43 protein-coding genes and 16 pseudogenes (2 of these 59 cut by a window edge) are annotated in these 57,671 nt (G+C 61.1%); 36 read left to right on the forward strand and 23 right to left on the reverse strand.

The features are described 5' to 3' along the window. Positions 1-251, forward strand: partial view of a DUF6129 family protein gene (locus IVB19_RS38470; RefSeq protein ID WP_247822275.1) — the 3' portion only. The gene continues 19 nt to the left of window position 1, outside the view; only the last 251 of its 270 coding nucleotides appear in the window; the start codon falls outside the window, past its left edge; its stop codon occupies positions 249-251. 200 nt (positions 252-451) lie between these two features. Continuing rightward, positions 452-709, forward strand: a complete 258-nt coding sequence (locus tag IVB19_RS40955; RefSeq protein ID WP_524536801.1) for a DegT/DnrJ/EryC1/StrS family aminotransferase — start codon at positions 452-454, stop codon at positions 707-709. 1,014 nt (positions 710-1,723) lie between these two features. Here the strand turns inward: IVB19_RS40955 and IVB19_RS40960 are convergent. Next, positions 1,724-1,806: pseudogene (locus IVB19_RS40960) on the reverse strand (ABC transporter); the annotation flags it as partial. A 1,343-nt stretch (positions 1,807-3,149) separates the two neighbouring features. Here IVB19_RS40960 and IVB19_RS38485 point away from each other — a divergent pair. Together IVB19_RS38485 and IVB19_RS38490 are read left to right on the forward strand one after the other, a co-directional pair. Next, the gene (locus IVB19_RS38485) at positions 3,150-3,551 is read left to right on the forward strand and encodes a hypothetical protein (protein ID WP_247822276.1); all 402 of its coding nucleotides are present in this window, start codon (positions 3,150-3,152) and stop codon (positions 3,549-3,551) included. A 558-nt stretch (positions 3,552-4,109) separates the two neighbouring features. Next, the gene (locus IVB19_RS38490) at positions 4,110-4,487 is read left to right on the forward strand and encodes a hypothetical protein (protein ID WP_247822277.1); all 378 of its coding nucleotides are present in this window, start codon (positions 4,110-4,112) and stop codon (positions 4,485-4,487) included. Between the two features lie 435 nt (positions 4,488-4,922). Here IVB19_RS38490 and groL (IVB19_RS38495) read toward each other — a convergent pair. The 5 genes and pseudogenes from groL (IVB19_RS38495) to IVB19_RS40970 form a co-directional block, all read right to left on the reverse strand. After that, positions 4,923-6,562: pseudogene (groL, locus tag IVB19_RS38495) on the reverse strand (chaperonin GroEL). A gap of 84 nt (positions 6,563-6,646) precedes the next feature. Continuing rightward, complete coding sequence (locus IVB19_RS38500) at positions 6,647-6,961, reverse strand: co-chaperone GroES (protein ID WP_247282145.1); 315 nt, start codon at positions 6,959-6,961, stop codon at positions 6,647-6,649. A gap of 751 nt (positions 6,962-7,712) precedes the next feature. After that, positions 7,713-8,197 (reverse strand): annotated as a pseudogene (locus IVB19_RS38505) (transposase); the annotation flags it as partial. Positions 8,198-8,313: 116 nt separating this feature from the next. Further along, a pseudogene (locus tag IVB19_RS40965) lies at positions 8,314-8,819 on the reverse strand (MFS transporter); the annotation flags it as partial. A gap of 228 nt (positions 8,820-9,047) precedes the next feature. After that, positions 9,048-10,065: pseudogene (locus IVB19_RS40970) on the reverse strand (aldehyde dehydrogenase family protein); the annotation flags it as partial. A 1,295-nt stretch (positions 10,066-11,360) separates the two neighbouring features. Between IVB19_RS40970 and IVB19_RS38530 the strand changes: the two are divergent. Continuing rightward, a pseudogene (locus IVB19_RS38530) lies at positions 11,361-11,769 on the forward strand (hypothetical protein). 76 nt (positions 11,770-11,845) lie between these two features. On the opposite strand, the pseudogene groEL reads toward IVB19_RS38530, so the two are convergent. Next, positions 11,846-12,090, reverse strand: a pseudogene (groEL, locus tag IVB19_RS38535) (chaperonin GroEL); the annotation flags it as partial. Positions 12,091-12,375: 285 nt separating this feature from the next. On the opposite strand from groEL, the gene nifT reads away from it, so the two are divergent. The 7 genes from nifT (at position 12,376) to IVB19_RS38570 (ending at position 16,882) form a co-directional block, all read left to right on the forward strand. Next, positions 12,376-12,579, forward strand: a complete 204-nt coding sequence (nifT, locus tag IVB19_RS38540; RefSeq protein WP_247822280.1) for a putative nitrogen fixation protein NifT — start codon at positions 12,376-12,378, stop codon at positions 12,577-12,579. Positions 12,580-13,703: 1,124 nt separating this feature from the next. After that, positions 13,704-14,897, forward strand: coding sequence for a hypothetical protein (locus IVB19_RS38545; protein ID WP_247822299.1), 1,194 nt, complete (start codon positions 13,704-13,706; stop codon positions 14,895-14,897). Next, positions 14,894-15,208, forward strand: coding sequence for a nitrogen fixation protein NifZ (locus IVB19_RS38550; protein ID WP_247822281.1), 315 nt, complete (start codon positions 14,894-14,896; stop codon positions 15,206-15,208). The genes IVB19_RS38545 and IVB19_RS38550 overlap by 4 nt, the downstream gene beginning before the upstream one ends. Then, positions 15,205-15,444 carry a nitrogen fixation protein NifZ gene (locus tag IVB19_RS38555; RefSeq protein ID WP_247822282.1) on the forward strand — a complete coding sequence of 80 codons (240 nt, stop codon included), beginning with the start codon at positions 15,205-15,207 and terminating at the stop codon, positions 15,442-15,444. The genes IVB19_RS38550 and IVB19_RS38555 overlap by 4 nt, the downstream gene beginning before the upstream one ends. Positions 15,445-15,459: 15 nt before the next feature. Beyond that, positions 15,460-15,813: a DUF3024 domain-containing protein gene (locus IVB19_RS38560; RefSeq protein ID WP_247822283.1), complete on the forward strand. Its 354-nt coding sequence runs from the start codon at positions 15,460-15,462 to the stop codon at positions 15,811-15,813. Positions 15,814-15,844: 31 nt separating this feature from the next. Further along, the gene (locus tag IVB19_RS38565; protein ID WP_247822284.1) at positions 15,845-16,114 is read left to right on the forward strand and encodes a DUF6129 family protein; all 270 of its coding nucleotides are present in this window, start codon (positions 15,845-15,847) and stop codon (positions 16,112-16,114) included. Between the two features lie 549 nt (positions 16,115-16,663). After that, on the forward strand, positions 16,664-16,882 hold the full coding sequence (locus IVB19_RS38570; protein ID WP_247822285.1) for a hypothetical protein: 219 nt from the start codon (positions 16,664-16,666) through the stop codon (positions 16,880-16,882). A gap of 775 nt (positions 16,883-17,657) precedes the next feature. Here the strand turns inward: IVB19_RS38570 and IVB19_RS38575 are convergent. The 5 genes and pseudogenes from IVB19_RS38575 to IVB19_RS38595 form a co-directional block, all read right to left on the reverse strand. Next, positions 17,658-17,879 (reverse strand): helix-turn-helix domain-containing protein, encoded by a 222-nt coding sequence (locus IVB19_RS38575; RefSeq protein ID WP_524536796.1) that lies wholly within the window; start codon positions 17,877-17,879, stop codon positions 17,658-17,660. A 182-nt stretch (positions 17,880-18,061) separates the two neighbouring features. Then, complete coding sequence (groL, locus tag IVB19_RS38580; RefSeq protein ID WP_247822286.1) at positions 18,062-19,702, reverse strand: chaperonin GroEL; 1,641 nt, start codon at positions 19,700-19,702, stop codon at positions 18,062-18,064. A gap of 44 nt (positions 19,703-19,746) precedes the next feature. Continuing rightward, complete coding sequence (locus tag IVB19_RS38585) at positions 19,747-20,061, reverse strand: co-chaperone GroES (protein WP_247360712.1); 315 nt, start codon at positions 20,059-20,061, stop codon at positions 19,747-19,749. Positions 20,062-21,667: 1,606 nt separating this feature from the next. Next, positions 21,668-22,465 carry a methyltransferase gene (locus IVB19_RS38590; RefSeq protein ID WP_346283682.1) on the reverse strand — a complete coding sequence of 266 codons (798 nt, stop codon included), beginning with the start codon at positions 22,463-22,465 and terminating at the stop codon, positions 21,668-21,670. A 1,384-nt stretch (positions 22,466-23,849) separates the two neighbouring features. After that, positions 23,850-24,207, reverse strand: a pseudogene (locus IVB19_RS38595) (carbamoyltransferase C-terminal domain-containing protein). Positions 24,208-24,650: 443 nt separating this feature from the next. Here IVB19_RS38595 and IVB19_RS38605 point away from each other — a divergent pair. After that, positions 24,651-24,893 carry a hypothetical protein gene (locus IVB19_RS38605; protein ID WP_247822326.1) on the forward strand — a complete coding sequence of 81 codons (243 nt, stop codon included), beginning with the start codon at positions 24,651-24,653 and terminating at the stop codon, positions 24,891-24,893. Then, positions 24,890-25,240, forward strand: a complete 351-nt coding sequence (tnpB, locus tag IVB19_RS38610) for an IS66 family insertion sequence element accessory protein TnpB (protein ID WP_247822301.1) — start codon at positions 24,890-24,892, stop codon at positions 25,238-25,240. The genes IVB19_RS38605 and tnpB overlap by 4 nt, the downstream gene beginning before the upstream one ends. 257 nt (positions 25,241-25,497) lie before the next feature. On the opposite strand, the pseudogene IVB19_RS38615 reads toward tnpB, so the two are convergent. The 6 genes and pseudogenes from IVB19_RS38615 to IVB19_RS38640 all read right to left on the reverse strand — a co-directional run. Continuing rightward, positions 25,498-26,312: pseudogene (locus IVB19_RS38615) on the reverse strand (Ulp1 family isopeptidase); the annotation flags it as partial. Between the two features lie 9 nt (positions 26,313-26,321). After that, positions 26,322-28,516 (reverse strand): annotated as a pseudogene (locus IVB19_RS38620) (T3SS effector XopP-like protein). Positions 28,517-29,231: 715 nt separating this feature from the next. Next, on the reverse strand, positions 29,232-29,504 hold the full coding sequence (locus tag IVB19_RS38625) for a hypothetical protein (protein WP_346283668.1): 273 nt from the start codon (positions 29,502-29,504) through the stop codon (positions 29,232-29,234). Between the two features lie 133 nt (positions 29,505-29,637). Beyond that, positions 29,638-30,399: an IS21-like element helper ATPase IstB gene (gene istB, locus IVB19_RS38630; RefSeq protein WP_247821758.1), complete on the reverse strand. Its 762-nt coding sequence runs from the start codon at positions 30,397-30,399 to the stop codon at positions 29,638-29,640. A 19-nt stretch (positions 30,400-30,418) separates the two neighbouring features. Beyond that, complete coding sequence (gene istA, locus IVB19_RS38635) at positions 30,419-31,960, reverse strand: IS21 family transposase (protein ID WP_247821760.1); 1,542 nt, start codon at positions 31,958-31,960, stop codon at positions 30,419-30,421. Between the two features lie 72 nt (positions 31,961-32,032). Further along, complete coding sequence (locus tag IVB19_RS38640) at positions 32,033-32,851, reverse strand: NEL-type E3 ubiquitin ligase domain-containing protein (protein WP_247821761.1); 819 nt, start codon at positions 32,849-32,851, stop codon at positions 32,033-32,035. Positions 32,852-33,092: 241 nt separating this feature from the next. On the opposite strand from IVB19_RS38640, the pseudogene IVB19_RS38645 reads away from it, so the two are divergent. Further along, positions 33,093-33,500 (forward strand): annotated as a pseudogene (locus IVB19_RS38645) (IS66 family transposase); the annotation flags it as partial. A 399-nt stretch (positions 33,501-33,899) separates the two neighbouring features. On the opposite strand, the gene IVB19_RS40975 reads toward IVB19_RS38645, so the two are convergent. Further along, on the reverse strand, positions 33,900-34,202 hold the full coding sequence (locus IVB19_RS40975) for a hypothetical protein (RefSeq protein WP_524536776.1): 303 nt from the start codon (positions 34,200-34,202) through the stop codon (positions 33,900-33,902). Positions 34,203-36,318: 2,116 nt separating this feature from the next. Between IVB19_RS40975 and IVB19_RS38655 the strand changes: the two are divergent. From IVB19_RS38655 to IVB19_RS38755, 20 genes and pseudogenes are all read left to right on the forward strand, one after another. After that, positions 36,319-36,493, forward strand: a pseudogene (locus IVB19_RS38655) (NADH-quinone oxidoreductase subunit B family protein); the annotation flags it as partial. Then, positions 36,490-37,024 (forward strand): annotated as a pseudogene (locus IVB19_RS38660) (nickel-dependent hydrogenase large subunit); the annotation flags it as partial. The pseudogenes IVB19_RS38655 and IVB19_RS38660, both read left to right, overlap by 4 nt. Positions 37,025-37,335: 311 nt before the next feature. After that, a complete protein-coding gene (locus tag IVB19_RS38665; protein WP_247821762.1) occupies positions 37,336-38,427 on the forward strand; it encodes a hydrogenase small subunit in 1,092 nt (363 codons plus the stop codon). A gap of 30 nt (positions 38,428-38,457) precedes the next feature. Further along, a complete protein-coding gene (locus IVB19_RS38670; protein WP_247821763.1) occupies positions 38,458-40,248 on the forward strand; it encodes a nickel-dependent hydrogenase large subunit in 1,791 nt (596 codons plus the stop codon). Between the two features lie 16 nt (positions 40,249-40,264). After that, entirely contained in the window at positions 40,265-41,002 is a 738-nt protein-coding gene (cybH, locus tag IVB19_RS38675; protein ID WP_247821765.1) for a Ni/Fe-hydrogenase, b-type cytochrome subunit, read from the forward strand. 9 nt (positions 41,003-41,011) lie between these two features. Then, positions 41,012-41,605, forward strand: a complete 594-nt coding sequence (locus IVB19_RS38680) for a hydrogenase maturation protease HybD family protein (RefSeq protein ID WP_247821767.1) — start codon at positions 41,012-41,014, stop codon at positions 41,603-41,605. Between the two features lie 25 nt (positions 41,606-41,630). Beyond that, positions 41,631-41,927: a HypC/HybG/HupF family hydrogenase formation chaperone gene (locus tag IVB19_RS38685; RefSeq protein ID WP_247821769.1), complete on the forward strand. Its 297-nt coding sequence runs from the start codon at positions 41,631-41,633 to the stop codon at positions 41,925-41,927. 238 nt (positions 41,928-42,165) lie between these two features. Then, positions 42,166-42,609: a thioredoxin domain-containing protein gene (locus IVB19_RS38690; RefSeq protein ID WP_247821771.1), complete on the forward strand. Its 444-nt coding sequence runs from the start codon at positions 42,166-42,168 to the stop codon at positions 42,607-42,609. Further along, positions 42,606-43,469 (forward strand): hydrogenase expression/formation protein, encoded by an 864-nt coding sequence (locus IVB19_RS38695; RefSeq protein ID WP_247821773.1) that lies wholly within the window; start codon positions 42,606-42,608, stop codon positions 43,467-43,469. The genes IVB19_RS38690 and IVB19_RS38695 overlap by 4 nt, the downstream gene beginning before the upstream one ends. Further along, positions 43,466-43,675 (forward strand): rubredoxin, encoded by a 210-nt coding sequence (locus IVB19_RS38700; RefSeq protein WP_247821775.1) that lies wholly within the window; start codon positions 43,466-43,468, stop codon positions 43,673-43,675. Before IVB19_RS38695 ends, IVB19_RS38700 begins: the two co-directional genes overlap by 4 nt. Continuing rightward, positions 43,672-44,187, forward strand: coding sequence for a [NiFe]-hydrogenase assembly chaperone HybE (gene hybE / locus IVB19_RS38705; RefSeq protein WP_247821777.1), 516 nt, complete (start codon positions 43,672-43,674; stop codon positions 44,185-44,187). Before IVB19_RS38700 ends, hybE begins: the two co-directional genes overlap by 4 nt. Next, positions 44,184-45,278 (forward strand): nickel-dependent hydrogenase large subunit, encoded by a 1,095-nt coding sequence (locus IVB19_RS38710; RefSeq protein ID WP_247821778.1) that lies wholly within the window; start codon positions 44,184-44,186, stop codon positions 45,276-45,278. Before hybE ends, IVB19_RS38710 begins: the two co-directional genes overlap by 4 nt. Beyond that, the gene (gene hypA / locus IVB19_RS38715) at positions 45,271-45,612 is read left to right on the forward strand and encodes a hydrogenase maturation nickel metallochaperone HypA (RefSeq protein WP_247821780.1); all 342 of its coding nucleotides are present in this window, start codon (positions 45,271-45,273) and stop codon (positions 45,610-45,612) included. Before IVB19_RS38710 ends, hypA begins: the two co-directional genes overlap by 8 nt. Further along, positions 45,612-46,496 carry a hydrogenase nickel incorporation protein HypB gene (gene hypB, locus IVB19_RS38720; protein ID WP_247821785.1) on the forward strand — a complete coding sequence of 295 codons (885 nt, stop codon included), beginning with the start codon at positions 45,612-45,614 and terminating at the stop codon, positions 46,494-46,496. Before hypA ends, hypB begins: the two co-directional genes overlap by 1 nt. Further along, a complete protein-coding gene (hypF, locus tag IVB19_RS38725; protein WP_247821791.1) occupies positions 46,493-48,748 on the forward strand; it encodes a carbamoyltransferase HypF in 2,256 nt (751 codons plus the stop codon). Before hypB ends, hypF begins: the two co-directional genes overlap by 4 nt. Beyond that, positions 48,748-48,984, forward strand: coding sequence for a HypC/HybG/HupF family hydrogenase formation chaperone (locus IVB19_RS38730; RefSeq protein WP_247821792.1), 237 nt, complete (start codon positions 48,748-48,750; stop codon positions 48,982-48,984). Before hypF ends, IVB19_RS38730 begins: the two co-directional genes overlap by 1 nt. Next, on the forward strand, positions 48,981-50,123 hold the full coding sequence (hypD, locus tag IVB19_RS38735) for a hydrogenase formation protein HypD (RefSeq protein WP_247821795.1): 1,143 nt from the start codon (positions 48,981-48,983) through the stop codon (positions 50,121-50,123). The genes IVB19_RS38730 and hypD overlap by 4 nt, the downstream gene beginning before the upstream one ends. Next, complete coding sequence (gene hypE / locus IVB19_RS38740; RefSeq protein ID WP_247821796.1) at positions 50,120-51,160, forward strand: hydrogenase expression/formation protein HypE; 1,041 nt, start codon at positions 50,120-50,122, stop codon at positions 51,158-51,160. The genes hypD and hypE overlap by 4 nt, the downstream gene beginning before the upstream one ends. A gap of 8 nt (positions 51,161-51,168) precedes the next feature. After that, on the forward strand, positions 51,169-51,579 hold the full coding sequence (locus tag IVB19_RS38745) for a formyltransferase family protein (RefSeq protein WP_247821798.1): 411 nt from the start codon (positions 51,169-51,171) through the stop codon (positions 51,577-51,579). Between the two features lie 161 nt (positions 51,580-51,740). Continuing rightward, positions 51,741-52,528 (forward strand): IS5 family transposase gene (locus tag IVB19_RS38755; protein ID WP_524536802.1). Its coding sequence is split into 2 segments (ribosomal slippage): positions 51,741-52,104 and positions 52,104-52,528, totalling 789 coding nucleotides; the frame shifts between segments, so codons are not numbered across the junction. 17 nt (positions 52,529-52,545) lie between these two features. Here IVB19_RS38755 and IVB19_RS38760 read toward each other — a convergent pair. The 3 genes and pseudogenes from IVB19_RS38760 to IVB19_RS38770 form a co-directional block, all read right to left on the reverse strand. Continuing rightward, positions 52,546-53,074, reverse strand: a pseudogene (locus IVB19_RS38760) (ATP-binding protein); the annotation flags it as partial. A gap of 174 nt (positions 53,075-53,248) precedes the next feature. Then, entirely contained in the window at positions 53,249-54,973 is a 1,725-nt protein-coding gene (locus IVB19_RS38765) for a class I adenylate-forming enzyme family protein (RefSeq protein WP_247821800.1), read from the reverse strand. A gap of 291 nt (positions 54,974-55,264) precedes the next feature. Next, a pseudogene (locus tag IVB19_RS38770) lies at positions 55,265-55,506 on the reverse strand (IS256 family transposase); the annotation flags it as partial. Between the two features lie 148 nt (positions 55,507-55,654). On the opposite strand from IVB19_RS38770, the pseudogene IVB19_RS38775 reads away from it, so the two are divergent. Then, positions 55,655-56,445: pseudogene (locus tag IVB19_RS38775) on the forward strand (transposase family protein); the annotation flags it as partial. 838 nt (positions 56,446-57,283) lie between these two features. Here the strand turns inward: IVB19_RS38775 and IVB19_RS38780 are convergent. Further along, positions 57,284-57,671, reverse strand: partial view of an ABC transporter permease gene (locus tag IVB19_RS38780; RefSeq protein ID WP_247821802.1) — the 3' portion only. It continues 431 nt past the right edge of the window; 388 of the gene's 819 nt are visible here — the last part of the coding sequence; its start codon lies beyond the right edge, outside the window; the stop codon is at positions 57,284-57,286.

Consider the following 57,671-nt stretch of genomic DNA (forward strand, 5'->3'; position numbering starts at 1 on the left):
AATTGATCGAAATCGAACGCCTACTTGCGACAGCTAACAGTGACACTAGGGCCGTTGCTGACCTGAGCCGCCGCTTTCCGCAGCTTACCTTCGTTCGATGTGATGCGGCCGGTGTGACGGAGCAGCCATTCCGCGGTCTTCCGCGGTTTGACCTGCATCTCATCGATGGATCGGACCGCTGCATGCAGATTACCGCCGACCAGGCGCGCGCGACCGGATTGGTGCTGGCTGGAAGGCATGTTGGGCGGTGATCGGCATTGGAGCCGCAGAGAATCACCTCGATGACGCGGAGGCGGTGAATGCAATTTCGATTTCGGATCCCAATATCATTATTGCCGACTCTCAGCGAATTTCCAATCGGTCGACGATTGAGACGCTCCAATGAGCTTTCGCGGTCGGCCCGAAGGGTAGCGTTGCGGTTCCAAGCGGCACGATTGGACTCCTGCTTGGCCTGAAGGCGCTCGGTATTAAACCGCGGCAGGAGGTAATGGCCTCCTCCTGTTCGTTTTTCAAGACGGTCCATGCCATCATCTCGCGGACGCACCGGCCGGTGTTTGTTGACAAAACGTGGCTGAAGGCAATGCCAAAGAACGTATCACGCCTAACACACGGGCAATTATCGCCGCCACCGCCAGGGGCCACCCGGCACCTATGCAAGTGCGAAGTTCAAGTCGCCGCCCGAGGTCCGCGCCGGGGAGGGCGAAACTGATCACGTCACAATCGAGCAGCCTCCGGTCTCTAAAGCTGCAAAAAAACGGGAACGATATGAATCCGCAGATTATCATTCACGTCCGCTTCGCCCCGAATGGCAGGGTGATCCAGATCAGCGAGCGCCCGGCGAGGCTCACGCCCGACCAATGGTTTGATGTTCTCAGGGACCGAGCCGGCTCTGCCTGTCGCCCACTGTCCCGTGGTCGTGGCGTTTTTCGGCTGACCCGGGCCGCAGTTGACACCTTCAAGCAAGAAAACTGTCACGCCGGCATGAGCGAAGAGATCCTCGATAAACTGGCTAGCCTCCAGGTTGAGGTGTTCGCAGGCTGTCCAGCCGCTGCCATCGAGCGGGTCGCGCCAGGGCGTACAGTCTGTCGCAGATCGAAGACATCGGCGAGGGCCTGCCGGTTACAATTGTTGTGATCCTGACTTTCGGATGACTATTTCGGCTAGGTGTTGCCGGCACGCCGGAGTTTGGGTTACGATTGCTCACTCCCGCGTTGTTTTCCCCGGATCGATCATGATTCAAACACAACGGCACGGTTCGACCCTTGACGTTGACAGTGGGTTTGGCATCCAGGTCCGGTAATGGACACGCGCCTGGGCTTCGGTGACTCAACTTTGCTGTGAGACGAGCCATGGCTCTTCACCACCGCATCCCGAACATCTACAGATCGCCAACTGGCGCAGTCGAACAACCTTGAACGAGCTTATCGCAGATCAACTCTCAATCCTTCAGCCGAACGATTTAGAGAACCCCACCACGGCCTCGCTAAACCACATCCTGGGCTGTCTCGCACAGCACCTATTTGCCATTCTCGGCATCCATCAGAATCTTCTTTCGTGGCATGCCGATTGCTGACGTGAGAATGTCGCCGCCGCAAGCAGTCAGAAGTTCCAGACCATCGTTCTACTCGGAAGTCGATGTTGGCACGACCGTGACGATCTATCTTCCACGCTTCGCCGGCGAGGAGGCGGGCTTAGATGTCGCAGGAAGAGATACCTGCCGGTGGATCATCTGCGGCAGCATGACGTTCTCCAGGCCGAGAACTCCGGCAGCAGCCAGTGGGACGGGTAGACGAAGCCGATATCGGTAGTTGGCGTTCAGCCTCAGATCACATCAGTTCTCCTGCGTCAGATATTCCAGCACCGTGTTGCAAGCCGCGTGTGCCTTGGCGAACATTCTGAAGGGCGAGCCACCGAGTGTTTATAGCGGCACGGCTCTCGTCAAGTGGTCGCCAAGACGCGACATAGCAAGAACGCGCGCGAAAGCCGGGGCCGGTCGGGGTCTCATAGGTGATCACAAACGAGAAACCATCCCCACTTGCGCTCCATACTTCAAGATGCTGGATGGGGGTGCGAAATTGAAGGGGCATCCCGGATCGTTAACCTGTAGCTTGCAGCTCGCCGCGGAATCGAATTGGCGATGTGTGTCGGGCCGGCAGCGACCGTTATTGTCCTCGGATCGGCATAAAAGATGTTTGCGTCCCCTCCACGGAGCAGGCCGGCGTCAAATTGCTAGATGCCATGCAAGCATGGTGCAAGGTTGGCGGTCCGCCGGATAAATTCAGGTGCCGAACACCCCGCTTTCGGGCTGTAGCCGGCGCAAACGAAATCCTTCCGTGCGCCAACACACGGTTGCCGTGATCAAGCGCGTGTCGAAAGGCGAATCGCGCCATGCTCGAGACCTTTGATTATTGACGCTTGCGACCTTGGCACCCTGTCAGCGTCGACCACCGCAGAGTCGGGAGATCACGACCGCTGCTGCCGACCGGTAAGACCAACCTACCCTGGCATGCCGCCGATCTCGGAGGTCGGTGAGTAGCGAACGGCCGCTGGTGGCGGCGCTCGCAGTGAACCACCAAGAGACGTTGCCCTGACGTTTTTGACGCAGCCGAGAGCCTGTGCCTGATTCCGTGGAGACAGTTCTCGTTCTCACTCGGGGAACCTGCGCAGGTGATTGGCTATGTGGAGTCCTAAGGGCGCCTTGCGCCAAATAATTCTGATCGACCCCGCGAATTGCGAGTAATTGCGAGAACGACTGCCGTCTCGGCGGGTTCGTCAACCGCGGCAAATCCTCCGCGCGAGGGCCGTTGTTGACACGTGCCGTTTGCAGGCTGAGGCGCGCCATAAATGCTTCTAGCGCGGTGACGGACGGGTCTGTGAAATGCCAGGGCAGGGCACCTCTGCTCCATCGGTGAGAAGCGTAAACTCATCACAATAGTTCGAAGTTAGTATTGTCAGGTTTGAGTCAACGCGCGACCGAGAGACTGGAGAACCTCCAATTTTGAGGCGGCACACTGCTTGCATCGTTCGGACCGGCGGGCCCGGTTCCCCGCATGTCCGCTGTCAAGACCGGATGTATGTCTTCTGTCCGCTTCCGGCCAGCTCGCAAGTCGCGCGAGCTGGGCGGCCAAGCCCAGCCCAGGATCACTCCCATGAAACACTCGCTCCTCGCCCCCGTGTTGCTCTCACTGACGTGTTTGTCGTTCACGGCGGTGCCCCAGAAGTCGGCCCCTGTGGCCCAGGTGGACGATCTCTTCCTTTGGCTCGAGGAAATCGAAGCGCCCCGCGCAGTGGCCCGGGCCCGTGCCGAGAATGACAAGACGCTCGGCGTGCTCCAATCAGACCCCCACAATGGCCGCTTCTATGAGGAGGCGCTCAGCATGCTTCACGCCAAAGACCGGATTCCGTATGTTTTGTTGGAGCGGCGAGGTCTCAGCGATTTCTGCCGGGACGAAAACCATGTGCGCGGCATCTGGCAGCTGTGCCTCGTCCCGCTTTCTGATGGCGGTAAGGACGCTGCTCGTCCGAGTTCGACCGGGACACTAAGGTCGTAGCACACCCGTTTCGGTCTTCCGGCGGGAAAGCAGGCCGTCAGCTGGGTCGACGGCCACACGGTTCCCATCGCAGGAGATTGGGGAGAAGGGACCCTGACGCAGGCGGGCTACCCTATCGTCGTGAAGGAGCTCGAGCGGGCTCAGCCGCTTGTTCAAGCGCGCGAGATCTTCCGTGGGGAGCCGACCAATGCCGTGGCTGTACCCTTCGTGCTGAGGGATAATGAACGCAAAGTTCATGCGACCGGCGCCATGCGCTCCATAAGCTCCATCGCGCGAGTATTTGCTCTTGGCGCCCAACGGACCGATCAAGCTAAAGCTGCCAAATAAAGCGAACATCAGCGGCATCGTCAGTGGCCGCCTGCTCGTGGCGCTCGATGAAGTCGCAGCACTCGCTTTGCGGCAGGCGGTCAACGCGATCTGTTCCGGCTACATCAACGTAGCGAGGCGGTTTACGCCTCATCACTCGAGCCATGATTGCACCCGCCAGTCGCACGGAATTTGCGTGCGGCCTTGCGCCCCGACGGAGAGGTGAATGACGAAAGGCAATGGGACCCATTCATGAGCAAAAAGACAACTCAGATTCATTCGCACGCGGTCGTGTGGATCGACCAGCTCATTGCCAAGGTATTCTCCATAGGCTCAACGGGCGTCAGCGCGATGGCCGTACGCGCGCATTTGGCGCCCCAGGGTCGTGATTGCAAAGCGAATACTGGCTCTGCCGACGTGAAGGACGATCCGACGTTTGTCGTCAGGGTAGGTTGGGCCCTGAGTAGCTGCACCGATCTGCTGATCATCGGGCCGGGGACCGAGAAGACCGAGCTGATGAACTTCCTGAGAGTGAACAGGCCGGATCTCACCCTGCACGTCGAGACAAGTAATCCTCCGACCGACCAGGAAATTGTAGCGGTTGGGCGAAAGATCTTCCGTCTCGATTAAGTTGGCGATGTTCTTCTTCTGATTGTGACGGTGCAACAGATCGGCCCACTTAGGAGAGATGAGGATCGCTCTTCCCGGGGACCACCACCTAGCTCGCGCATCCGTTTACGGCGATAGATAGGCGCGCGAACCGATGCTATTTAAGTCAGTAGCGCCAATGGGTGGCTACCGCGACAGCGCGTTCTCAGTTTTTCGCCTTGCCAAGCCGCCGACGTTGAAGCCGCAGGGAAAGACTGTGCAAAACGGCGATCATCCGCTTGTCAACCGGTGACATGCCTACCAGCAGACTAGAAACCAAAACGGAACATTTAGCAACGGCCGATCGTCGTTTCCGCAGGGCATAGCGCGAGATCAGAACAACGAACTGAAAAAGCCGCGAGCAAAAAATGACCCACGGCATTTTTCTGCCGGGGATCGCATTTTGAGAGAGTTGGATCAGAAGTCCATGCCGCCCATGCCGCCGCCCGGGGGCATCGCCGGACCGGCGCCGCCCTTCTTGGGCAGCTCGGCGACCATGGCTTCCGTGGTGATCAAGAGAGCTGCAACCGAGGCAGCGTTCTGGATCGCGGTGCGGACCACCTTGGTCGGGTCGATGATGCCCTTGCTGACCAGGTTGCCATACTCGCTCGTCTGCGAGTCGAAGCCGTAGGCGTATTGCTCCTTCTCCAGGACCTTGCCGATGATCACCGAGCCGTCTTCACCGGCGTTGATCGCGATCTGGCGGGCGGGCGCGGAGAGCGCCTTGCGCACGATCTCGACGCCGGTCTTCTGGTCGTCGTTCTTGGTGCGCAGGCCCTTGAGCTGCTCGGAGGCACGGAGCAGGGCGACGCCGCCGCCGGGAACAATACCTTCTTCCACGGCCGCGCGGGTCGCATGCATCGCGTCATCAACGCGATCCTTGCGCTCCTTCACCTCGACCTCCGTCGCGCCGCCGACACGGATCACTGCGACGCCGCCTGCGAGCTTGGCAAGACGCTCCTGGAGCTTCTCACGGTCATAGTCCGAGGTGGTTTCCTCGATCTGCGCCTTAATCTGAGCCACGCGCGCCTCGATGTCGGCCTTCTTGCCGGCGCCGTTGACGATCGTGGTGTTCTCCTTGTCGATCATCACCTTCTTGGCGCGACCGAGCATGTTGAGCGTGACGTTCTCGAGCTTGATGCCGAGATCTTCCGAGATCGCCTGACCGCCGGTCAGGATCGCGATGTCCTGCAGCATGGCCTTGCGGCGATCGCCGAAGCCCGGAGCCTTGACGGCCGCAACCTTCAGGCCGCCACGGAGACGGTTCACGACCAGGGTGGCAAGCGCTTCGCCTTCGACGTCCTCGGCGACGATGACCAGCGGCTTGCCGGTCTGCACCACGGCCTCGAGCAGCGGCAGCAACTCATTCAGCGAGGAGAGCTTCTTCTCGTTGATGAGGATGTAGGCGTCGTCCATCTCAACGCGCATCTTGTCGGCGTTGGTGACGAAGTAGGGCGAGATGTAGCCGCGGTCGAACTGCATGCCCTCGACGACGTCGAGCTCGGTCTCGAGCGACTTGGCTTCCTCGACGGTGATGACACCCTCGTTGCCGACCTTCTTCATGGCGTCGGCGAGGAACTTGCCGATCTCCGCGTCACCGTTGGCCGAGATGGTGCCGACCTGGGCGATCTCGTCGTTCGAGGTGACCTTCTTGGAGTTCTTGACGAGGTCCGCAACGACGGCTTCGACCGCGAGGTCGATACCGCGCTTCAGATCCATCGGGTTCATGCCGGCGGCAACCGACTTGGCGCCTTCGCGCACGATCGCAGCCGCGAGCACGGTTGCGGTGGTGGTGCCGTCGCCGGCTGCATCGGCGGACTTGGAGGCGACTTCGCGGACCATCTGCGCGCCCATGTTCTCGAACTTGTCCTCGAGCTCGATCTCCTTGGCGACGGTGACGCCGTCCTTGGTGATGCGCGGTGCGCCGAACGACTTGTCGAGGACGACGTTGCGGCCCTTCGGACCGAGCGTGACCTTCACCGCGTTGTGAGAATTTCGACGCCGCGCAACATGCGGTCGCGGGCATCGACGCCGAACTTGACGTCTTTAGCTGACATGTGAGTTTTCCTGAATGTTTACTTAGTCTCACCCTTGGCGACGCCCAGCAGGCGCTCCTCAGGATGAGCGGTGCGAGCGATGGTTTAGGCGGCCTTCTTCTTGGCGGACGCGTCCGTGAGAACGCCCAGGATGTCGCTCTCTTTCATGATCAGCAGGTCGACGTTGTCGATCTTGACCTCGGTGCCGGACCACTTGCCGAACAGGACGCGGTCGCCGACCAGGACGTCGATCGGGATCAGCTTGCCGCTCTCGTCGCGGCCGCCGGGGCCGACGGCGATGACTTCACCTTGCGAAGGCTTCTCCTTGGCAGTGTCGGGAATGATGATGCCGCCAGCGGTCTTTTCTTCTGCGTCAATGCGCTTGACCACGACGCGGTCGTGAAGTGGACGGAATTCCATGCAGATCTCCTAAGTATTTACACCAGTTGAAGATTTATTGCGTTGGGGAGATAGTGACCCTCATGCGCACTATCACCTCACCGTTACGGCGCGCCATGCAGTCATCCCAGCAGCAGGACGCCCGCCTGCTCGGCCAATAGCGCTTCAAGGTTTTGGTCCACCAGGTCGAGCGCAGGGCGCGGCCTAGCCAGCTATTGATCCAGGCGACGATTGATCCGCTCGGAAGGGCAAGCTGGCGCGCCTGTGAAACTGGCGGCAGTGTGTCACAGAGGCGAACTGTAGAAGAAGTGGTTCAGGAGGGTTCGTCCGCCCCCGGCGTAGAGGGGGATTCGAGCCGAGCGCTGCCGCCGAGGAAGGGCGGGAGCAATCTGAACTTTCTGTCCAACTCGTTCTGTTGAGCGCAATGGCCAAAACGGCAGAAGCGTGCAGAAGGGGCTTGCGACGCAAAGAACGCTTGTAGCACGCATCGAGCCGGTCCCTGTGTGGCGGCTTATCGCCTGCGTCTTTCTTCCCTTCGCGGCCGGGTACCACCTCATATACCTTTTCTGAACGATCAATACGCTGATCGGTGGGCTCGTAGCATTACAGTTGTCTTTTTGATTTGACATGAGCGCGTTGAGCGGCAGCCTGATGAGCTCTGCGCCAGAAAGACCATGCGATGATGCGTGCGGGTTGAATACGCTTTTTCGAGCAAGTCTGATGGCAATGCGGCGGATTTCCTGGATTGACCAACGGATCAGCGGCGGCGTGGTTATGCTTTGGCTTTTGCCGGGTGGCGAGGTTTCGTTTTTTGGGGCGGTGGCGGATTAGCGCGATGTCGGATCGCGGCCATCATGGCGAAGGCGAGCATCACCAAGGACACATGACGGTGCCAGCCACGCCAGGATATGCTCTCGTTGTGATCCAGCCCGAACTCGTTTTTCGCGATTTGAAAGCTGTCCTCGATCCCCATCGATGGCCTTCGACCGCGACCAGCGTTTCAATTGATGTTCCCGCTGGGCACCAGGTGGTGAAGAAGGCGAGGTCATCATCGGCGATGCGACGACGGATCAGTAGACCACGCGTCCATAAACCATCATTTGCGCTGTTGAACTGCTCGGCCTCGAGGTCGGCCAATTCGAGATAACACCAGTCGTGCAGCCGCGGTCCCTTGGTTCCGGCTCCCGCCGACAGGCGCTTCCAGTCGGACGGGCGCCGCGTCCGGGCGAGGTCCGCGGCCGTACCGGCACAGCTCGGAGGTACAAGTTCTCTATCGAGCTCGTTGACGGAAACGAACAAAGCGCAAGGGCGTCAACGCGCCGGGCGGCAATGGACGGTGACGATTGCTAGTGCTGCGCCGCTTTGGCGAGTAGCTAGAGCTCACTTGCGGCGCGGTCGGGCACATCTTCCTTCCAGCGAACCGATCCAAACGGGCGCTCCAGCATACGGCGGACACACACGGGCTCAGGGCCGATATGGAACGCCATGGCCTTGTCGTCTAATGCGCGCTCCGAGCGCGTCCAGCGGTTGCGTTGGCGCAAATAATCGAGCCATGTCGGGCAGTGATAGCGCTCGGTCACAGCTCGGGGCCGGCGATATCACGCGCAACTGACCAACCATAGGCGGCCGTTGCGTTGCCGGTAGAGCGGCACATCCTGCATGACTTGTGGAAGGCTCGAGCATTCTCCAAGGCCACCCGACATTCAAGCTCAACCACCAGTGGGCCGCTCCGGTAGGCCGGCGGGAGCCGCACCTTAGGATCGGCAAGCATCTCGGCGCCCTCCCCGCGCTCGGTGATGGCCGGCATGCGCAGCCAGCACCCAAGCAACGGCAAGAGCAGCATCAGTCCGGCAGGGACGAGCAGCGTGATGTCGACACCGACGGCGTCGGCTAGGCGACCCCAGCCCCAATTGCCAACTGCGAGGCCCCCAGAGAACGCAGCCTACCAAGCCGCAACGGATTGGCGCGCAACTCAGGGGGCAGAGAGCTACACGCCAATGTTGAACAGCGTTCAAGTCCAAACGGCGCCCGCCAAACCCAGAGCTGCGGCTGTCAAGACCGAATTGTGACTCAGCACAGCCGCCGCGATCGCGCCGCTCATGGACAGTGTGCAGGCACGAACCACAGCCTCGCGGATCTTTATCGCCGCGACCTTGGTCGAGAGCTTCTGCACGAATTCCTCATAGACGTCTGCCTGTGCGTAGAGGCGATTGGCGCAGACGCAGGTCTGGCCCCTGTTGCGGTATTTGGAGACGATGGCGGCATCGATATCGGGTCATCGAACACCACGAAAGGCGCCAGCTCGAGGCCGAGCTTCTTCAGGCCGATGCAGGCGCGACGGTACAGGATCTTGCCGACCTCGGTCGAGCCGGTGAAGCCGACAAAGCGCACGGCCGCGTGCTCGCACAAAACCCGCCGATCGGTCGCGAATCTTCGGTGATGACGTTGAAGACACCCTTGGGCACGCGGGCCTTCTCAGCGAGGGCTGCGAGCGCTAGCGCCGAGACCGGCGTCTCACTGACTGGCTTCAGCACCAACTGCAGCCTGCGGCGAGCGCCGGCCCTACCTTGCGGGTGATCATCGAGTCGGGGAAGTTCCACGGCGTGATGGCTGCGCCACAGACGGCAATTGGTGGCCAGATCGCAAGCAGCCTTGCATCCGGGCACCGCGAGGGAATCGTTTCGGCATAGATGCGGCGCGTCCCTTCGGCGTAGAACTCGACATAGGCGCCGCCGATATCGAGTTCGCCTAGCGCCTCAGAGAGCGGTTTCCTCTGCTCGGAGGTCAGGACTAGCACGAGATCCTCGCGATTAATTCGTACCATTTGCGCAGGATGTTGGAACGTTGCTTGGCTGTGAGCTTAGCCCGTGCAGGGAGCGCTCGTTCAGCAGCCTTCACGGCTCTCGTGCAGCCGTTGGCCGAGAGCTGCGGCAGTTTGGCGAGCTAAACGCCGATCGGCAGGTTGTTTTTTCCGAAAGGCGAGGTGAGCCGACTCAGGCGCCAACAATGTAGCAGGTCTCCCGCCGGAGTGACGGGTCCTTCAGACGCCAGCGAAGGATGGACGAGCCGTGCGTGGGTTGTGCTGCGGCCTTCGGGGTCGTTGCGTTGCTTCTGGAGGTCTTCAAATCCGAGCAATCAGGTCTTCGTCGATCGCGAAAAAAAAGGCCGCGCGAGATACCGCGCGGCCGAGTCAGGGAGGAAACGCCCCGAAGGGCACTGAATAGGAGCTCGGCAAGTAAATGAACTCACCGGGAACTCCAATCTTGCACGAAACGTCGTCAGATCGTGCAAGCGGGTATCGGATACTCATTTACCTGGGAGGATTGGAGGCGTTCGTAGCGATATCTTGCAGTTGTTATGCGCAGATCTCGACAACTTCGCAGCAATTGCTATCTGGAAGCCCGCTTCTCGCGAGAATATTCGAACTTGCGTACTGTTCGTTGGGCGCGTCCGGACAAGTCATTTGACGGGCAAAATGCGCAAAGTTGCGATCGCGAATTCGTTGGACATCATCACTGCGTCGCGGATTCCGCGTTGGGCTACGCGAACAGCTGGCAGTGCCGGGGATTTCAACGGTCATTGTCACAGGCGCAATCTGCAGTGTCGCCATGCTCTACGGGAGCGTGGCGCAACGTGAGTCGAATGCCAGCAACGAATTCAAAGATCATGCCATATCGTTGTCACAGACCTTCTTGGAATACGGGCGAATTGCAGCCCTCCCTACGCTCTGGCATCAATCTCTACGCAGCAGGCTTCCACAACGTGGTCTCGGCCCAACGAAACCTTGGCTTCGACGAGAATTGAGGCGTCAAGCCAAGTTACGAATGGCCGTGCGCGCAGTTGAGCATCGGGCGAGCAAGCTCAATCAGCCTCAGCGCGCATATTGATGCTGAAGATGCGTGGCCACGAGAATGACTCGATGTTGCGCGGCGAGGACAAGCCATCGCGATGAAAATCGTCAAAAAGAGCCCTCCGGGGCCGAATTCCATCACGGAGGTGATTCCTCGGCACGGACGTGGCTGAGCAAGAGCATCACAGCTATCCTTGTGAGGAGGACGCCGCCGCGACGTCTCGGGCGATCAACGAACAACGGCAACTGTGGTGAAGTTCATATTCTGGAATCAGCTAAATAGTTCATTTTAAAGTTACAGCTTGCTCCCGTGCTACCATTGTTTGCTCCTGGCGGAGTCGCCAAGTGTTGGACGCAACGACTACAGGGCTTTTGCGTGCTGTTCTTGAGCAGGTTTGCGAGAGTCTGCCTCGCAGCGAAACGGGCACTCGGGCCCATGTCGCTTCCAAGATCTTGGATGGCGCCAAGACAGGTGAGATCACGGCGGACCGCCTTAGGCAGGTCGGCATGGAAGCTCTTCGCTCTGCGCCAACAATGTGGCGGTAGGTGCGGACAACCGATAGTGCTCATGTGAATTTCCAGGTCACGGTGTTGAACATCCTTGTGAGCTACCCGGACGGGTTCGCATCCATGCCGGAGCTCAAGGGAGACATGGCCAGTTTTGGCCACGAGCGGTCCCGATTGGGCGGCGCGCACCAAGAGAATGGGCGCCCGCGTGCCCGACCTCGATCTTGTTTCGCAACGGCTCGTCGAGCGTGTGAATGGAGGGTGGCGCATCATTGACAAGGGACGAGCGGTGCTCGAAGTGATGGAGCTGCGCCCTAGCACGCCCCAAGTCCAGCCAGAGGACACGAGAGCTCGTGAGCTGCCATCGCGAGTGCCGACACGATCCCATTCTGTCGAACTACGTCGGCACGAGCCTGAACCACTGGGGCGGCGCCGGTCCTCTAAGAGCCGAACGTGCGCACCGCACTCTTAAACCGCACTAGGCGATCAACGCGACGCCCGACGATAGGTTGCCGAAGGAGAATTTTCGATGCCGTTGGTCGCGCCGCAACGCGGATCACCGCGACGCCGCCCACCATCGCCAGACGCTCCTGATGCCTCTCAAGGTCGTAGTCCGGGGTGGTCTCCTCGGTCTGAGCCTTCATCTGGGCCGCCCGACCCGATGTCGGCCTTCTTGCCGGCGCCATTGACGATCGAGGTGTTCTCCTTGTCGATCATCACCCTTCTTGGTGCGACCGAGCATGTTGAGCGCGACGTTCTCCAGTTTGACGCCGAGATCTTCCGAGATCGCTTGGCGAAAGAGACGCAGTTCTCCACGATCTCAATCGTGCCGGCATTGCCGCTTCGCTCGGATCAGCCTGCGGATCCTGCTCAATCGCGCCATCGCATGTCCTGCACGGCGCGGTGCGCTTGTCCCTGCCGCGTGAGACACCCCTCCAAGAGGTCGACCAGGTCGTCTCCGTATTGTCAAACTTGTGGCTCACCTGCGCGCCAACTCGCGGGAGCATGCTAAACCACCCAAGTATGCATCGCGGTCCAGAAAGTTCAGCTCATGAACTCTTGAGTCGCCGCTCTCTTGATGCGGGCCTTTCGCAAGAAAGATCTCGAAGAGCCGACCGTGGAATCCGAATATGAAACGCTCTGGGTCGTTGGGATCAGAATGGCCAGCAGCTGGATGCTCGATCTGCCCGAGATGGCGAGCGAGACGCCGCTCCCGATCACAATCAATGCCATAACGCGAGGGAAGACAGGGCGGACCGATGAAGGCCCTCCCGCGGATTGAGTTTGTCAACGCAGCCGACGCGAAGGCGATTCGTACTGATCTGGGGTGAGGATGAGAGCTCAGCATTGTTCCGTATCTCGGACCTGACCTCCCGAGTTGATCGGACCAGATATGCCAACGACGCAGGAGGCCTTCTGCCTTCTCCAGCGAAGTTGCGCTATCGCGCCAGGCCTAGGCAACGTCTGGGATGTCGAGAGCGTCGCACATCGCTCCACCGTGACGGCATTGATGGTCCAGGCGTTCGCGCGCCGGCGGAGCCGACACCACTGCATCATCATCAAGCATCCTTACCACTGCCTGTGATAGTCGACTCTTAGTACGACGGCCTGATGCGGACGGCTCTCCGGTACACGCGACCGATGGCGTGAAGTGCAAGGTATCGCGCGCTCCGGCATCCACGTCGATTGCTGGTATCCAATCTACGATCCGGCGGGCCAAGAGGTTGATCATGCCTCGGCGGCCATTGGCCTACTGTGCTGCGCAAGCCGCACGGCAGCGTGCTGCCGGTCAAGAGCGTTCTAATTACTGACGCTGGATTATGTTGAGGTTCTGACTGAAATCGGCATCCAGAGACCAGTTCCCGACCTCATCAAGGAAAGGCAGAACGGACGGAGCTTCCTCTTGTTCGGCTGTCCCTTCAATGATCGGCTTTTGCTATTTATGCGCGGCAGATCACTAAACGCTCGGCTGACGTCACTACGGGATCGTCGATCCGCAAGCACTCTCACGAAACGAGCTCTGCTTTCTGGTCGAGCAACACCGGACACGTCGCGATATGGCTCCCGCAGGCCATAGAGATGTTGAGCGCCAAGTAGCGGCGCAAAGTGGGCTTCTCGCCGCGGCCCGCTAGTAGGAAGAGGTCGCATCGCAAGCGACGGGTGCGTTGGGAGATTTCACGCGAGCTCAATGAGAACCCAACGGCCATCTCCGTCACAATTGCGACGTCTGTCGCATTTGCGACGTGTGAACTGTCGCTGACGCGTGCAAAACTGTGCGGATCACGTCTAGCTAACTCATTCACAGGGCGGGAATGCCATCGCCATCCGAGATGGCACGCGAGTTGCTAACTCTCGCTGTGGCCGCTCAGGCTGGTCGCCATGGGCACACTTGATAGAGAATTGAACATGAACGCGGTTGCCGGACGCGGAAAAAATCACAAAGATGCCGAGCATAGCGGCGGGATGCGGGTCATCGCCGATTATAAGGGTTCCCGGAGCTCTTCGAAGAATGGCAAAGGGAGCTATGGGTCACAGGCTGCCCCAGGCGATCTGCCGTCCGAGATCTGGGACAAAGTGAGGCCTCATCCCGGCTATAGCGAAAAAGTTCATCATCATTACGCTCGCATCCATGTCGCGGTCGCGCCGGCTTGCAATATTCAATGCAACTACTGCAATCGTAAGTACGACTGCGCCAAAGAATCGCGTCCGGGTGTTGCTAGTGACAAGCTCATTCCTGAGCAGGCGGCGGGAAAGCTGCTCGCGATTCCACAGCTGACTGTGCTCGGTATATCGGTGCGTAGGCGGCGCCCCGGCTCCCCCAAGAAAGTCACGGAGCGCAACGGCCCAAGGTTGCGCCTCGATGCCGGGCGCCCACTAAGCAGCGCTGTCATCGATTTGACCCACGTCGCTGTGCTGACGGGCCTGTTCTTCGCCGAGCCAGGCGCGTCGCCTTGCAATGTCGAAGGGGCCACCTGTCAGAGGAGGAAAGCTGCCCATGAACCTGGACCCAGTCATTCCACTATCAGGCAGCAAGGGAGCATTGGTCGCACACACGCGGCTCGACGAAGGTCTGCTACCCGAAGCCGAGGATCAGCAACGGCAGATCGGGATCTTCTATCATCTGGCGGAGTGGCCGAAAACATCTGCTCGCAGCAGAGGCGCTGGCCGCTGCCCCCGATCGAGCTCTACCGGTTCCACTTCTACAGACTCGCTGGGCTAAGAGGTCGGAGGTGGCAAAGTTCTGCATTCTATCGCGTCTGTCGGGTCGGGACGCAGCGCATCGCGCCGCGCCGGCTTGGCTGGGTGATGAATGATGAGGCGATTGAGTTCCGCCGCATGGTGGCACGACGTATGCGGCTGGTTGCGACGGTGAACGACCCCGACACCTCCGTGCACCTCGAGTTCGCGCAGCGGCTTTCACCTCATTTGGTAACCGCTCTGAACCGCGAACCTGAACGGCATGCCCGCTACGGCTTGGCGAGTCGCATCGCGGATGACGAGTCGGCATGTCTCATGGCAGACGAGGACAATATGCTGCAGAAGAGCACCTCTGCTCGCGTCTCCTTGCGCCCTGCAGGTTGGCGAGGGGGCGGTGCATGAACATGATCGTTTGCGACAGTGATGTGGTCCAGCTAAGCGGGCCGCCCGCGTTCAGCTTCGGTGAAAAGGTGAGGGCCAGCGGTACCATTCGCAATGACGGCACCTTTCGCGGCAAGGAGATCGGCGACATTCTGGCCAAGAAGGGCGACGTGGGTAATGTCGTTTCCATCGGCACGTTCGTGCAGAAACTCTATATCTACGGGTTCGAATTTCTTGAAAGTGGCTACCGCCTTGGCATGAGGCGCAAAGAGGTCGAACGGGTCGACGAGGGCGTGGATGATCTGCCATTGTCGGAAGTGGCTGTGTCATGACAGAGCCGCGCGTTCCAAAATATCGATCGGGCCAGCGCGTGAAAACCGGAGTCAATCTCATCAATGACGAGTCAGTTGCCACCGCCCCTACTGATGGGATCCTGGTCGGCGCCGGTGCTATCGGCGAGATCGTCCGGGTCGCGATGCATATCGAAGCGAGCGTGCCGGTTTATCTTGTAGAGTTTGGCGAGCGGCTGGTCGGTGGTTGTCTTGAAGAAGAGATCACAGTTCTTTGAGGGGATGCTCTCGCGATGAGAGTGTCGAAAGAGGTGCCGGTCGGGCTGATCCCGCATCCGAACGAGCTAGATCGCCAGCGAATCGAACGTGCTTTGATCTCCCGCAAGCACTATCGCTATGTCTCGCCGAGTGTGACGCCGGTAAAGGATGGCTATCTCATTGGGAGTCCCTGCTGCTCGCGCAGTATCGACAACGATGGCGGTCAGATCGATGTCGCGCTGTTTCATTACGATGCCGTGAGCGGGATCTGGAAACTGTTCTTCAAGAATCATGCGCGAGGAAGCTGGAAAATCTACGGCATTTTCCACCGGCTCGCGTCGGCGATCGACGAATTGAACACGGATCCCGAGCGGCTGTTCTGGCAATGATGCTCATTGGCAACAATCATAAGGAGTCGCAATGGCGCTCGCCACAGAACAATTGATCGAAATCGAACGCCTGCTTGCGACAGCTAACACAGACACTGGCGCCGTTGCTGACCTAAGGCGCCGCTTTCCGCAGCTCACCTTCGTTCGATGTGATGCGTCGGACGTGTCGCGGCAGCCATTCCGGCGTCTTCCGCAGTTTGACTTGCATCTCATCGATGGATCTGACCACTGCATGCAGATTACGGCCGACCAGGCGCGAGCGACTGGATTGGTGCTGGCTAGAAGGGATGTTGGGCGGTGATCGGCACTGGACCCGCAGAGAATCGCCTCGATGACGCGGAGGAGGTGAATGCAATTCCGCTCTCGGACCCTGATATCATTGTTGCCGTCTCTCTGGGTCGAAGCGCTATTGTGTTCGCAGAGAATTTCCAGTCGGTCGACGACTGAGACGCTCGGACCAGCTTTCGCCGTCTATGTTGGCCGCAAGTATAGCATTGCGGTTCCAAGCGCACGATTGGGCTCCTGCTTGGCCTGAAGGCGCTCGGTATCGAGCGGAGCAAGAGGCAATCGCCTCCTCGTATTCGTTTCTCAGACCGTGCATTCCGTCAATCGGGCGGACGCACGGGGGAGTTTGCCGATAGCGAATGTTGGTCCGAAACGTGCCTCAAGACAATGCCGAATAGACCTAACACACAGGCGATTATCGCCGCCAACCCGAACGGGCCACCCGGCACCAATGCAGGTGCGAAGTTCAAGTCGCTGCGCGAGGTCCACCCCAAAGGGCGCGAAACTGAATACGTCACAATCGAGCAGCCCACCGGTCTCTAAACCTGGCAAGAAAAGGAACGGTATGAATCGGCAGATCATCATTCACGTCCGCTTCGCCCCGAATGGCAGGGTGATCCAGATCAGCGAGCGCCCGGCGAGGCTTACGCCGGACCAATGGTTTGATGTTCTCAAGGCCCGAGCCGACTCTGCCTATCGCTCACTGCCCCGTGGTCGTGGCGTCTTTCGGCTGAGCCGGGCGGCAGTTGATACCTTCAAGCAACAAGCTGTGACGCTGGCATGAGCGAAGAGATTCATCGATATCGTGGCAAGCCAGGAGATTGAGGTGTTCGCAGCCTGTCCAGCCGATCCGATCGACGGGGTGGCGCCAGGGCGTACAGTCTGTCGCAGATCGACGAAATGGCGACAGCCTGCCGGTTACAATTCTTGTGATCCTGACTTTCGGCAATGACACGATTATGTCCATCGTTGCTGGCACGACGGAGTCTGGCGTAAGATCGCTTACGGCGCGTTGTTCTCCCTGGATCGGTTATGATTCAGATACAACGCGACGTTGGAGGTCGACAGTGGGGTTTGCATCGGGGCCCCTAGTGGACACGCGCTTAGATGGGTTGCACTCCAAGCTCCAGTCGACAGTTGGGTCCGAGTGTCCGGGGGTCTGTATAGTCGCGATCCGTCGGCTTTGCGAAACACCCACGTGCCGGCGGTCTCGTTCCTCCGATAACCGATGGACAGGCCTCGTCAGATTGATATCAAGACGGGCGTTTTGCGCACCGGCTTGTCCAGCTGCGCACTGCGGCTTTCGAGCGTCTCGTCCCTGATGCGCCTGACCATCGCCGATGACTCAGCTTCTTTCCGAAAGTATCCAGCCGGAGTCCAGTGGACAAGGATGTATACAGGAGTCTGATACTGGCGGACGCCTGCGCACTCGAATCCTTGTGACGGCTGGCAATTTGGAGAGCTCTATAATAGGGCGTCGTGTCCGTCTCTCAGCTGAACAAGAACAAGCTTCGCTCAGAAGCAGCGCGGCTGACATACCTGAAGGAAATTCACCCCCACTAGCGGACACCCTCCGCCATGAACCGGGCCTGCCATCTCCACACCACGGGCTTGGATTTGCCCGAGCGGCGCATGATCTCGGCGGTGCCACAGCCGTCGGCAGTGGCAAGAATGATGTTGGCCCGCCACACATGCTTCTGAGGTGCGCTGCGATCCCAGACGATCGCCTCAAGCCGATGGCGGTCCGCCCGGGTGACCTTTACGATAGTTCCTGCTCTCATGCCCAGAGCTTGAACTGCTTCGGTCGATTTGGGAATCTCCGAATGAATCAGGCCACTAGCAACTGCTGATCGTCATTTCCGCAGCGCAAACCGCGAGGTCAGAACAACGAACTGAAAAAGCCGCGAGCAAAAAATAACCCCCGGCATTTTTCTGCCGGGGATCGCATTTTGAGAGAGTTGGATCAGAAGTCCATGCCGCCCATGCCGCCGCCCGGGGGCATCGCCGGACCGGCGCCGCCCTTCTTGGGCAGCTCGGCGACCATGGCTTCCGTGGTGATCAAGAGAGCTGCAACCGAGGCAGCGTTCTGGATCGCGGTGCGGACCACCTTGGTCGGGTCGATGATGCCCTTGCTGACCAGGTTGCCATACTCGCCCGTCTGCGAGTCGAAGCCGTAGGCGTATTGCTCCTTCTCCAGGACCTTGCCGATGATCACCGAGCCGTCTTCACCGGCGTTGATCGCGATCTGGCGGGCGGGCGCGGAGAGCGCCTTGCGCACGATCTCGACGCCGGTCTTCTGGTCGTCGTTCTTGGTGCGCAGGCCCTTGAGCTGCTCGGAGGCACGGAGCAGGGCGACGCCGCCGCCGGGAACAATACCTTCTTCCACGGCCGCGCGGGTCGCATGCATCGCGTCATCAACGCGATCCTTGCGCTCCTTCACCTCGACCTCCGTCGCGCCGCCGACACGGATCACTGCGACGCCGCCTGCGAGCTTGGCAAGACGCTCCTGGAGCTTCTCACGGTCATAGTCCGAGGTGGTTTCCTCGATCTGCGCCTTAATCTGAGCCACGCGCGCCTCGATGTCGGCCTTCTTGCCGGCGCCGTTGACGATCGTGGTGTTCTCCTTGTCGATCATCACCTTCTTGGCGCGACCGAGCATGTTGAGCGTGACGTTCTCGAGCTTGATGCCGAGATCTTCCGAGATCGCCTGACCGCCGGTCAGGATCGCGATGTCCTGCAGCATGGCCTTGCGGCGATCGCCGAAGCCCGGAGCCTTGACGGCCGCAACCTTCAGGCCGCCACGGAGACGGTTCACGACCAGGGTGGCAAGCGCTTCGCCTTCGACGTCCTCGGCGACGATGACCAGCGGCTTGCCGGTCTGCACCACGGCCTCGAGCAGCGGCAGCAACTCGTTCAGCGAGGAGAGCTTCTTCTCGTTGATGAGGATGTAGGCGTCGTCCATCTCAACGCGCATCTTGTCGGCGTTGGTGACGAAGTAGGGCGAGATGTAGCCGCGGTCGAACTGCATGCCCTCGACGACGTCGAGCTCGGTCTCGAGCGACTTGGCTTCCTCGACGGTGATGACACCCTCGTTGCCGACCTTCTTCATGGCGTCGGCGAGGAACTTGCCGATCTCCGCGTCACCGTTGGCCGAGATGGTGCCGACCTGGGCGATCTCGTCGTTCGAGGTGACCTTCTTGGAGTTCTTGACGAGGTCCGTAACGACGGCTTCGACCGCGAGGTCGATACCGCGCTTCAGATCCATCGGGTTCATGCCGGCGGCAACCGACTTGGCGCCTTCGCGCACGATCGCCTGGGCCAGCACGGTGGCGGTGGTGGTGCCGTCGCCGGCCGCGTCAGCGGACTTCGAAGCAACTTCGCGCACCATCTGCGCGCCCATGTTCTCGAACTTGTCCTCGAGCTCGATCTCCTTGGCGACGGTGACGCCGTCCTTGGTGATGCGGGGAGCGCCGAACGACTTGTCGAGCACGACGTTGCGGCCCTTCGGACCGAGCGTGACCTTCACCGCGTTGGCGAGAATGTCGACGCCGCGAAGCATCTTGTCGCGCGCATCGACGGAGAATTTGACTTCTTTAGCTGCCATCTGGATTTTTCCTTAGGTGTTTAAACTGGATAAGAGAGGGGCTCTTAGGCCGCCTTCTTCTTGGAAGCGGGGACGTCGAGGACGCCCATGATGTCGCTTTCCTTCATGATCAGCAGGTCGACGTTGTCGATCTTGACCTCGGTGCCGGACCACTTACCGAACAGCACGCGGTCGCCGACCTTCAGGTCGATCGGGATCAGCTTGCCAGCTTCGTCGCGGCCACCCGGGCCGACGGCGACGATCTCGCCCTGCGAAGGCTTTTCCTTGGCAGTGTCGGGAATGATGATGCCGCCAGCGGTCTTTTCTTCTGCGTCAATGCGCTTGACCACGACGCGGTCGTGAAGTGGACGGAATTCCATGCAGATCTCCTAATCATCTTACTTCAGTTGAAGATTTCCCGATTGCTAGCAATCGTGGCCCGCGAGTGCCAATGCAGGCGCAGCTGAAATAGGACCGATTTTTTGGGGAACAAGTGTTTGTAGCAGGAAAAATCCGGTGGGCGCGCGGACCTCTGTGGGGTTGCCCCACATCACTTTTCTCCGCTTGCCGCCGAGCACCCGACCTTCTTCTGAGTGAGTCGTACGGCTCTGTCTCTCAACCTAATGTCGCCTAGCAGTTCAATTCCTCTGCCCTAAATTCGAGCTGGTAAAGGCCCGCCGATCTGGTGCCGGTTCAAGTGCGAATCGTCGGCTGACTTCGTTCTAAGATTGGGATGCTTTTAGAACCTGACGCAGAGGTCGCGAATTGGGGGCATCGCTCCGCTTGATCGATGATCCGATACTCAGCAACTCGAGGCGAGGCAACGCTGGCTGCGAGAGCTAGGGCAGCGCCGATGTCCCCGGTTTGCGCGAAAGGGCCTCTGCCGGCATCGCGACAGGTCTATATGCGCGAACAGCTCGCCAAACTGTCCCGCGACCCTGACCTGGCCAAGGCGTTCAACTAAATCCTGAAGCGATGGGCGAGCTGTGAAGACGCCGGTGGCGGCGTGCTGAGTCAATACCGAGCCAGCGTAGGTGTGATCTCGAGAGCAACAAGAGCTGGCACGAAATCTCCGCGCGGTGGCCCCCTGGCGCGCTCGTCGACGCTTGATGAACAGCAGGCCGCCCCGTACCCCCGCAGCTGGTGATCGCAACCGGCACAAAGCCAGGTGGCACCTCTCCATACCCACACTCCGTTCTCCCCCGATCTTGTGTAGCCGCTCGTCGGACCATGCTGCAAAGACGGCCGGTCACAGGCGGCTGGTGCCGTCGCCGACGACGACGTGAGCGGAGGCAAGCTGCCTGACGGAGCGGACGGCCGGAAAGGGTGGGCACGTACCTAAGGAATCGGTAATCCGCATGATGCGGTTGATCCTGCTGAGGACCGCGGCACCCGCGGGCGAAGAACCACCGTTCATCTAAACCAATTGGCCAAGGATCGGCCGAGACATTCGTCTTGGCTCGGAGCGAGCCGCTCGAGGATTTAGTCAAGAAAACGGATAACGATCAGAAATCGTGACACGAACCTGACTCTTGGTCGGTTCTGGGCGCGCCCCCCTTTCTGCGTGTTGGGCTAGCTTATCGTATTCATCGGCGACTTTCAGGAGCCTGTCTCTGGGTTTGCCGGGTCCGAGCGAATCCGCTTTGATTCGCGTTGCATGCGCACGAGCTCGCCAGAGTTGTGGATCGTAGATTGGTCTGTATGGTCTCATGTCGATGAGGACGTTCCAAGATCAAGGAAGTGCGACGGCTGACCTTCGTATCATTACGTAGGCTGCGGTCCGTAAGGACCAGAGACGCAGTCCTTCTGAATGCTGAGTACGCCGCAACGGATGAGCCCAGCCTTTCCGGATTACTTGGCGCGCGTCTTTATCGAAACGTCGGTGAGGGCGAGTGCGAGCTCCGCGATGTTGCGCCGGTGATAACCGCGGATCGATAGCCTCCTACGTGAACGTGCCCCAGAACGGGCTTTTCACAGGTTTGGTGATCATCGCGGTGGGTCACGGCGAGAGAACGTTGAGCGCGCCTCGTCGGCCGGAAAACTGCCGCGAGCATTCTGATTTTTGAAAAGCGAGCGGTGCAGTGCCTGGGTCTTCTTTTGCACCGTGAGTTCCCAAATAATCCGGACGTGCCCCTCTGGAATCGAGGGACGGAAAATATGCATATTTCTGACGCGCAGCTTACTCCTCTTAATCAAATTCAGGACGCGCCCGACATCTCCCTGATCAGAGAAGAGCACATACATCACGCCCCTGTCATTTAGGCGGCGCCGCGCACCTTTGAGAGCCGAGGCCATGACATTGTGATCTTCATCGAAGCAAGAGCGCTCCAGGTCGTCTTTCGCTCTACGATTCCAATAGGGGGCCGCAAAGAGAATGATGTCAAATTTTTCGCCGGAATGCAGTCCAGAATAGGTGTCGCTATAGCGCGCCTCGGCTTTGTCCGAGTAACCTAATCTCTCGATGTTTATCTTCGTCGTGAGGACGGCTTGCGGATTTATGTCGAGTGCCACTAGACTGCCTGCGCCGGCTCGGAGTGCTGCAAGCCCTAGTACACCTGATCCGCATCCGAGATCGAGTACTGTCGCGCCAGGTTCGATGTGCCACTTCGACATCAATGCGTCGGGACCGTGACTTAGGCGTGGTGACAAAACACCAGGCAGGACGTGCAGGGGCAGGCCGCTTACTTCCACGTCATGCGGGCGCTCGCATAATCGCAGTTCGGCTAGCATTGCATCTACGTCAGTCGTTTGGCGCCTTACAGATACGCCTAGCGGGGCATTCATCTAACTCTCCATCTTGTGGTGAAAACAACATCGCGAGACGTCGGGGCAAATCCGGCCAGCAGGCCGGTCTGGACGAACTGCATTCAGCGTCCGGCAAGCGGTGGGCTGGAACGCCGGATAGCCTGCCTCATATTGCTCGCCATCAACCGAGTGCCAAGGATAGCGCGGCTGTTCCCGCGCCTGCTGTCTCGGAAATGGGCACACGACTTTAGAGAGCATCTGTTTACATGTCTCAATGCACAGCTTCACTCGGTGTTGCTGCCCCTCAATAGCAACGGCCGTGCCAGGGACGCTAAGCGCAGCAAGTCCTATGATTAGGCTCTGCGGCATGCCGGCACTCGTTCGCCGAGCACCGTGACATGCCTGTATCAGGCGGTAGCCGTGCCGACCCATACATGAAATCGTCCTCTTCCCGCACCACTTTGCGCCAGTGCGAACTAGAGGAATCGCTCGCGACTTTTCGGCCGAACGTCGCGTTTGTAGACACGCTGGCGATCTACTGACATTTGTCACGTTTGCTTTCCGACAGAAGCACGGACTGCGCTCACACTGATCAGTTTTCGGGTTACCGAAAGCTGCCCAGCGCGTGCGGCTCTGGGCATTGAGCCGATTCTCGCTTATGCCTGTCCTCAGCGCCGACTGCTAAGTTTTGGCAAAATGTCCGGTGCTAATGCGGTAGCGGCCGCCAATAGCGGCTTCCTTGTGCGATGCCTATGCCCGTGTCGCGCCAGCGCCATTTCGCGGCACCCATCACCAGGGACGCTGGACGGTGTTGAACGATAACGCCGTGTCTCAGTTTGGAATTGAGGAATCATCCCTTTTTCCAGGCCGCTGCTACCGCTCTGGCGATCCCAGACCGCTCTTGAGCGGAAAGATGCTTTTCCCGGACCTTCTTTCCTTCTTACCGCCCTTATCTTGGCTGGCCGATCGCAACCGGCGATCTTGATGAGCCCACTGGCAAGTCCCAACGATAGCGCTGCTGCTCCCACGCCTATTCTCTCGGAAATGGACACACGGCGTTAGAGAGCGTCTGTCTGACACGTCTGAATGCACAGCCTCACTCGGTGTTGCTGCCTCTCAATAGCAACGGCCGTGCCAGGAACACTAAGCGCAGCAAGCCTATCAATAGGCTCTGGGGCATACCGGCACTGGTTCGCCGAGCACCGTGATATCCCTTTATCGGGCGGTAGCCGTGCCGAGGACCATACATGGAATCGTCCTCCTGCCGCGCCATTCGCAGCCCGAAGCACCCTCCCGGCGCAACGTTAGGCGACATCCGGTAGACAGCCGCCTGCCGTCACATCTCGCTCATTCTTAGCGGGAAAGGTGCCGTTGGACCGGGGATCGCACACTTCTGTGTTTTCGTCCACAGCATGCCATGGCATCATACATACTCAACGCCTCCCCACTGGCAGGCCGCTGCGACATTCGGGAAGAAACCGCGTCCATGGTGGTTGGCACTTGTGTTGCAAAGCAGTGGAATACCCGTAAGTGTTTCATATTCGACGAGAAGCTTGGCGACTTTGTGCTGAGACGTTCTGGGAATGGTTTGTAATCGCGCAGTTCCGTCCAGATGTACAACGGCGGGGGTCCCGCCCTTCTGCTCGTGTTTGATGATCAAAGAGCATAAAAGGGTCCGGCGTTCCAGGACTGAAAATGTCCGGGGCACGATCCTCCAGGCATATCGGAGCCACCGGCCGGAAGTGTTCGCGAAGTTTGATATCGTTGAGATGATCCTTCATTCGCGCCGTCGTCGCGGCTGCGAGAATGCTTCTACTACCTAGTGCCCAAGCTCGGCGCGGTTGGCAAAGAAAATCACCGGCTTGTTGCTGGCGAAAATGGTCGCAAGTTCACCCACGCTACACGGCGCGGTGTCCCGTTGTAACCGGCATGAGGCCCTCACTTCGCCATCGCGAGGTTCGCCTGCGATACAGCCTGGCGTGAGCTGATCGGTGGAGGTGAAGCGATGGCAAATGCCATGCTTGATGCCAGGCAGGAAGGTGACTCCTATCGTCGCGTCGAGGTGATCACTGGGGAGCGCCGACGGCGACGGTGGACGGGCGAGGACAAGGCCGGATCGTGGCGGAGAGCTTTGAGGAGGGTGCGAACATCTCCGAGGTGGCGCGGCGCAATGGCGTTTCCCGCGGGCTGCTCACGGTGTGGGCGCCGCCAGGTTGCGGCAGCGGTGGCCGGCAAGGCGCCGAACTTCGTGCCGATCCAGATTGGCGCCGGAAGCGGTGGCGGGACAGCTGGCGAGTCCGAGCGTGTTTCGCCGGCACAAACGACGCCTTTGGAGATCGCCGCGCCGCCGGCCAAGCCCTGCGGGGTGATCGAGACCGAGTTGAGTGGAGCGCGCATCCGCGTCGAGCCAGGCGTGGAGCTGGCGACGCTTTCGACGGTGCTGTCGGCGCTCCAGGGTATCCGGTGATTGCGCTACGGTCTGACCTCAAGGTGGTGCTGGCGACACAGCCGGTCGACTTCCGCAAGTCGGTGCACACGCTGTCGGCGCTGGTGAGCGAAGCGCTGCGCGCGAACCCGTATTGCGGCGAGGTCTTCGTGTTTCGCAGCAAGCGCATGGACAAAGTGAAGCTTCTGGCGTGGGACGGCAGCGGCATGGTGCTGGTGACGAAGTGGCTGCAAGGGCGCTTCACCTGGCCACCGATCCGCGACGGCGTGATACATCTGAGTGCGACGCAGCTCGCGATGCTGCTCGACGGGCTCGAGTGGACGCGTGTGTCGCCGAAGCCTGTGAAGCAGCCGGCGCTCGTCGGATGACGCGTGTGGATTCCGCTGGAGCCTGTGGCGCGCGGATGTATCGTTTGATCATGCGATTCGTCCCGACGCTCTCCCGACCGACCGCAGCTCTGACCGAGATGGTGCTCGCGCTTGACGCCGAGAACGAGAAGCTAGGTGTGGCTCCGCTCCGTCATTGTGAGACACCATCATGCTCTGCAAACGCGCCGTTGCAGACCTTCAATCGGCGCGAAGTTGCACTTCAATCAGCTGCGCGCACTATTCAGTTGAAGCCGACATCAGCCCCTTAGTCGCCTTTGCAGTGCCTGCCGATCGACGACCAAGTTGCCGAGGTTCAGATCTGTCTGCCGTCTTCCCGCGAGCCGTCTGACCAGCTCCCGGGTACCGTCGACCACAAAGACACCGCAATCATAGCCGTTCCCCTGCCGGCGTATGGGGGCCATCTCGCAACTCGGCTCCCACCCGCGCTGCGAGCATTGCTGCAGGTCTGGCATTGTGTCCCCCGGCGGAGTCGTAATGATAGGCAACCGGCCTGTCGCGATCGCGGCGATCTACCAGCAGCAACGACCAATGGGAGCCGCGGCGATTGAGGTCCGTAGCGCTCGCATCATTCACCGGCAAGAACAGGAAGTCGGCGCCGTATCGTTGCCATTCCGATCGTCGACAATGCGATGGAATGCGCGTAGCGCATCGACCTCTGAACCCTGACCCACCTGAAAGGCCATGAGAGGATCCACGAACCAGGTCCGGGCGGCGAGGTTTGGAGTGCTTTGCCACAACTCCTGCGACAGAAGCTCGTAGTCCCGCTGGATATGCTCGTCACCCAGCCATTCCCTGGCTGCGAGCACCCGTCCGCTGCGGTCGCCGGCAGAGGCACTCGCCCTCGAAGCGCCGATCCGGGCATCAGGAACCGAGGATGGGCCAGTGGATCAGCTGGGCGTCGCGGCGTCCTTGCGGCCCCAATGCGATGGAGTAGGTCTCACCGTTGAGAGAGACCGGCTGGGGAGCCATTCGCCGAACTCGGCAACAGCATTTTATTGTCCAGTACATCGAGCAGGAAGTCCGGCACCGGCTGTGAGCCATGCTGCACGTCGGCAAACGGTTATTGTGGTTGGGAGGTCAAAGCGCTGCTCAACAAGGACTTGCAGAACGCAGGCGTGAGCTTGCCGCGGTGGATCACAACGTCTTCGTGACCCTTTTCGGCTCGGGCGTTCTGCCATTGCCGATTGTAGCCGTGCTGTTCATTGGACTTCACGTGGCAAGCGGCGAAGTCGGCGTCGCCCAGCGTGGCCAGCTGCCAGGCATGTACCGGCCGCTTGGTATGGATGTGCACCCACATCGGATTTGGCATCCTACCACTGCGCAGCGCCTTGGGCTGCAGCTTGATCTCGAACAGCGTCGCTGGCTCGCCCTTCAAGGCGCGCGGTGGATACACAGACGCCAGTTCCTCGGCCACCCGCAACTGTTCAAGGTACTTCTGCGACGGAAACGCGTACGTCTTCATGCAATCGATCGTGATCGCCGCCTTTCGCGCGTTCAATGAGTTTGCCTGTCCCTGAACCTCGGACAACATCGCCCTAAGCTGGACTATTTTTTCCTGCACTTCGGTCACTTGCGCAGGCGTGAGGAGGCCACGCCGGCGGGGCTCCTCCAGCGCGGCTACACAGGCATCAATCTCGGCGGCCTGCGTCTGCAGGCGCTTAAGGACGAGATCCACGACGTGGTCGGCGTCCTCGGGCCCCGTCTGGCGCGCTTGAGAGACGGCGCTTTGCTGAGCCGGCAGATCGAACTGCAGCAGCACGTCCAATCGCTTGAGTAATCCCGTCAGTGCGTTCCTGGAGGGCGGAGCCTGCCACATCTCCAGGTGCCCGGTCGCCGATGATGACGCCCTCGCGCGTGCCTCCTCTGCACTCGCGAGTTTCCTCGTACCCAGATCCGATCGTACGATAACCGTGGCAGCGTCGGGCCTGGCGAGCTGCGGCTCGCGCAGCCCGGCAGTTGAACTCCCCTTGCCTGCGGCCGGTGCGCGCTTGCCTTTCCCCTTCCTGCGCGCCGCGTGGCGCTCAGCCCCTAAGTCGGTCTTTTCCGATATCGCAGCCTGGGCAGGCGGTTCCGCTTGCCTCTTTGGCTGCACTGCTAAAAGTCGCGTGACGGCGTGCGCGGTGACCCATGCACCTTCCGCGATCTGGTCCAACGGTTCCAATGGAAGGTCGGGATTCGTTCCAGCATCCCTTAGCCTGGCAACGATGCGTTCCACCCCTGAGGCAAATTCCGAAAGCCGTTCCATGACTCCTTCCAGAACAGTGCAGTGCTTTCCGTCGAGTGGCTCTCCGTCTTTGTTCAGAACGGCTTCGTACGTCGAGAAGAATGCCGGCAAAACATCCTCGACAAAGGTCCTGAGCAGACGCACCCGCCCGTCCTCGCCCATGAGGGCGTCGCTCACGGCTGGTTCAAACGTGCTCGCCTTACACTCAATCAGAAGATGCGCGCGAGCAATCCGCTGTTGCAGATACATGCACCCCGCATAAAGTGCCCAGCCGGTATGCAGGCGTAGTGCGGCCTCTTCGGGCTTCCGCATCTTGGGCTTCGTGCTTGGCAAGTTGGCAGTGGCCGCGCAGACGGACTGCATCCGTTCCGAACGCGATGCCTTTTTTCCCCACCACTCCATGCAGGCCAGGTAGTGCTTCTCCACGCTGGATAGCGCTCGGCTCTGCTGGCCGGGCGGAGCGCCCGAATCTCGCATCTGGTCGAGCACGGCTGCTGCTCTCGTCCTGCTCGCCTCCAGGTCGCGAATAATCAAGGCTGCCACGACGTTGCATTCCTCCCCGCAGCGAGAGTGTCGTCGCGGAGTCGGCGAGCCCGATCGTCGGAAAGAAGGCTGCGCGCCAGGTCCAGGGGGAGGCTCGCGTAGTAGTCCAGAACTTCCGAGCCTGCCTCGACGACTTGATCAATCAGGTCTTGGGCCTCCGACGGGTTCGCGTCGGGAACGGTTTCTTTGGCTGCATTTCGAGAAGCATCAAAGTGCTCACGCAGGCTGCGCAGTCTTTGCTTCGCTGCTTTGATTCGTTCGTCACGTGAGGAAATCGTGACTGCCGCCCCCGAAGCTGGTGGCAGGTCCACGAGCGGCGCCGTTCTATCTTGAGGCCCGGAGCGCATCAGCTCCACGACGGAGTCGAAAGACTGCATGCCTTCCCCGGGGGCGGGACCGGGCTGCGGCCTCGATCTGCTCGATCCCCATGTGCTGTCGGCCTCTGCAGGCCCAACGTGCGATTTGCCAGGTCGGCCAATGCCCGTCATATTCCATCTCCAATCAATCAAGAATGCGCGGCCTGTCTGGATAGGCAGGGCTGGCTGACGAGTAGCTGACGAAGGGCGTTTTTCCCGGTTGCACAGGAAGCCCGGATCACGATCGTCGTCGATTCGTAGCTCGGCCACGATCCGGCGCAATGCAAGCACCCGCCCGCTGCGCTGGCGCCTTACAAAAGTGACCCGGCCATAGCAAATATTAGCGGACGTAGTAGGTCTGCTGTCTCGACCTATCAACCAAATGAGCAGAGCCTTTTGCAGACACGCCTCGTGCGCGCTAAGTGCGGCAGGGAACTGCTGCCGGGACAAGAGAGACTTGATGCAGCTTGATTTTGCGCCACGCCTCACTTGCGCTAGCCCCGCTGGCTACGGCAGTGCGGCGCTTGGCTGGTGCGGAGTCGCGGGGAAGCGGTGTAGATACCCTGCTCGCGAGATCCTTGTGTGCGTCTCCTGGCTTCCTCGTGGGCAGGAAGTCTCACGTCACGCTTCACCCGACATAGCACCAAGCGTGAACTCGAAATTGATCGGCTGATCGGTCTTTTCCGCATACGCCATGACGATATCGGTTGTGACGCAGGCGTTTGCCGCCGGCCGAGCACTACATTTCACAGATGGACCCTCCGCGCGCGGGCGTCCGAAGCCACCATGACGTGGCGACGGCTGAGCGAAAACAGCATTGAAAGATCCTTGCAATCGGGTGGCCGCTTCACAGCTCAAGAGCATGGTCCGCGAGCACCTGACGCGTCAGCGCGCCCTTGATCTCGCGGACGATCTCATCGCGGATCTGCGCTCCGAACTGCCGCTCGGCATCGCTGTTCCCGATTAGCCCATGACCGGCGAGCCGTTGCTGGAGGCGGCTGTCGAACTCCTCCCCCATCGCCTCGAGAAGTCGATGCTGCATTTGTGCATGGGGTTGGGGTGCGATCCGGCTCACCACCGTCTCCCAGGGTTGCCACCGAGTTGCCAGATAGTCGGCCAACCCCGTCTCCTCTGCGGATTCCGGGGATTGCGGCCAGAGATTCCGATTGAACGCGACCATGCATTCCGATCGAAGGCGGCCACCTGTTCCGACGAAGGCGGCCGGGTTGTCGTTGCCGGCATGAGGAGTTGGGTCAGGTTTTCTTCGCGGCGTCAAGATTGGCGCGTTGGGCAGTTATTTTCCGCATGCTGTCTCCTTTGAGGATGAGGCGGTGAGCGTTGTGGACGAGGCGGTCGAGGACGGCGTCGGCGATGGTCGGGTCGGCGATGATCTCAAGCCAATTTTCGATCGGTACCTGGCTGGTGATGATGGTCGATCCGCGCTGGTGACGATCGTCGACGACTTCGAGGAGATCGCGACGCTGCTCGCCGGTAATCGGAGCGAGGCCCCAGTCGTCGAGGATGAGCAAATCGACCCTCGATAACGTCTTGAGGAGCCGCGCATAGCGTCCGTCGCCGCGGGCGAGCGCAAGAGCTTCGAACAGCCTTGGCAGGCGATGGTATAAGACCGATCGATTATCGCGGCATGCCTTGTGACCGAGCGCGCAGGCGATCCAGCTCTTGCCGACGCCGGTCGGCCCGGTGATGAGCAAATTTTGCTTGCGGCCGATCCAATCGCCATCGACGAGCTTGGCAAAGAAGGCGCGGTCGATGCCGCGCGGAGCGCGCAGATCGACATCTTCGACGATTGCGGCCTGCCGTAGCGAGGCAAACTTCAGGCGTACGATGAGCCTTTTGTTCTCTCGCTCAGTTGCTTCGCGATCGATCATCAGGCCGAGGCGCTGCTCGAAGGTCAGCGCGGTGACGTCCGGTTGGCGTTGCTGATCATCGAAGGCCTTGGCCATTCCGGCGAGCCCGAGAGCGGCGAGACGTTCGTGGGTATGATTGCTGAGCATAATGCCTCCTTGTTGCTGGTCAGTGGTAGTAGCCGCGGCCACGGATGTTACCGTGCTGGATGGGATCGGCGTCGGGGGTGGTGTCGGGAAGGAAGGACTTGTCCAGGCCGGTCTTGAGGATCGAGGCAATCGACCGATAGCTCGCTGAGCCGATGCTGATCCCGCGGCGGCAAGCGGCTTCGAGACGTTGCGTCCCATAGGTCTTTTCCAACCGCAGGATGCCGAGACAGGATCGGAATCCCTGCTCGGGATGCGGCTTTGTCCGCATGATCGCCTCGCACAGCGCGATTGTGGACGGACCGACTGTCTCAGCGGCGGCCAGCAGACGCGCCGGCGTCCAGAAGGCGTATCGGCGATGCGCGCTCGGCATGTGCTCGGGGATCGTGGTGTGGCGGCGCTTCACCCCCGAGCGTGCATGGCTGGCGATGCGGGTGCCGCGATGGAACACCTCGATCGTGGCTTCGGTGGCCCGAACCTCGACAACCTGGCGGATCATGCGGGATGGCACCGAGTAGAAGTGTCCCTGAACTTCGACATGGTAATCCGGCGCCACACGGGCACGACGCCATTCGGCGTACTGATAGGCCTCGGCCGGCAGCGGCATCAGGGCCGGACGATCGATGGTGTCGAAGAACTCGCGGCGGCTGGCACCGAGCTTGCGCATCAGGCGGGCGTTGAGTTGGTCGACCAGGATGCGGATCGCAACATTCAACTCGGCGAGCGAGAAGAAGCGCCGGTTGCGCAGCCGCGCCAAAATCCATCGCTGGACGATAAGAACCGCCGCCTCCACCTTGGCCTTGTCGCGCGGCTTGCGGGGCCGCGCCGGCATAATGGTGGTGCCGTAATGGGCGGCAAGATCTTGGTAGGTCCGGTTGACGCCTGGCTCGTAGCGGCTCACCACCGTCACCCCGGCCTTCAGATTGTCGCAGACGAGCGCCTTCGGCACCCCGCCCAGGAAGGTGAGCGCATCCACATGGGCGCCGATCCAGTCGGGCAGCGCCTCGCTGAACCGGGCTTGGGCAAAGGTGTAATTCGACGCTCCCATGACCGCGACGAAGATCTTGGCGGCGCGCACCTTCCCGGTGAGCCCGTCGAACACCGGCATGGTATCGCCGGCGAAGTCCACGAACAGCTTTTCGCCGGCCGCGTGGGTCTGCCGCATGGTCGCCGTGATGCCGTGGCGCCATTCGACGTAGAGGTCGCAGAACCGGCTGTAGCCGTAGCCGTCGGGATGATGGCCGCGGTATTCCTCCCACAGCAGTGCCAGCGTTACGCTGCGGCGGCGCAACTCGGCATGGACATGCCCCCAATCCGGAAGCGGCTTCGATCGTGGCGGGTTGTAGCCGGCCGGCGCAAACAGCTTGCGCTCCAGGGCTGTGTCGTCGAGCTCCTCCGGGATCGGCCAGGTGATGCCGATCACCGCGGCCCGGCGGACATACTCCGCGATCGCCGTGCGACCGATCCCGACCGATCGGGAGATCACCCGATCGCTCACCCCACAGGCATACTTCAGGCGTAGAACTTCTCGAATCTTCCGCATCGGCAATCTCTCGGCGGGCATCGGACCTCCCATTGCGTCAACCGCAAAAGGAGGGACCTTGCCCCGTTCAGATTGCCAACAACGCCCCCCGTCTCACCCTATCAACAGGGTGGCCGCATTCGTTCGGATCGGGTGGCCGCTTTCGATCGGAATCGGTGGCCGCCTTCCGTCGGAATCGGTGGCCGCTTTGCCCCGGATTCCGCACTCCTCCTCGTCGCGCACCCGCATCTCAGCCGTGCTGAGGTCGTACTCAGTGACCCAGGAGACGCCGAAGAAGCGCATGTCGGAGGCGATGTGCCGTAACTCAAGCCGCTCGCGCAGCTTGACCTGATAGGCCAGATAGACTTCGATCTCGTCGACAAAGCGGAGCGAGTTGACCTTCTCCCTGGCGATCTGCTCGAGCGCGTCCAGGCGGAACAGGACGCGGCCCTGCTGGACGAGATCGTCAAGCCGATTGTCATAGGCGCCATCCTCGACTTCAGCGTTCAAGCGTGCGGTCTGCATGCCGTTCCAGGTTAAAGTGATGCGATCCACGCAGCTCTCGCTCGCTTCGAAAGCCAGCTGAAAGTACTGCTGGCGCAATTGCGGCCTGGTCGCCGCCTGCCGCAGATCCTCAATCACGGCCTGCCGGAACTGGGAATTGCCAGAATTTACGGTGTCCCGCAGCCTGTCGAGGAAGCGCGCGTATTCCGGCGCACCCGCCTCGCCAGCGAAGTTCTGCCAGGCGGCCAGAACCTCCGGCTCGCCCTCGACCCAGTCGGCCACAGCCTGCGCCAGCGGCCGCTCATGATTCGCCGGTTCCCGGCCCATTGAGAAGAAGACCCGAGGGCCGGTGTAGCCTCGCGCATTCAGGGCCATCGCCAGATTCGTCTGCACCCGCTCGGGCAGCGGATTATCCTCCAGATAAACCATACACCCAGAATCTAGCTGCGTTAGCAGGGTCTCCGGCAGGCTGGCTAACCGGTTGTCTCGCACCTCGAGCACCTGGAGCTCGGCCGGGAGGGTCTCGGGCAAGCTGGTCAGCCTGTTGCCGCCGGCATGAAACCTCTGGAGCTCACGCGGGAGCGTCTCGGGCAGGCTAGTCAGCCGGTTGTCACGGGCTGCACAAGCTTGGCGAGGTGGTGTCGAAGACCCTGGAATGCGAGCCGCGGCGCCGCTCGTCACCGGCCTCGAAATCTGGATGCGCCAGCAGCGCACCTTGCTCTCTGCAGGCAACGACACCGCCAAGGCCATCAACTACCTGCTCAACCGCTGGGCGGCGTTCACCCGCTTCCTCGACGATGGCCGCGTCTGTCTCACCAACAACGCCGCCGAACGGGCGCTGCGTGGTGTGGCGGTTGGAAGAAGAAACTGGACCTTTGCCGGTTCGGACGCGGGTGGTCATCGGGCTGCCGCTGTCTATACCTTGCTCGAAACTTGCAAGATGAACGACGTCGATCCGCAAGCCTGGCTCGCTGACGTCCTGGCCCGGCTTCCAGACCATCCCGCCAACAAAGTCGACGAATTGCTTCCGTGGAATTGGAAGGCGAACCAACGGTCAAAGGCCGCCGTTGCTGCCTGAGAGCTTCGCGGGAGACCATCGCGACGCCCTGGGGTGCTGGCCGGACGCGTACTCCGCGCTGGCGCAACGGTATGGTCGACATTGCAGCGGGCGCTGCCATGATCGGCTGCAATGTCAAAGATCACCGTAGCTTGATCTGCTACCGTGCCGCGCCGCCACAGCCGCACCGTGCGCGCATAGCCACATGTCGTCGCCATATCCCGCCCATAAGAGCTCGACAGCACCAGCGCATCGGGATCAATCCATTCAGCTTCGCTCTTGGCTTCCGGTAACACAAAGCTTTCGCGAGCAAACGCTTTCGCGTCGATGTCGAACTCACGCAAGGTGACAGCATCGCTGCGCGCCGCGAGAGGCTCAGCATGGTGCATCAATGAGTCCCGGGCAGCGAGGCCGTCGCATTCAGAAGCCAGTCTTCACCCTCGCTGTTAGCGAGCTGGTCGATGTCGAGCAGAACCAACGCGGCGTTCGAAAGTCTTCCAGAGTGGTTCGTCGCCAGAGGCCGCGTGGATTGTTGGCGTCCTTCCAGAGATTGTAGAGATAGCCGCCACGGCGGCTAATATACGGTATACTGTCTGATGGATCGTAAATCGAGGCCAGCGCGTCCCGCTCCCGCTCGAATGCCGCTCCGCCAAACGTCTGCAACGTCTTGTAATTCTGCCGCTTGATAAATCTCAGCGCCCGCGCGCTTTCGATCTGTTCCAATCACCAATATGGATCATCGTCTGGAGCCGAGAGCGAGGACTTTCCAACCCGCCACTTTGTCTTCGCTCTTGCTTTGATTGCAGTTCACTGCCTCCAGTCCTGGCATTTAGGCACACCCGTGGGTATGCTATCCGCGGTGAAGCGCCGTCTCTCGTAAGTTTCTACGACCTGACGCGACGTGAGATGCAAGGCTAGTCCTTCGACGCAGATGTCGCACGGCATCACAGTTTTAGTGGTGATGATAATACGCGCGCGATTGGAGCGATCCCAGCGAAGCTCGACTGAAGGATTGCGGCGATGGCCCTCGCGGGTCCATCTCTGCGACGCGGCCCATTTACACCGACGCGAGCGCCACTGTGCGGGATGCTGCGGATCTTCGCGGATATCACGTCGCAGAACCAGCCGACGTTTCGAGCGAACAGTACTTAGGCTTTTGGTAGTATTCGCCTGCGTGATAAAGGCGACCGTTTCCGTCATCAAAGTCTGGTCCTCCCTGCATGTGCACTCCGGTATTCGGCAAATGTGTGTTGTGTTCGATTCCGACGCGGTCGTGTTTCAATGCACGCTCGTGTGTCGCGAAAACGACATTCCCGAAGCGAGGCAGAGGCGGTTTACAGATCGAAGGAAGTTCTGTCTTATTCTATATGCGATAAGTTTGGCCTCGGCGTGGTTGGCCGCTATTGGGTCACGCGGACGCCATGCCATAATGAACGAATCTCCATCACGTCAGCGAAAAGCGTATCGCCTACCGTGCTACTGTGACGCCAGAAAGCCCGACCTTCCAGTTCAAATTAATCAATTCGCGCTTCGCGGGCTCCCCGTGCGACTACCACCCTTCACATCCGTAACAGCCATGACAGGATTTCTGCACTGTCAGCACGGCGAGGCGAGTTAGGATCGTTGGATTGCTCTCACCCCGCGCGGCCAGAGTTAGAACCTTCTCGGCGAGGCAAGCCTTCAATGAAGACGTCCGCTTTGCTTCAGGCGCGATCTGGACAGCATCCTCCAGAGCACTTCTCAGCACAGCATGCAGCTTGGTTTGAGGGGGTGGATATGACATGGCGCAAAATCCTGAAAACTTAGAATCTAACGATGGGGGCCCGGCATGTCCTAGCGTCCTGATGGTCCATCAAAACGTTTGACAACGATGTTTAGTTTTGAGGTGGCAGTCAGTGGCTCAGCTGTGCCCAAAACGAATACAATGACTAGGACCCGTTGAATGTGACAGTGGAGCTTCACAGACAGCTAAATTTTTGTTCTGATCATTGCTGGGCGATCTCGACATTAACGCGACCGGGAAAGTCGCGCGGCTTAGGCATTCTGCCGTGGTGACGTCCAGATCAAGCCGAAGTGACGCCCTGTGCTACGCGGCTTCGTCTTCGAGCCGGACGTGAAGTTGGTGTGTCCCGCGATTGAAGAGGAGTTCGGATCAGCCGAGGCCCGAACGGTCTCTACTGATGGGGCAAGCCACGTCTGCGGCGATATTTGCCGGCCAAGGGCGCGTTGAGGGTGCGCTAGACACTGCCCGGTGGCGACATAGATGCGTCAGTTCGCGAGGACCTTGCCGATAAAGCGGCCGCCGCAGATCAGAGGGATTGACCCGCTGAGGCCCAGGGCCACGTTCCAACTTCTTATGAGCTTAAGGTGTCGCCCCTTCGGCCTATTTATTCGTTAGCGCCCGCTCGAAAAGCGGCTCGCCGCCTCTCGCGTTTTGAGTATAGCCGCCGCGCTCTGTTCGCTCACTGAGGCGTCGGGGCACGGTTTGCAGACGGCAGCACGGGCGTGGAGTGCGAACCGGAAGGAGTCGCGCCGACGGCCGCCGCTGCTTGGAATTCATCCAGGTGGTCAATGAGCCATTCCAACGTTTGTCCACGTGTCTGTTCGGAGTCGCCGTCGCTTTGCGCTGTTGGAATTCAGGCGTTCTCGCCAGCGAAGCGAAAACTGCACATATCGGGCCGATAAGCCAGCCCGGTCACGTGGCTCCCTTGAAGATGATTGTCGCGTCAAAAAGCAAGTCGAAGATTGGTTGTCTTTCGAACATCGCGCGTACGCGCCAAATGTACCGAGGGATGTCGCGCCGGAGCAAGTCGCTTCGCGTTCACTGTGGAGAGAGACATCCGCAAAGCTTGCCGGCATTCCCGTCGGACTTCCGACCGACATGCCCAAGGCCTGGTTCGTGGCGCTCGCGGCCCTGTCGAAGTCGGCGACGCCGCGGCGGGTGCGGCTGAATGCGGACCGCGGACCACGTGGTCGTGCCGCCCGGCCGCCCGACGGCCAAGCGCACGCCATGACGCGCATCACGATCGGACCGCTCAACGCGTCGTGCGCGATCTCGAAGTTGGCCTCGATGTCGAGAGTGGGCGGGTCATGCGCGAGGAGGTGGCGGCGCCGCTGTATCGCGGCTTCGAGCAGATCCTGGAGGGGCGTCCGCCCCTCGACGACGCGCTGGCGCTGGGGCCGCGGATCTGCGGCATCTGCTCAGTCTTGCAGTCGGTCGCCGCGGCTGCCGCTCTTCGCGATGCGATGGCGGCCGAGGTCGCGCCGAACGGGTTGCTCGCCACCAATCTCGCGCATGCGGCGGAGAATGCCGCTGATCATCTCACGCGCTTCTACATCTTCTTCATGCCGGACTTCGCTCGCGAGGCCTGTGCCGCGCGCATGACGAGACACGGGACCGTTTCGCAGCGACGCGCGGCACTGCGGCACGCGATGTCTTGCCGGCGCGGGCGCGGCTGCTCGAACCCATGGGTATCTTCGGCGGGAAGTGGCTGCATAGTCTGGCCTTCCAGCTGGCCGATGTCGGCGGCCCGCTGGAGACAGGCGCTGATCGGCACCCGATATAGGCGACGCCGGCGCACGCTCGGTCGCCATCCGGCACGTCATGCGCTCGTTCGATTCCTGGATCGTATGCACCGCGCATTGAGTGGTCTCTCGCGCGGGGGCGGAAACTTCCTTGTCGCCTGAAATCGAATTGTTTCCGCTTTTCTCGGTCGGGGCATGCGCGCGCACCGCAATTCGAGCAGTTCAAATCTGCAACAATTTGGTATCACTCTACTTCCTTACGTCCAGTGCTTGGCCTGCTTCTTGCTGTCCTTGGCGTCATAGGCAAGTCAAAGCCGAGGCGGGAGGATTCATGGGCGCGGCGACGGAAACGTTTTACAGCGTGATCAGGCGACAAGGTATCGCGCGTCGGAGCTTTCACAAATTTTGCTGCCTGACTGCGACGAGTCTCGGCCTCGGGCCGCTGGCGGCGAGCCGCATCGCGAACGCGCTCGAGACCAAGCCGCGCGTGCCGGTGATCTGGATGCACGGCCTCGAATGCACCTGCTGTTCCGAGAGCTTCATTCGTTCCGCGCACCCGCTGGTGAAGGATGCCGTGCTCTCGATGATCTCGCTCGACTATGACGACACCATCATGGCGGCCGCAGGCCACCAGGCGGAGGCGATCCTCGAAGAGACCCGCACCAAGCACAAAGGGCAATACATTCTCGCGGTGGAAGGCAATCCGCCGCTGAACGAAGGCGGCATGTTCTGCATCGACGGCGGCAAGCCGTTCGTCGAGAAGCTGAAGATGATGGCGGAGGATGCGATGGTGATCATCGCCTGGGGCGCTTGCGCCTCCTGGGGCTGCGTGCAGGCGGCCAAGCCCAATCCGACGCAGGCGACGCCCATCGACAAGGTCATCGCCAACAAGCCGGTCATCAAGGTGCCGGGATGCCCCCCGATCGCCGAAGTGATGACCGGCATCGTCACCTTCATCACCACTTTCGGCAAATTGCCCGAGCTCGACCGTCAGGGCCGGCCGAAGATGTTTTACTCGCAGCGAATCCACGACAAGTGCTATCGGCGGCCGCATTTCGACGCCGGCCAGTTCGTCGAGGAGTGGGACGACGAGGCGGCGCGCAAGGGCTATTGTCTCTACAAGATGGGCTGTAAGGGCCCGACCACCTACAACGCCTGCTCGACCGTGCGCTGGAATGGCGGCGTCTCCTTCCCGATCCAGTCGGGCCATGGCTGCATCGGCTGCTCGGAAGACGGATTCTGGGACAAGGGTTCGTTCTACGACCGTCTCACCAACATCAAGCAGTTCGGCATCGAGAAGAACGCCGACCAGATCGGCATGGTGGCGGCCGGAGCCGTCGGTGCGGCAGTCGCCGCGCATGCAGCGGTGACCGCGGTGAAGCGGCTCGCCGGCAAGCGCGAAGACGCGCACCACACCAGCTAAGCGCCAAAGGGGTCCAAGGGTAAGAAAATCATGGGTATCCAAACTCCCAACGGCTTCAATCTCGACAATTCCGGCAAGCGCATCGTCGTCGATCCGGTGACCCGTATCGAAGGTCACATGCGGGTCGAGGTCAATGTTGACGTCGACAACGTCATCCGAAACGCAGTCTCCACCGGCACGATGTGGCGCGGGATCGAGGTGATCCTGAAGAACCGCGATCCCCGCGACGCCTGGGCGTTCACAGAACGGATCTGCGGCGTCTGCACCGGCACGCACGCGCTGACGTCGGTGCGCGCGGTCGAGAACGCGCTCGATATCACCATTCCGGAGAACGCCAATTCGATCCGCAATCTGATGCAGCTTGCCTTGCAGGTGCACGATCACGTCGTTCACTTCTATCACCTGCACGCGCTGGATTGGGTCGATGTGGTCTCCGCGCTTTCGGCCGACTCGCGGGCAACTTCGACGCTCGCGCAGTCGATCTCGAGCTGGCCGCTGTCGTCGCCAGGTTACTTCAAGGACCTGCAAATCCGTCTCAAGAAGTTCTTCGAGTCGGGGCAGTTGGGGCCCTTCAAGAACGGCTATTGGGGCAGCAAGGCCTACAAGCTGCCGCCCGAGGCCAATCTGATGGCGGTCGCGCACTATCTGGAGGCGCTCGATTTTCAGAAGGAGATCGTCAAGATCCACACCATCTTCGGCGGCAAGAATCCGCATCCGAACTGGCTCGTGGGCGGCGTGCCCTGTCCGATCAACGTCGACGGCACCGGCGCGGTCGGTGCCATCAACATCGAGCGCCTGAACCTGATCTCGTCGATCATCGATCGCCTGATCGAGTTCAACGAGCAGGTCTACCTGCCCGACGTGGCGGCGATCGGTTCGTTCTACAAGGACTGGCTCTACGGCGGCGGTCTTTCCGGCAAGAGCGTACTCTCTTACGGCGACGTGCCGGAACACGCCAACGACTACTCGTCCAAGAGCCTGAAGCTGCCGCGGGGCGCCATCATCAACGGCAATCTCTCGGAGGTGCTTCCCGTCGATCATGCCAACCCCGATGAGATCCAGGAGTTCGTGGTTCACTCCTGGTACAAATATCCCGACGAAACCAAGGGACTGCATCCCTGGGACGGCGTGACCGAGCCGAAATACGTGCTGGGGCCCAATGCGAAAGGCACCAAGACCGCGATCGAGCAGCTCGATGAGGGCGGAAAATATTCATGGATCAAGGCGCCGCGCTGGCGGGGTCACGCCATGGAGGTTGGCCCGCTGGCGCGTTGGGTGGTGGGCCATGCGCAGAACAAGGCCGAGTTCAAGGATCCTGTCGACAAGTTCCTGAAGGATATGGACCTTCCGCTGTCGGCGCTATTCTCGACGCTCGGTCGCACGGCGGCGCGCGCGCTGGAGTCGGTCTGGGCCGGACGACAAATGCGCTACTTCCAGGACAAGCTCGTCGCCAACATCAAGGCCGGCGACAGCTCGACCGCGAACGTCGACAAGTGGAAGCCGGAGAGTTGGCCGAAGGAGGCCAAGGGTTTTGGCTTTACCGAGGCGCCGCGCGGCGCGCTCGCGCACTGGATCAAGATCAAGGAAGCCAAGATCGACAACTACCAGTGCGTGGTGCCGACCACCTGGAACGGCTCACCGCGCGATCCGCAAGGGAACATCGGTGCATTCGAGGCCTCGCTGATGAACACCCCGATGGTTAATCCCGAGGAGCCTTTGGAGATCCTGCGCACGATCCATTCCTTCGATCCGTGCCTGGCCTGCTCCACGCATGTCATGAGTCCGGACGGGCAGGAAATGGCCAGCGTCAAGGTCAGGTGAAGCAGGGGGAAACGCCATGATGGATGTAGCTGCACGTCCGGCGGAAGCCGAGCCGGACCTCTCCGCGATAGCGGCCGATGCGGCCGGCGAAGTCGACCGTCCCGCCGTCTACGTCTACGAAGCGCCGGTGCGGATCTGCCATTGGGTGAACGCGTCCTCGATCATCGTGCTGATGGTGACCGGATATCTGATCGGAACGCCATTGCCGTCGGTCGAGGGCGAGGCCTCGGCGAACTTCGTGATGGGCTATATCCGCTTTGCCCATTTCGCGGCGGGGCAGGTGCTGGCCGTATTCTTCCTTGCCCGCATTCTGTGGGCCTTCGTCGGAAATCACCATTCCCGGCAGATTTTCTATCTGCCGGTGCATCGCAAGCACTTCTGGAAGGAAGTGCTGCATGAAATCCGCTGGTATGCGTTCCTGGAGCGCGAGCCGAAGATGTATGTCGGCCACAACCCGCTGGCGCGGACCGCGATGTTCACGGGCTTCACGCTGTTCGTGGCGTTCATGATCGTTACCGGCTTTGCGCTCTATTCGGAAGGTGCGGGCAGCGACAGTTGGCAGCGCAAGCTGTTCGGCTGGGTGTTCGCGATCTGGCCGAACAGCCAGGACGTTCACACCTGCCATCATCTCGGCATGTGGGCGCTGGTCGTGTTCGTGATGGTGCACATCTACGCCGCGGTGCGTGAGGACATCATGTCGCACCAGAGCATCATCTCCTCGATGATCTCCGGCGAGCGGCAATTCCGCGACTGAGAAACTGCAATGATACCGATACCGACATCTTCGCAAGCAAACCGCATCCTGGTGCTCGGCATTGGCAACATCCTGTGGGCCGACGAAGGCTTTGGCGTGCGTGCGGTGGAGGAATTCCACCGCCGCTACGCCGTGTCCGACAATGTCACCATTCTCGACGGCGGCACGCAGGGGCTCTACCTCGTGAACTATCTGGAGGATGCGGATCGTTTGATCGTGTTCGACGCGATCGACTATGGGCTCGAGCCCGGGCAGTTGAAGCTCGTTCGCGACGACGAGGTGCCGCGTTTCACCGGCGCCAAGAAGATGAGCTTGCACCAGACCGGCTTCCAGGAGGTCATCAGCGCGGCCGACCTGCTTGGCCGTTGTCCGCGACATCTCGTATTGATCGGCTGCCAGCCGCTCGACCTCGAGGATTGGGGTGGGCCGCTGACGAAGCCGGTGCGCGATCAGATCGCGCCGGCGCTCGAGCTTGGTTGCGAGATCCTGGTCGAATGGGGCGTCGAGGTGATGCCGCGCACCGCGCCGTTGGCAGAATCGGAGCGGCTGCTCGCCAACGACATCGATCATCAGCATTACGAGATGAGGGGGCGGCCGGCCTGACCGGCTGCACCGTCGGAGATCCGTCATGTGCCTCGGTTTGCCGATGACGATCGTTGAGACTGACGGGATATCGGCGCTGTGCGAGTTCCGAGGCGAGCAGCGGCGCGTTTGGATGCTGCTGCTCTCGAACCCGCCGGCCGGTGCCAGGGTGCTGGTCTTTATCGACACCGCGGTTCGGCTTCTGCATGAGGCCGAGGCGCGCCTGATCGGCGCCGCGATCGACGGTCTGGGCGCAGCGATCAATGGCGAGGATTGCGATCGCTTCTTCGCCGACCTCATTGACCGCGAGCCGCAACTGCCCGAGCATCTCCGGCTTGATTAGGGCGGCAGCCCGCTCCGCGAGAGCCCGCGTCCTCGCTGGAAGATAAATTTCTATCTGCTAAGTTCATTTTCGTCCGATATGGAAATTAGCTTTCCGTCTTGGGGTTGATGCATCTCCTGTCGTGGAAATATGTGATTCAAATCAACTAGATAAATCAGGAAAGGTGATAACCGTCCTTGGCACGTACCTTGCTGATCCCTATTCCCAGCAGAATCATAAGCTTGTCAGGAGAGGTCTGATGAAATTCCAGCAGGGAAAGCAGGATCTGGCGCGGCGTGGCTTGCCGGAGGTGGATGCTGCGACGGTCGATCGTTTTCTGAATACGACCGACGAGGCCGGCGCCATCGCCGTGTTGCTGTCGGCGGGAGACCCCGCGCGTTTTCCGGAGGCGATCGACGTCGCGGTCGTGCTGCCGGAGCTGATCGAGGCATTCAAGGGTCGGTTGCGTGCCGCGGTGATCGCCCGCGGTTCCGAGAGCGAACTCGGCCAGCGTTTTGGCGTGCGCGTGCAGCCGACGCTGATCTTGGTCGCTAAGGGCGACACACTCGGGCTGATCGCGAAGATCCAGGACTGGTCGATCTATGTCGACCGCATCACCAAGCTGATCGACCGTCCGCGCGGCACGAGCGCCGTTGTCATGACAACCATCGTTCCCCAGCACCGCCAAGGTGCCGAACTATGAGAGCGGGTTTCTGGACGGCGCCCGAGAGCGCGGAGCAGCCTATCAACGTGTTTCCGATCGGCGATGAGAGCCTGAACGCGACGAGCGGCAGCCTGACCACGGCCGGTGCCTTGGCCAAGCTTGCCACGCTCGACAGCGCGGAACTCGCCAGGATCTGCCCGACCGCCATCGAGCTGTTGTCGAAGGTGGCCGCAGCGATCGCGAGGCAGAAGGCCGGCATGCCGACGCAACTGTTCCGGCTTGGCAATCTCAACGATCTCGAGCGCAAGCTGATTGCCGACGTGATGGGCGAGGGCGAAGTGGCCGCTGTCGTTGCGCTGCCCGATGGATCGTTGGCGCAGATCCAGGAATCTGTGCTGGCCGGGATCTGGCGCGTGCGGCTCGAGAGCGACGCCAATCACGAATATCTCGAGGTCGGCCCGATCCCGGAGATCGTGAAGCGCGCCGCTGCCGATCTCACGGCTGCGGATTTCGAGATCGGGCAGACCCCCGAAGGTACCATGAACGTGCTGCCGGTGCTTGCGGAGATCCGCGAGCGGGCGCTCGCATGGCGGCCGGGCATCCGCTCGCACATCATCAATTTCACGCTGCTGCCGATGAGCCCGGTCGACATGAGTTTTCTCCAGGACACGATCAAGAACGGGCCGATCCAACTGGTTTCTCGCGGCTATGGTGCCTGCCGAGTGCTCTCCACGGGCATCCGCAATGTCTGGTCGGTGCAGTTCTTGAACGCCATGGACACCATCATCCTCGATACGCTGGAGGTCGGCGGCGTGCCGACGGTGGCGATTGCGGCTGACGAGGACTTCGAGGACTCGGCTGAGCGGCTTCAGGAGATCATCGAGGCCTATTTCAAATGAGCGGGTTCGAGAATTTTGGCGTGCGCCAGGACGTCGCCGATGTCACGCGGCTGGAATGCGGCATCTGCTGGACAGTCTATGATCCCACCGATGGCGACGGGGTGGCACAGATCGCGCCCGGCACTCCGTTCGCGGCCTTGCCGAAAGACTGGCGCTGCCCGAACTGCGACTCTCCAAAATCCAAGTTCATGGCGATCGAGTCATGACGGCTGATGCGCAACTTGCTGCCAGCGACGCCGACGCCGAAGTGTGGGGCGAGCTCTTGGCAGGAAGCTATCGGGAGATCGGCGAGCGCGCGATGCGCGATCTGCCGATCTACAACGACGCGCTCGGCGTCGAAGCGGTCGGTTTCCGCTGGTTCAACGGCACGACTATCGGCATCATGGTCACGCCCTGGTTCATGAACGTGGTGATGCCGGCGAGCGCGATCGCGCGCGATACGTCGGGCCCGAGCCTGCGAAGCCGCTTCCCTGCGGGCGATATCGAATTCACTGTCAGCGAGGTCGGAGAAATGGGCCGGATCGCGAGCTGCTCGCTGTTCTCGCCGATGTTCCAGTTTGCGGACATAGTCGCCGCGCGGGCGGCGGCCGAAGCGACCCTCGCCGAGCTGATGCTGCCGGCCGACAGCGAGGAGGCGGTCCGTCGTCGCGAGCCCGCAACAAGCCCGATCGATCGGCGTAACTTCCTGCGCTGTGTTCTGACGGAGCGGTGCGGATGAGCCTGGCCTTCCGCAACGAGATCGACATCACGGTGTGGCTCGCCGGCGGCACGATCGCCGACGTCGCGATCCGGCCGCGCAGCCGGCCGCCGTTGACCCGCTTGTTCGCGGGAAAGCCGGCCTCGTCATTGCCGTCGGTGCTGCCGCGTCTGTTCTCCCAGTGCTCGATGGCGCATCAGGTAGCTTTCCTGTCCGCGGTCGAGGCGGCGCGGGGCGAGGATGCCGGTCTCCAGATCGAGCACGGTCGCGTCGTCGCTGTCGTCGCCGAACGCCTGACCGAATTGTTACGCGGCCTGTTCGTTGGCCGTCTCACGCTTGACGGCGCCGGCGCCGCAGCCGTTCGTGCCATGATGGAGGCCACGGCCGTTCTGGGTGGCAGCATCGCCGAGCGCGGGGAGGCGGTCTCGCGCCGCGAGGCGGTGGCGAAGATCAGGGCATCGCTCGCCGCGCTCGGGATCGCGAGCGAGGAGCAAACCCCCGGGGCCGGCAGCGCGCTGGCGGTACATCTTGCGAATTGCGATGGCGATGCCTTGCTGCCGCCGGTGGTTGAACAGTCATTCCTGTCGGCAGCCGACGATCTCGAAATCGTCATGCGGCTGCTTGCCGATGGCGCGATATTCTCCGATGCGCCTGATCTCCATGGCCGGATTCCGGAGACCGGCGTCTGGGCGCGGCGGGTTGGGCGTGAGCCGATCCTGCCGCCGGGCGCGGGGCCCGCCGAGCGTCTGAAAGCGCGGATCGCGGAAGTGGCGCGGCTCTGCGCCTTCCTCGAGGCGGACGATGGGACAGTCGAGGACGGTGTCCTCCAGAGCTACCGGCTGGGGACCGGAAGAGGCGCGGGTGCCGTAGAATGCGCGCGGGGCCGGCTCTATCATGCCGTCGAGCTCGACGATGAAGACCGCATCGTCCGGTTCGAATTCTTGGCGCCGACGGAGTGGAATTTTCATGCCCGCGGGCCGTTGGTTCGCAGCCTCCAGGGCTCCGTTCTCGCCGGGGGCCGGCAGGGGCTGGATGCGGTCCGCACGCTCGTCGGCTCGTTCGATCCGTGCGTCGGCTTCAGCCTCAGCTTCCGCGAGATCGGCCATGCATGAGATGGCGCTGTGCGAGGGAATCATCGAGATTATCCAGGAGGAGTCGCGCAAGCGCGCCTTCGCTAGGGTGAACGTCGTGTGCCTGGAGATCGGTGCGTTCAGCCATGTTGCGCCTGAGGCGATGAAGTTCTGCTTCGAGGCCGTCGCCGAACGCACCATTGCGCAAGGAGCAAGGCTCGAGATCGTCGAGACGCCGGGAGCGGCCTGGTGCGTGGCCTGCTCCAAAGGCGTCGAGATCAAGCAGCGCTATGAGCCGTGTCCGTCCTGCGGCAGCTATCAATTGCAGGTCACGGGCGGCGAAGTGATGCGCGTGAGGGAACTGGAGGTCGACTGATGTGCACGGTATGCGGTTGCAGCGATGCCAAAGCGTCCATCGAACACACCGATGATCATTCCCATGATCATTCCCATGGGTACGATCATTCGCATCATCATGGGTACAGCCACGACCATCATCATGATCACGCGCCTGGCGATGGCGGGCTGGTCGACTGCAGCGCCAACCCGGCAGGCCAGCAGATCGCCGGCATGAGCAGGGACCGCATCATCCAGGTCGAGCGCGACATTCTCGGCAAGAACAATCGGCTTGCCGCCGACAACCGCGCGCGCTTCCGCACCGACGACGTGCTCGTCTTCAACCTGGTCTCGAGCCCCGGCGCCGGAAAAACCTCGCTTCTGGTTCGCGCCGTGTCCGAGCTGAAGGACGGCTTTCCCATTGGCGTGATCGAAGGCGATCAACGGACCTCCAACGATGCCGAACGGATCCGCTCGAGCGGCGTGCCGGCGATCCAAGTCAATACCGGCAAGGGCTGCCATCTCGATGCCGCCATGGTCGGCGAAGCCTATAACCGCTTGCCCTGGCTTAACGGCGGCATCCTCTTCATCGAGAACGTCGGTAATCTCGTCTGTCCCGCGGCGTTCGATCTCGGCGAGGCCTGCAAGATCGTGGTGTTCTCGACCACGGAAGGCGAGGACAAGCCGCTGAAATATCCGGACATGTTCGCAGCCTCCTCTCTGATGCTGATCAACAAGATCGATCTTGCGCCCGTACTCGACTTTGATCTTGCAAGGACGATCGAATATGCGCGCCGGGTCAGTCCGAAGATCGAGGTTTTGACCGTGTCGGCGTGCACCGGTGAGGGTTTTGCGGCATTCTATGCCTGGATTCGTAAGCGAGTTGCACAGATGAAGCCGACCGAGATGGCCGTGTCGGGATGAGCATGAGCGGCGAGGCCATGGCGCGAGACCGAAGACGGCTGCGCCTGCATGTGCGCGGCGCCGTGCAGGGCGTGGGCTTTCGTCCGTACGTCTACGGCCTCGCCGCGCGCTATCGGCTCGGCGGCTTCGTTGCCAATGATCCCGATGGCGTGGTGATCGAGGTCGAGGGCGACCGCGCCGCCGATTTTGTCCATGCGCTGCCGCTGGAAAAACCGCCACTGGCTCGGATAGACGAGATTTCCATGCAATCGGTCGGCATCACCGAAAGCGACGAGTTCCACATCCGCGCCAGTGAGCAGGGCAAGGTCTCGACCCGGATCGCCGCCGATGCCGCGACCTGTCCGCAGTGTCTGAGCGAGCTTTTTGATCCGGCGAGCCGCTTCCATCTCTATCCTTTCGTCAACTGCACCCATTGCGGCCCGCGCTACACCATCGCCGAGCGGCTGCCCTATGACCGCCGTGCCACCGCGATGAGGCGCTTCGCGATGTGCAAGGCCTGCGCAGCAGACTATGCGGATCCGGCGAGCCGTCGCTTCCACGCCGAAGCAATTGCCTGCCCGCGATGTGGGCCAAGGATCAGTCATGATACCAAACAGATCGCCACTGCGATCGCCGACGGGAGGATCGTCGCGATCAAGGGGCTCGGCGGATATCAATTGCTGTGCAATGCCCGTGAAGATGCGGCCGTGTGGCGTCTGCGGCAGCGGAAGCATCGCAACCAGAAGCCGTTCGCCGTCATGGTCGGCTCGACGGATGTGGTCGGCGAGATCGCTGAAATCGATGCGGTCGCGCTCGCGCTGCTGGAATCCTCGCCGCGGCCCATCGTGTTGATGAGATCCCGCCATATGCTCGCGCGCGGGATTGCGCCGGAGCTGTCGCGGATCGGCGTCATGCTGCCCGTCGCGCCGCTGCATCATCTGGTGCTGAAGGCGCTCAATTCGGCGCATCCGCGAGCGGACGGCGCAAGTTGGGCGATCGTGGCAACCAGCGCCAATCCTGGCGGCGAGCCGCTGGTGATCATCAATGACGAGGCCAAACGGCGGCTTGCCGGCATCGCCGACCTGATCGTCACGCATGACCGCGACATCGTCACCCGCGCGGACGACTCTGTCGTGTCGGTGGTCGCGGGCCGGGCGCAGTTCATCCGCCGCGCCCGCGGCTATATTCCCGAGCCGATTAGGCTCGCGAAGTCCCTCCCATCGGTGCTTGCGGTCGGCGGCGCGCTGAAGTCGACGGTCACCGTCATCCGCGGCAACGAAGCCTTCGTCTCCCAGCACATCGGCGATCTCGACACCGCGGAAGGCATTCGCTTTTTCGAGGAGACGGTGGATCACCTGCTCTCGACGCTGGACATCGAGCCTGTCGTCATCGCCCACGACCTGCATCCGAACATGGCCTCGACCCGTTTCGCCGAAGCCAGCGGCAGGCGGCTGATCGCGGTCCAGCATCACCATGCCCATGCGGCATCCGTGATGGCGGAACATGGCGTCGCAGGGCCAGCGTTGGCGCTGGTACTCGACGGCTTCGGCTATGGCAGCGACGGTGGCAGTTGGGGCGGCGAGTTGCTCTCGTGCGATGGTGCACGCTTCCGGCGGCTCGGACATCTGGCGCCGATGAAGATGCCGGGTGGCGATCGCGCGACGCGCGAGCCGTGGCGCATGGCCGCGAGCGTGCTGCACGCGTTGCGGCGCGGCGACGCGATTGCGAAGCGCTTTGCGATGCAGCCGCAGGCTGCGCGTCTCTGCGCTATGCTCGACCAGCCCGGCATGGCGACGACGACCAGCGCCGGCCGGCTGTTTGACGCGGCGGCGGGGCTGCTTGGTCTCTGTCCGGTGCAGAGTTACGAGGGCGAAGCCGCAATGAAGCTGGAAGCGCGTGTCCGCACACCGCGCCTCGCGGAGGACGGCTGGACGATCGAGAATGGCGTGCTGTCTCTTTTCCCCTTGCTCGAGCGCCTTGCGGTCGATCCGGTCGATGGGGCCGAGCTCTTCCATGGCACCTTCGCCGCCGCCTGCATCGACTGGATCGCGCGCGCGGCACTGGAGACCAGCGTCACGACCGTCATCCTGGGCGGTGGCTGCTTCCTCAACGCGATCCTCGCAGACGAGATCGGGCGCGGCTGCGTCGCCGCCGGGCTCTCGCCGTTGCTGCCTCGCCAGGTGCCGTCCAATGACGGCGGCCTCAGCCTCGGGCAGGCCTGGGTCTCCGCGCTCCAACTCCTCGAACACCAAGGCCCGGAAGGAAACGCCTGATGTGTCTCGCGATACCTGCTGAGGTCACAAAGCTCCTGCCCGACGACATGGCCGTCGTCTCGATCGATGGCGTCAGCAAGGAGATCTCCGTGGCGCTGATCGAAAACCTCGCCGTCGGCGACTACGTGATCATCCATGTGGGCTACGCCCTGACCAAGATCGATGCGGAGGAGGCGCAGCGGACGCTGGAGCTGTTGCGTGAAATCGGTGCCGAATGCCGGGAGGCCGCGCAATGAAATATGCCGACGAGTTTCGCGACAAGGAGATCGCGGTGGGATTGGCGAAGGCGATTCGCTCGGAGGCCGACCCGCAAAAATCCTATCGTTTCATGGAATTTTGCGGCGGCCACACGCATGCAATCTCCCGCTACGGGCTGGAGGACATGCTGCCGAAGAACGTGCGGATGATCCACGGCCCCGGCTGCCCTGTCTGCGTCTTGCCAGCGGGACGCATCGACATGGCGATCCGGCTCGCCGAACGGCCGGACGTGATCCTTTGCATCTACGGCGACCTGATGCGGGTGCCGGGCTCGCAGGGTGCCTCGCTGCTGAAGGCCAAGGCGCGCGGCGCCGACGTCCGTATGGTTTATTCCACGATTGATGCAATCCGTGTTGCGGAAGAAATTCCCGGCCGCCCGGTCGTGTTCTTCGCCATCGGCTTCGAGACCACGACGCCGCCGACGGCCGTGATGATCCGGCTCGCCGAGAAGAAGCAGCTCAAGAACGTCAGCGTGTTCTGCAACCATGTGGTGACGCCGCCGGCGATGCAGAACATCCTGGAAAGCCCTGATATCCGCAATATCGGCCGCGTCGAGATCGACGGCTTCGTCGGGCCGGCCCATGTCTCGACCATCATCGGCACCGAGCCGTACGAGTTCTTTGCCGAAGAATTCGGCAGGCCGGTGGTGATCGCGGGCTTCGAGCCGCTTGACATGATGCAGGCCATCTTGATGCTGGTGCGGCAGGTCAACGAGCACCGACATGAGGTCGAGAACCAGTATAGCCGCGCAGTGACCCGTGATGGCAATCTGCGCGCCAAGGAGGAGGTCTCCGACATCTTCGAGCTGCGCGACCAGTTCGAGTGGCGCGGTCTCGGCCTAGTGCCTTATAGCGGGCTCAAGCTGAAGCGGGGCTACGACAAATACGACGCCGAGGTCCGCTTCGACATGAACGAGCTTCGGGTTGCCGACAATCCGGCCTGTGAATGCGGCGCCATCCTGCGCGGCGTGAAGAAGCCGGTTGACTGCAAGCTGTTCGGCACGGTGTGCACGCCGGAGGCGCCGATGGGGTCCTGCATGGTCTCGTCCGAGGGTGCATGTGCGGCACACTGGACCTACGGCCGCTTCCGCGATCATCAGCAACGGCGGGCGTCATGAAAGCCCATCAGCGCAAGCTCGACATAAGGAACGGCTGCGTCGACCTGTCCCACGGGTCCGGTGGCCGCGCGATGTCGCAACTGATCTCGGGCCTGTTCCACGAGGCCTTCGGCAATGAATGGCTGGCGTGCGGCAACGACCAGTCTGCGTTCGATGTCGGCGCCGGGCGCATGGTGATGACGACCGACGGCTATGTGGTCTCGCCGCTGTTCTTTCCGGGCGGCAATATCGGCTCGCTCGCCGTGCATGGCACGGTCAACGACATCGCCATGGCCGGCGCGCGGCCCCTCTATCTCTCGGCGAGCTTCATCATCGAGGAAGGTTTTCGTTTCTCCGACCTGAAGATGATTGCGGATTCCATGGGCGAGGCCGCGCGAGCTGCGGGCGTCTACATCATCACCGGTGACACGAAGGTCGTCGAGCGCGGCAAGGCCGACGGCCTGTTCATCTCGACCGCCGGGATCGGTGTCGTGCCTGCCGGGCTCGACCTCTCTGCCGGGAATGCCCGCGTCGGCGATCGTGTCCTGATTTCTGGAACGCTCGGGGATCATGGCGTCGCCATCATGTCCAAACGCCGGAACCTCGCTTTTGAGACCGAGATCGTATCGGATTCGGCGTCGTTGCATGATTTCGTCGCGTGCATGCTGGCGGCCGGCGGCGAGGGCATCCGTTTGATGCGCGATCCCACCCGCGGTGGGCTCGCCGCGACGCTGAACGAGATCGCCCAGCAGTCCGGCCTCGGCTTCCGACTTCAGGAGGCGGCGATCCCGGTGAAGCCCGGTGTTGCTGCGGCCTGCGAACTGCTCGGGCTCGATCCGCTCTACGTCCCCAACGAAGGGAAGCTGGCAGCGATTGTGGCGCCCGAGGTTGCAGCAGCCGTGCTTGCGGCGATGCGGGTACACCCGCTCGGCCGTGATGCCGCCGAGATCGGCGAGGCCGTGGCAGACGACCACCATTTCGTGCAGATGGCGACGAGCTTTGGCGGCGGAAGGATCGTCGACTGGCTATCGGGCGAACAATTACCCCGGATCTGTTGACGCTCAGGATGCGCATTCTGCTTTTGTCGCATTCCTTCAACAACTTGACGCAGCGGCTGCATGTCGGACTCTGCGAGCGTGGCCATGAGGTCTCCGTCGAGCTCGATATCCATCCCGACGTGACCGGCGAAAGCATTGCGCTGTATCGGTCCGACCTCGTTATCGCGCCGTTCTTGAAAGGGGCGATCCCGGACGATGTCTGGCGTGCCGTGCGTTGCCTCATCGTGTACCCCGGCCCGCCCGGTGACCGCGGTCCTGCGGCTCTCGATGGGGCCATTCTCGAGGGCGTCGCGCAGTGGGGTGTCACGGTGCTGCAGGCGGATGGCGAATTCGACGCCGGTCCAATCTGGGTCCATCGTACGTTCCCGATGCGGCGTGCCGCGAAGTCCAGCATCTACCGCAACGAGGTCACCTCCTAAGCGGTGGAGGCGGTGCTCGAGGCCATTGCCGCGATCGAGGCCGGGCACGAGGCGCCCGCGCCAATGGCGAGCGATCCGCGCATTCGCGTGCGGGGCCCTGCCGGCAAGCGGATCGCGCGATCGACTGGCAGCACGACACAACCGTCGAGGTGCTTCGCAAGATCGACCGCGCCGATGGCATGCCCGGCCTGACCGACAGAATGTTCTGGCAGGACGTCCGGCTGTTCGATGCGCATGAGGCCCATGGCATCTCCGGCGAACCCGGCACCGTGGTGGCGCAGTGCGACGGTGCGCTGGCCCGGGCGACCGTCGACGGCGCGGTCTGGATCGGCCACGTCCGGAGTGTCGCGCCGAAGAGCTTGAAACCTGCGGCGACGAAGATCTTCAATCGCTGGGCTAAGCGCGGACATTGGCAGGCGATCTTTGAAGCGCTCGCCCGCTGCGGCAAGGACCGAGTGGCTTTGTCGATCGACTCCACCTCGATCAAAGCGCATCGCTCGGCGAGCGGCGGAAAAGGGGGGAGTGTGAACAGGCGATCGGCCGCTCGCGCGGTGGGCGGACCACGAAAATCCACGCGCTGAGCGAGCCTGATTGCAAACCTTGCGCATTTCATCTCACTCCGGGACAAGCCGCAGACATTGCCGCAGGGCCGGCCCTTTTGAAGCTCGCGCCGCCCATGTCTTCCCTCATTGGGGACAAAGGCTACGATGGCGACGGCTTTCGCGCCGAAATCGTCAATCGCGGCGCGAAACCCGTCATTCCAAACAAATCCAACCGGGTAACCCTCCACAGCTTCAGCAAGCGCCTCTATAAAGGGCGCAATGTTATCGAGCGCTGTTTCTGCCGGCTCAAGGATTTCAGGCGTGTTGCTACTCGCTACGACAAACTTGCCAGAAACTTCTTGGCCGCCGTCCACCTCGCCGCTCTCGTCGCTTATTGGATCAATTGAGTCTGAACCCTAGCCTAGTCCTGGGTAACGTAAGCGAGGTCGTCAAGGATCACGAGATCGAAGCGATCGAAGACGATTGATGGCCGCGTCAAGGTTGAGCTCGCGCCGCGCAACCGGAGCTTCTGCACAACATCGGCTGCTGCGGTTCAAGAGAACGCTCCATCCTTTCTCGATGAGATCCAAGCCAATCACTGCTTGCCTCCGCCGAGCGGACCGAAAAGGAGTAGATTGGCGCCCTTGCCGATCCAGCCATCGCCGCCGTGACGCGGTCATCTGCGGCTTCGGGATCATCGGCACGGCCTCGAAGTGGAAATTATCGAAGGTCGTTCCGGCGGGCAACCGCGTCTCGACGAGATAGCGCTCGACGCGGCGGCGGCCGCGTTCGACGATGTCGTGCGCGGCAATGGTGGCGAGGAAGCGGGCCTCGGCCAACCTTCCATGTCGGACTGCTCGGCACATTGCGGCCACAGCACTTTGATGGTTGGCAGCCGCAACTCGTTCAGCAACAGATTGAGGCGCGTTGTCGACGGTGTTGGCCGTGCTCATACGGCACCTCCGATCTCGCCGGCGCCCACGAGGCACTCATAGGTGGTGAGCAGTTTGAGCTGCAGCACCAGGTGCGGAGGATGGAGCGAGAGGCAGTTTTGCTAGCGTGATCTTCATGCGACGATATCTCGCGGTCCGACCAATCGGAAATCGCCCGTGGAAAAAATGTAGACTTCAACGCCACCGCTTTTCCTCAGCATCGTAAGCGCCGGAAAGCGGATTGCCCACGGCCATTAATTCACGTTTGAGCACTTTATTGCTGGATGTGGTTCTAGGAAGCCGCGGACTAAACGCGACGTATCGCGGCACTTTGAAACCAGCAAGTCGGGCGCGGGCATGTTCGAGAATGCGCTCCACGGGCAGATCGCCTTGCTTAAGGCCTTCTTTCAGCTCCACGTATATCTTGACCTCTTCACCCCGCTCTGCATCGCGAACGGGCACGGCGGCCACGTCCGCAATTTCGGGAATCTCTAGAATCACGGCCTCCACCTCGCGTGCAGCGATGTTGTCACCCGAACGCCGGATCATGTCCTTCGTGCGTCCTACCAGCCAATAAAAGCCTAGCTCGTCGCGCCGCAGCAGGTCTCCCGTCTTAAACCATTCGCTTTCGAAGGAAGTGGCGTTCGTTTCCGGCCTATTCCAATAGCCCTTGAAAATTCCACGGCCACTTACCCAAAGCTCGCCGACTTCACCAATCGACGTGGCTGCGCCATCGTCATTCATCAATTTTAGGTTGCGAAACGGCGCCCGAATGCCCACGGAACCGGAGTCAGCCATCTCGTCAAAATCGTTCGGCATTTGTGTACCAAACCAGATTTCCGTCATTCCAAAAGCATCTTGGGTGTGCACACTAAAGCGCTTGCGGAATTTGCGTACCATGTCAGGATTCCAGCCCCAATTAAGGGTCTGCTTCAGGCTTGTCTCCCCATTCTCGTCGGCGGCCTCGGCGTCGCGTGCTGCCCGCTGGAAAAACACACACCACTCGATGCGGTGCTGCTTGATCCAACGGATAAAGCGGGAAGCGTTGAATGAGGGCGCCATGTAGAGCGTCCCACCTTGTCGATAGGACTTAAGAAGATATTGCTTCGTATCGCCATACGCGAAAGATTGCGTCGACAGGTACCTTTGATAGGGCTCCCTGTCCCCACATACCCCTTGGTACGAGCTCACACTCCAGTACTCGTGCGTTAACATGCATCCCTTCGGAAAGCCGGTTGTTCCTGAGGTATATTCGATGTTCACCAGATCGTCGGGTTGGATATCCTCCTCCAGCAGAGCGTCGCTGGAGCCCTTAAGCAATTTATCTAGGCTGGTGGCTGTCCCGTCGGAAGGCTGTCCAACGAGAATTACTCGCTCTGTGGCGAGGTCTTGGGGCCAAGGATCTATTGCGGAGAACACTGACCACGCGGATTCGTCGACGACAGCGAACTTGGCCTGTGTATCGCTGAGGATGTATTCGATTTCCCTCGGCGTACAGCGGATGTCAATCGGGACCATCACCGCACCGAGCTTGGCGATCGCGAACCATAGGATGGGGAACTCAATTCGATTGGGCAGCATCACCCCAATTCGATCGCGCTTACGCACGCCCAGCGAACGCAGCGCATGCGCATACTGGTTAGACGCCCGATTCATCTCGAAGTAGGTAGCACGCTCATCGCGTTCAAAAACGTCGAGCGCGATAGTTGATGCATGCGTGCTCGCACGCCTTGACACCAGCTCTCCGATCGTGATTGTCTCATATGCGGATTCAAACTCCTCAATTTTTCTTAACGCATTTGCAACACGATCTTCACGCGAAATCTGTACTGCGTTTGTGGACGGCATTTTTTGAAACTCTCGGTTAGCGAAGACAAGCACAGCTCTGGTACAAGAAGCCCGTTTCCATTCGATGATCATACATCATCAACCAGGATCCAGACGCTACCTACTTTGGTGGCAATGTTGTCTTTGCTGTGTGAGCAAGCGGTGTTGCCGTCCCAGCAGCACTCAAACTTGACACAGCATTGTGGAGCGATAGCGGTCGACGAGAGCGATGATGTTGTCGATAATGGACGAACTGGTACTCGCCGTTGAGCACCGCACTTTCAACGCACTATGAGCATATGCCCGGGTTGCGATCGCCAAGTCCAGCAGGCCCCCGCAACGGCCATCGAGCTATCGCCAAATTTTGGTGACGGCCGGAGCCGGTCAGGCGGCGGCGGTTATGGGCTGACGGTCGGTCGGCTTGGCGATGACCTCGATCCCATCATTGAATGTCACACCGACAACGAGTTTTGGCAACTGGTTATGGCCATCGAGACGGCGCCAGCTTCTCTGCGCGGCCTCGAGCAGTTTGAAGACCATCGCGAGTGCCGTCTGTTGGACAGGCAGCCCTTCGGTCGGATGGTGCGGTGGCGAACGGTCGCGAAGGTGCTTTCGATGGGGTTGGTAACCGGTATGAGATTTCTCGGTGCCAACGTTCCGCTGCGATTTTCAAGATCGTAGCGTATGGTGCGACCATCGGGACAGAGGCACCGCGGGAGCACGAAGGTGCGGGCAGGCCGATGCATTCGATGAGCCGCGAGCTCGAGTTAGGGCGAGGTCGCGGACTTTTTCGGCAAGCATGCCGATTTGAAGACCTCGGACGGCCACCAGCGCGTCGTGAGCCACGAGCAGCTGCCGTAACGCGAGATGACCGGGAGCGGTCCGGTCGCCGTACGCCAGTGTGTAGGCGATCGCGAGCCGGACTGTTAACGATCCAGACCGCATCCGGCTCTCTCCACCGATCCTGCCGCTCTAAATGCGCCCGCCGGTGGGGTTTGGCTAGAAGCGCGCGAGCAGCGTTGTCCCGCTCGAATCGATCAAAGATGCTGCTGCCAATCCTTTACTTGAAGTGCACCTCCACTAGCGACTTCTCCGCTCCCCGCGCTGCTGGGCAAGGATGCTGCCGGGGTTGTCCGCATCGGGCCGTGTGAAGGAGGCTGTCGCGTGGCAGAGGCGCGATCTGTGGACACCGATGGCATCCACCTCCAAGCACGCGTCGCAGACGAGCAGCGGAGCACCCTGGTGATGATCGGCCCGATGCCGGAAGGCCGAAAGGAACTGGTCGGCATCACCGATGATGCCCGCAAAAGCGCGCAGGATCGACGCGAACTGCTGCTTGATCTTAAGCGGCGCGGGCTCCGCGTCGCGCCGCGGCTCGTCATCCCAATTGCGCACTCGGGTTCTGGACAGCCTGCTCGCCAGGTTTCAAGAAGCCAGCAGCCGAGCTTGCTGATCTCGATGTGGATCATCTCGCCAAGCTTCTCGCGCTCTTAGCGACGCATCGGCTCGGCCGGCTCCAGGTCGCGATCTCGGTTGAGTCCCAGCCGGCGGGGGAAGCGGCCTACGCTCGCAGCCGAGACGCCGACTTCAGCGGCGATTTGCTTGCCGTTATGGCCGTGACGGCGCAACACCTCGAACAACGCGCGTGTGGCAGGCGCTGTTTGGCTTGGCAATGAAAGAGGTCTGGAGGAGCGGTCGCGCAAACCATCGACCCGCTTAGGCCCGACCGTTCGCCCCATTTGGCCACCCTCCTGGGCGTGGTGTTGAACGCGGCCGAGGCATTGCTCAAGCTTCCACATACCGCAGTATGGCCTCTCGATTTCGGCATCAACATTGGCGCAACATCCTCGACGTCGCGCGCCACCACCCGTTCTATCAGGATTGCGGTCGAACTTGAACTTCGGATTCGCGCCACCCGGCGGAAGCTCGGCCGGAGCCCAACCACACCGCAGGGCTCCCGGGTTTTCGGAGCCAGCGTCCCAACATTGCGCGAAGGTCGTCTCGATCCGCTTTAGCTAGCGACGTTGATCTTGTTGCTCAGTCCTCCACTAGAATGGCCAATGGCGTGATTTTCGGTAGCTGGCGTGCTGATGCGCTCGGTTCATTCGAACGGCCGATTAGCGGCATCGAACGCGGCGAGCTGACCGCCAGTGGCTCGAAAGTGCGGTTCGGTGTGCTCCCCTTGTCCGGCGAGAGGTCGTCGGATATCTCACCTGCGAGCATCTCGTGCACTACTTGGATTAGACGCCGGAGGAAAGTGTTGTCTCACGTAAAAAACTGTTCGATGAGATACATGTGTCTCGATCTTCGTCAGGGGTATGGTGCTCCTCCCTCCGCTAAGAGGTGAACCTGCAATGGCGTGACTTGCCATAACTCCGTCAGCCGTTCAGTTTTGCAGAACGTCTAGTCACTGCCGGAGAGCAGGGACCCGTGATTCCTGGCGCTGCGCAAAAGGGCAAGGAACGCCCCAAAAGATGCAATCAACAGCACCGCGTTGATGGCCAACGCGCTCAGCATCAGATCGGTCCTGAAGGTGTTTTCGATCAGCAGCGCGCGCATCCCTTCGAACACGTAGGTCGGCGGCAGCGTCCAGGCGACATATTGCAACCAGACCGGCAGCACGCTGACCGGATAGTAGACGCAGGCGAGCGGCATGATCCCGAACATCAAGGTCCATACGATGCTCTCGGTACCAAGGCCGTTTCGCAGCACCAGGCCGGAGACGAAGATGCCGACCGACCAGCTCGTGAAGATCAGATTGCAGAAGAACGCGATCAGCGGCACGCCGAGC

This window comes from Bradyrhizobium sp. 187, from assembly GCF_023101005.1.
Classification (GTDB): domain Bacteria; phylum Pseudomonadota; class Alphaproteobacteria; order Rhizobiales; family Xanthobacteraceae; genus Bradyrhizobium; species Bradyrhizobium canariense_D.

Bases quoted from the DNA above. Each gene is read 5' to 3' on its own strand.
- hypA (WP_247821780.1), top strand. From the start codon at position 45,271: ATGCATGAGATGGCGCTGTGCGAGGGAATCATCGAGATTATCCAGGAG.
- IVB19_RS38560 (WP_247822283.1), top strand. From the start codon at position 15,460: ATGAGAGTGTCGAAAGAGGTGCCGGTCGGGCTGATCCCGCATCCGAAC.
- IVB19_RS38550 (WP_247822281.1), top strand. From the start codon at position 14,894: ATGAACATGATCGTTTGCGACAGTGATGTGGTCCAGCTAAGCGGGCCG.
- IVB19_RS38585 (WP_247360712.1), bottom strand. From the start codon at position 20,061: ATGGAATTCCGTCCACTTCACGACCGCGTCGTGGTCAAGCGCATTGAC.
- IVB19_RS38680 (WP_247821767.1), top strand. From the start codon at position 41,012: ATGATACCGATACCGACATCTTCGCAAGCAAACCGCATCCTGGTGCTC.
- hypB (WP_247821785.1), top strand. From the start codon at position 45,612: ATGTGCACGGTATGCGGTTGCAGCGATGCCAAAGCGTCCATCGAACAC.
- IVB19_RS38565 (WP_247822284.1), top strand. From the start codon at position 15,845: ATGGCGCTCGCCACAGAACAATTGATCGAAATCGAACGCCTGCTTGCG.
- IVB19_RS38745 (WP_247821798.1), top strand. From the start codon at position 51,169: ATGCGCATTCTGCTTTTGTCGCATTCCTTCAACAACTTGACGCAGCGG.
- IVB19_RS38665 (WP_247821762.1), top strand. From the start codon at position 37,336: ATGGGCGCGGCGACGGAAACGTTTTACAGCGTGATCAGGCGACAAGGT.
- IVB19_RS38575 (WP_524536796.1), bottom strand. From the start codon at position 17,879: ATGAGAGCAGGAACTATCGTAAAGGTCACCCGGGCGGACCGCCATCGG.
- istA (WP_247821760.1), bottom strand. From the start codon at position 31,960: ATGCCCGCCGAGAGATTGCCGATGCGGAAGATTCGAGAAGTTCTACGC.
- IVB19_RS38640 (WP_247821761.1), bottom strand. From the start codon at position 32,851: ATGGTTTATCTGGAGGATAATCCGCTGCCCGAGCGGGTGCAGACGAAT.
- IVB19_RS38500 (WP_247282145.1), bottom strand. From the start codon at position 6,961: ATGGAATTCCGTCCACTTCACGACCGCGTCGTGGTCAAGCGCATTGAC.
- cybH (WP_247821765.1), top strand. From the start codon at position 40,265: ATGATGGATGTAGCTGCACGTCCGGCGGAAGCCGAGCCGGACCTCTCC.
- hybE (WP_247821777.1), top strand. From the start codon at position 43,672: ATGACGGCTGATGCGCAACTTGCTGCCAGCGACGCCGACGCCGAAGTG.
- IVB19_RS38570 (WP_247822285.1), top strand. From the start codon at position 16,664: ATGAATCGGCAGATCATCATTCACGTCCGCTTCGCCCCGAATGGCAGG.
- IVB19_RS38490 (WP_247822277.1), top strand. From the start codon at position 4,110: ATGAGCAAAAAGACAACTCAGATTCATTCGCACGCGGTCGTGTGGATC.
- IVB19_RS38485 (WP_247822276.1), top strand. From the start codon at position 3,150: ATGAAACACTCGCTCCTCGCCCCCGTGTTGCTCTCACTGACGTGTTTG.
- IVB19_RS38695 (WP_247821773.1), top strand. From the start codon at position 42,606: ATGAGAGCGGGTTTCTGGACGGCGCCCGAGAGCGCGGAGCAGCCTATC.
- hypD (WP_247821795.1), top strand. From the start codon at position 48,981: ATGAAATATGCCGACGAGTTTCGCGACAAGGAGATCGCGGTGGGATTG.
- hypF (WP_247821791.1), top strand. From the start codon at position 46,493: ATGAGCATGAGCGGCGAGGCCATGGCGCGAGACCGAAGACGGCTGCGC.
- IVB19_RS38590 (WP_346283682.1), bottom strand. From the start codon at position 22,465: ATGAATGCCCCGCTAGGCGTATCTGTAAGGCGCCAAACGACTGACGTA.
- IVB19_RS38545 (WP_247822299.1), top strand. From the start codon at position 13,704: ATGAACGCGGTTGCCGGACGCGGAAAAAATCACAAAGATGCCGAGCAT.
- IVB19_RS38710 (WP_247821778.1), top strand. From the start codon at position 44,184: ATGAGCCTGGCCTTCCGCAACGAGATCGACATCACGGTGTGGCTCGCC.
- IVB19_RS38690 (WP_247821771.1), top strand. From the start codon at position 42,166: ATGAAATTCCAGCAGGGAAAGCAGGATCTGGCGCGGCGTGGCTTGCCG.
- nifT (WP_247822280.1), top strand. From the start codon at position 12,376: ATGCGGGCCTTTCGCAAGAAAGATCTCGAAGAGCCGACCGTGGAATCC.
- IVB19_RS38730 (WP_247821792.1), top strand. From the start codon at position 48,748: ATGTGTCTCGCGATACCTGCTGAGGTCACAAAGCTCCTGCCCGACGAC.
- IVB19_RS38700 (WP_247821775.1), top strand. From the start codon at position 43,466: ATGAGCGGGTTCGAGAATTTTGGCGTGCGCCAGGACGTCGCCGATGTC.
- IVB19_RS38670 (WP_247821763.1), top strand. From the start codon at position 38,458: ATGGGTATCCAAACTCCCAACGGCTTCAATCTCGACAATTCCGGCAAG.
- istB (WP_247821758.1), bottom strand. From the start codon at position 30,399: ATGCTCAGCAATCATACCCACGAACGTCTCGCCGCTCTCGGGCTCGCC.
- hypE (WP_247821796.1), top strand. From the start codon at position 50,120: ATGAAAGCCCATCAGCGCAAGCTCGACATAAGGAACGGCTGCGTCGAC.
- groL (WP_247822286.1), bottom strand. From the start codon at position 19,702: ATGGCAGCTAAAGAAGTCAAATTCTCCGTCGATGCGCGCGACAAGATG.
- IVB19_RS38765 (WP_247821800.1), bottom strand. From the start codon at position 54,973: ATGATCATCGAATGGAAACGGGCTTCTTGTACCAGAGCTGTGCTTGTC.
- IVB19_RS38685 (WP_247821769.1), top strand. From the start codon at position 41,631: ATGTGCCTCGGTTTGCCGATGACGATCGTTGAGACTGACGGGATATCG.
- IVB19_RS38555 (WP_247822282.1), top strand. From the start codon at position 15,205: ATGACAGAGCCGCGCGTTCCAAAATATCGATCGGGCCAGCGCGTGAAA.